Here is a 53,022-nt window from a genome sequence, read left to right as displayed (position 1 = left end):
GGGCATCGAACGCCGGTTGAGACACTCAAGGCCTGGCAACAGGAACGCCCCGATTTATTTCGTAAACATGTATACAAACAGCCGGGACCCGACACCTACCCACACAGGAGCAAGTCTTGATCGAACAATACGTCGAAGCTTACAACTTCTGGAACACGCTCATCTTCTTTCTGATCGTCATGTTTGTCTTGGGCGCTCTACGGCATCCCGTGGTTATGTCGAAGGCGCTCCTGACTATCGTGGCCAGCCTCCTCGGCATCGTCGCTACCACCTTGCTCCTGATAGTCCATATGCTCGCCTATCCGTTCCGAAAGCTCACGAACCCTCAGCGTGAGGAGTAGATGTCGGATCGCGCCTGATTCGAGATCAGGGAGAAATCCGCTCAAACAGATGCCTCATATCCGGCAAGGACATTAAAGCACCAACAGGACACGGGCATGCACAATCCGGGCGGCCGACAGGGACGGCCAACATTCGCCCGGACAAAGAGGACCGAGGCCAAAGACAAATTGAGGGAAAGCTATGCACGAAACTAAGCACCGCAACCACCAGGGCAATGACAAGAAAGGTAACTTTGCGAAACCCATGCTGAGTTTTTCGACAAGATCGAAGGCGAATTGACAAAGACTTCGACAACCTTGATCGATACGGCCGCCAATAGCGACCGGATGCCTGAATGGGGACGTACAGGCCGCCGCCATCAAACAGCTTGCGGGGCCGCCCTTCGTACTTGGCGGCTGCCAGCGCGGCGGCAGTCAGCTTATTGGTTGGCTTGGGCATGGGGGTCTCTCAGCAAGGTGACACAGGGCCAATCGGGCTTTCTACCCCCAAAAGCACCCCCGAAGGTGCGGAGCTGTCCATAGAAAGCGCCAGACAAGCAAGGACTGCCAGCACCAATAAATTGCGGTTTTTGGCCTTTATTGATGGACGCATCAGGATGGAACAAGATGGAAAGATGGCGTCCCCGGCAGGATTCGAACCTGCGACCTACCCCTTAGGAGGGGGTAGAGAGGTCTAGAAATGGCCTAGCTTATCGGGCAGTCTTGGGCTTCTTGCCACACTCTTGCCACAGTGAAGCCCGAAAATGGCCACCATCCGACGACGTTCGACCGGCAAATGGGAGGCCCAGATACGCCGTCTGGGCCAGCCCTCGATCACGAAGACCTTCAGCGCCCGCGAGGACGCCGCGAAGTGGGCGAGGGCGACCGAGCGCGAGATGGATACCGGCCAGTTCCTCCCGCGCACCGATGGCGAGCGTACGACCGTCGCAGCCGCGTGCGAGCGATACGCCCGCGAGGTGCTGCCGCAAAAGAAGTCTCGGCGCCAGATGGCGTCGGACATGACTCGGATAATTGAGGAGTGGGGCCCGCACTCGCTGATCGCCCTCACTCCCGAGCGGATCGCGGCATACCGTGATCGGCGGTTGCAGACTGTCTCCGGAGACCAGGTAAGGAAGGAGCTGGGCCTCCTGGGCCGAATTTACCGAGTGGCGATGACCGACTGGGGCATCCATGTACCTCATGGCGCACCGACTGATCGGGTGCGTCTGCCCCCTGCTGGGCGTGGACGAGACCGGCGTGTATCGGACGACGAACTGGGCGCGATCCTGGCGGCTACAGGGTCACGAGAGCTGCCGAGCCTCTGCCGCGTGGCGGTGGAGACTGCCATGCGGCGTGGCGAGCTGACAGCGCTGACTTGGGATCACGTTGACCTACGCCGTCGGGTCGTCCACCTGCCACACACAAAAAACGGACAGGCCCGCGACGTCCCGCTCTCGACGCGAGCGCGGGATGAGCTGGCCGCGCTCCCGCGCCGACTGTCGGGGAGGGTATGGGGCCTGACACCCGATGCGGCCAGCCGGGCGTTCGCCCGCGCGGTACAGACGGCTCGGGCACGTTATGTCGAGGCGCAGGAGGCGGCCGGAGCCACCTCCGATGCGGATTGGCTAGTCAGCGTGCGCCTGCACGACTTACGACACGAGGCGACGTCGCGCCTGTTCGAGCGGGGTCTGTCGATCGTCGAGGTCTCCGCGATCACCGGACACACTGACCTCGCGATGCTGCGACGGTACACTCACCTGCGCGCCGACGATCTGGTGGCGCGGCTCGGTTAGGGGCTGGGGAGGCGAGCATGTCGCAGCTATCGATCGCGATCATCGTCACGACCGTGGCCGTCATCGCCGCATACGCGGTGTTGATGGGTTTGGGCTATTGCGCCGAGCGGTGCCGTAGGCATACGTGATGCGTGATACCACAGCGAGGTGGTCGTCGGGGACTGTCGTATAGATGTGCCCCAACCCACCCCTACCAACACACGTTGGCGATGTTGCGCCGCGTCAATGAGGAATGCGAATGCCCCAAGAGCAACTCGAAGCCCTGGATAGGTTGCACACGGCACCCGCGTTGCGAGCTGAACGAAAGCGGAAGGCAGAACTTGGTCAATTCATGACGCCATCCAGCGTAGCCCGCTTTATGGCGTCGTTATTTCCGAGCAACGCCGCGCCGACTTGCCGGCTGCTCGATGCAGGTGCCGGCATGGGAGCGCTTTCTTCGGCCTTCCTGGATCGATGGCAGGCCGGCGGCTTCGATTTCCGATCGGTCGAGGTAACCGCGTACGAAGTCGATGACGACCTGCGCGCGTTACTCGCCCAGCGGTTTTCTGCCTACCGCGAGGTGACTTCACACATAAATGCAGGCGACTACATCCAGCTCGCAACAGAGGAAGGTCTGCCGGGGGACGGCTACACCCACGCGATCCTCAATCCGCCCTACAAGAAGATCAACAGCCAGTCCGCACACCGCTTGGCTCTGCGCCGTGTCGGCATTGAGACGGTCAATCTGTATGCCGCCTTTGTGGCACTGGCCTTAATGCAGGCTGCCCAGGGAGGGCATATCGTGGCGATCATTCCGCGTAGTTTCTGTAACGGCCCCTACTACCGCCCCTTCCGTGAGTTCATCCTGGAGCGTGCAGCTATCCGCCGCATGCACCTGTTTGAGGCGCGCAACAAGGCGTTCAAAGAGGATGAGGTTCTCCAAGAGAATGTCATCATCCACCTGGAGCGAGGGGGCGAACAGGGTTCGGTGATGGTCTCGACCTCCACGGATGACACCTTTGGGGACCTCGCGATTCACGAGCATCCGTTCGACCGGGTCGTGTTTCCAGATGATCCGGAGCAGTTCATTCACGTTCCCACGTCACCGGAGAGTAATGCCATCGAGCGGTCTTCGGCGATCCGCTCTACGCTTGCTGACCTCGACATCAAGGTATCGACCGGGCCAGTGGTCGATTTCCGGCTGAAAGAGCATCTGCGCAAAATGCCAGGGGAAGGCACCGTGCCCTTGTTGTATCCCGGGCATTTCAGCAGTGACGGTACGACTTGGCCCATCGAGGGCTGCAAGAAGCCAAACGCCATCGAGCGCAATGCCGAAACCGAGAAATGGCTGTACCCGAGTGGCTTCTACTGCGTGGTGCGGCGCTTCTCTTCAAAGGAGGAGAAGCGCCGGATCGTTGCCAGTGTTGTTGACCCGAGCACGTTCGGCGAGGCGCCAGTGTTGGGCTTTGAGAACCACCTAAATCTGTTCCACGACGGCAAGACTGGATTACCTGAGGCGCTGGCTCGCGGGCTCGCTGTATTCCTGAACACCACTGCAATCGATGAGTGCTTCAGGCGTTACAGCGGCCATACCCAGGTCAATGCAACCGACCTCAAGCGGATGAACTATCCAACTCGTGAAATGCTCATCGAACTAGGCGAATGGGCGATGAAGCAAGAAACGCTCACACAGGACGAGATCGATGCAAAGCTAGGAAACCTGATCGCATGAACGACAAGGACGAATATATCAAAGCCGCACAGCAGATCCTCGCTTCATTGGGGCTGCCGCGAAAACAGCAGAACAAGCGTTCGGCGCTCTGCCTCTTGGCCCTGCTAAACCTAACGCCTGGCAAGGCTTGGGCCGACGCCGAAAATCCGCCGATGGGCATCACTCCCATCATGAATTGGATGCACGATCATTACGATAAGGCCTACGCGCCCAATTCCCGCGAGACCGTGCGCCGAAACACCATACACCAGTTCCGCGACGCTGGTTTGGCCCTCCACAACCCGGGTGAGCTCAGCCGACCGGTAAATAGCCAAGACTCGGTCTATCAGATTGAGCCCGCCGCACTGGCCCTGTTGCGTACCTTCGGCACGCCGGCATGGCATGACAATCTCTCTGCCTATCTAGCCGAACGTGAGACACTGATCGCGCAATACGCCAAGGAACGTGAACAGCACCGCATCCCGGTCCAGGTCGCACCAGGCCAGGAAATCACCCTGAGCCCTGGTGAGCATAGCGAACTGATCCGGGCCATCATTGAGGAGTTCGCCTCGCGCTTCGCACCGGGAAGTGTATTGGTCTACGCCGGCGACACTGGCGAGAAGTGGGGTTACTTCGATGCACCGTTGTTGGCCGGCCTGGGCGTCGATGTTGATTCACACGGAAAGATGCCCGACGTGGTGTTGCACTACACCGCGAAAAACTGGCTCCTCCTGGTCGAGTCCGTCACTAGTCACGGCCCGGTCGATGGTAAGCGACATGCTGAATTGGAAAAGCTGTTCGCTGGATCAACCGCTGGCTTGGTTTATGTGACCGCGTTCCCCAATCGGACCATCATGGGCCGCTACCTTGGTGAGATCGCCTGGGAAACCGAGGTATGGGTGGCTGATTCCCCTTCCCATCTCATTCATTTTAATGGCGAACGGTTCCTCGGGCCGTACCCGTCGGAGAAATGACCCTTTTGGCATATTGCCTGCGCGACCCCGGCTCCCACTACTTGTCCTCACGCGGTCGCCGCGCCCTGCGGCGCGGGCGCGGTATATCGCCCGAACTGAGGTAGCGCGTCCGGCTCGACGCACGGCCATGGCTGGCCACCCGAGTGTTTCGCCCACACCTTCCGGGCGCGGCGCAGCATCTTGGCCGTCTGCGTGCGCACCCCGGAGTGCATCGGGCGCCGGAGCAGGATATCGACGTAGGCGCGCAGTCGCCGGGGGTCGCGATGGCGCCCGGCCGCTTGGGCCAGCTCGGTCAGGTAGTTGGCGCACGCGCGTTCTGCGTCGCGGGTGAGGCACCACGTCCATCGCGCTCCTCCGCCATGCTGCCGGGGCCGGGTCAGGTGCATGCACACGTAGTCGCCCCACGTCAGGCGCTCGGAGCGAGCGTCACTCAACGTCTCCTCGTCTTTCACCGGGCCGGTCCCGGCTTCCGTTACCAACAGTACCCAGCGGATCATCTCCCCCCGATCATCCTGAGGCAGCTCCGCTCCGATCAGGAGTGCGGCGCATCGGCCCCGTCGTTTGCGGTTTTGACGGGCGGCGGGGGATAGATCGACCTCGTACTCGCGCCGGAACTTCCCGACGAGCCGATCCCACTTGTCGGCGCGCACCATACCTGTGGTGTACAGCGGATAGCCCCGAGCGATGGAGCGCAGGATGGCACGCTGGGCCTCAGCCTGTGATGGATATAGATGTCGCATCGTCCCTCCGGTGGTCACATGGTGATGCCGGGAGTATTACATGCGCCGCTCCTGTTTTTACATCGCGCGCGGATTGTACATTGCACTTCAGCGGTAACCTCTGGCCGCCGCATCCTGTTGTCACCGTCACAGTCACTGTGCCTGTGACGGTGAGTATCACTGTTACTGTTACAGTTACTGTAACTGTACCAGTAACAGTGACAGTAACAGTTACTTCGACTGTGCCTGTGACTGTCGCTGTAACAGTGACTTGTGCATTTGATCGAGCGTCTTGGCGGTTGGTGCACGGACGACTTTCTTGTCGAGCGGGAGCGGGAAACAGTTATACATTGTAATTCACCGATGCTTGGATTCGGGTAGGTTAACTGGCTGATGCAAAAACAATATAGCATGGCAACAGCATTATGCAGTTAATGTTCCTATGCAGATGCCGGGTGGGTTGCGGATTTCCGGCAATACCCACCACACGGAGGCTGCGCATTAGCCGCAGCCAGAGTCGGCCACCGGGACTCGGTGGGCGGCCGCGATATTGGCTAGGCACCGCGCGGCTGGCCGAGCGTTGGCGGCCTCCTCGGCGGCTCCCATAGGGAGCGGCGGAGGAGGCCGCCAACCTCAACACGCCAGCCACGCCGCACATACGCCACGGGCCGTATGGCCCCCGGGGATCGCCAATCCCCAGGACGTCGGCCGCCAACCGACGTCTAGTGCTACTTAGCGCCCACCCGCGGGTAATTCCGCTCACTGGGTGCGAGGGAGGCCCCGTGGACTAATCCCGGCTTGCCAGCCGGACTAACCCCACGGGTCTATCCCATCCATGACATCGATGTACCGATGTTGGGCGACCAGGGCACGGGCCAACCGGGGACCGCGCGTGCGCGCGCGAGAAACGGGAAACCCTGCCTGGGGCAAGAGGTGGTGAAGCCCACCCCACGGGGTGCGGGAAACCGCGCAACGTGTGCCACACACGCGGGCCGTCCACGCCAGTAGCGATGCTGGCGTCGCCGTCATACGACGAGTGTCGTAGGGGCGGCGGTGTACCTCGATGTGATCCGGGTCGCTCCGGGGAGCATCGTGGATAGGCGGGAGCGTAAGCGTGTAAATGCGCCGTGCAGGCGCTATGTGGAGATATCAGAGCCGACTAGGGTAGAGACCTGCGAAAACTCAAAGGACACACATCCGTAAGAGAGCCGTTGTGGAACATTGGGCCTCCGAAATCCCGGGGATGCGCCGGGTGATGGTAGATGTGTGCTGACGAGGGTTTAGGCGCTGATATTGATGACTGCCCCAGGAGAACTGGGCAAAGGGCCGAGAGGGTCGGTGTAGTGGCATACACCGGCACGGAGCTAACGACTCCGCTAATCCTCGACGCCCCGAGAGCGTTCCGCGATCAGGCAATGAACCACGATCTCGAAAGGATCGAGGGAGTTTTACTTTTCTGTCGGGAAAGTAAAACACTCCGGGTTGGCACCCGGAGGCCGAAAGCGGGAGGTAGCACGATGGTGTATTACCCCATCCTGGCGGATGGGTGTCACGTTCCTATATGGATCGTGACGTGTGGTGAGCATCGGGATCGGGTTGGCCCCCGATCCCGAAAAGAGTGTAGTGAGGCTTGGCGGCCTTATTTTTTCCAATGAATGATATGGAGGATATACCATGATGTACGACGTCGATACGACATAGATGTGCGATCGCACACGACGACCACGCCCGTAGTCATTGGCTGCGGGCAGCTTTCCCACTCCAGGCATTGCCTGGAGTGGGGATTTTCGATTTTGGAGTTGACACGCAGGCCGCGCATTTTTTATATTTGAGTTGTGGCCTGCGGTCACATTGTTACGCACCGCTCCTCGAAGACCGGTGGTTGCAAGCGAAATGCCAGCTCTGCGGCTTTGTAGCGGAGACTGAAAATCACCGCCCTGCGGGGTGGTGGCTATGCTCCCGGCTCCGGCTGGGAGTTTTTTTTGGCCAAGAATCGTTACCGGGATACCGATGGGGGCGGCGCTGGAACTCTGCCGCCTGGCGGCGCATCGTGGTACGACACAGCGTGATCTCCTGATCGAGCTGATCGAGGCCGAGTCGGCCCGCGTGACTGAGGGAATGTCCGATGCCGACTATGCCGAGTACCTGGACGCCGCGCCCCGGTAACGGAATGGAGGGAGGAGGGGACCATGCAACATCCGAGCTACCCAGTCCGCCTCTCTCGCGACGTAGACGGGCGCTATCTGGCGACCTGCCGGGACGTGCCGGAGGCCCTGACGGACGGTGCCTCCGAGGCCGAGGCGCTGCGTGAGATGATCGACGCTCTGTGCGTCGCGATAGCGGGGTATCGTCACGCCGGGCGTGACCTACCGACACCGACGCGCGCACAGGAGGGCGAGACCGTAGTGCGCGTGGCCGTGGACTGAGACGGTGCGGCCCGAGGCATCGGCACCCACTCCCCCCCGCCCCTCGCCCAGGCGAGGGGGGCTGCTCGCCGCGAGGCAGGGGTGCGGGGTCGCTCCGCTCAACCCGCACCCCCGGTCGAGCGTGGGGTCGCTACGCGGCCGTACAGGGTCCGCTACGCCCTCCGGGCGGCCCGTGTCCTCGCTGCGCTGCGGTCCGCGCCAGCCGCCCTCCGGCCCTGGACAGCCGCTCCGCTGGGACACGACCGCTCTCAGGGGGACAAATACCCCCTCCGGTAGGGGAGGCCGCCTTCCAACAGGGCGGTTCGCCGCCCTCAAGGGGACAAATACCCCCTCTAGTGGGATACGACTATGAACCTGCAATACACCGATACCCTGATCGGCCGCCAGGGCCGTCGCATCCCGGTCAGCATCCAGGTTGACCGGAACAATCGCCCGCTCCTGCTGAGCGTCGTGGCGTTCGCCCGTGGCCGCCCGGTGCCGATGGGTCACTACGCCGTGCGAGACGGCCGTGTGGAGACCTACACCAGCCCGGATGAGCTACCCCTGCGCCAGAGGATCGTTCTGGCCGCAGGCGCCGCCTTGGGCCTCCTGTACGTCCCGGATCGCTACGAGGTGCTGGACGGTCTGCGCCAGGCGCACCAGGCATTCGACCTGACCCAGCGCAGCCCGGACATCGAGGACTTCACGGCTCATCCGGGGCTGCCGGAATCCGCTGACTCGGCTGATGATGCCTATGTTGCCCAGCTCGCGGCCCAGGAAAGCACGGTATCGCCCGGAGGCGTGTTCCAGCAGATGAGCCGCGAGAGCGACGAAGCCCTATACGGCGCCCTCACTCCGCAGGAGATCGCGCACGAGAGCGACGTGTTGCACGCCTACATGATGGGCGCGATGAATGGGCCGATGCCTATGAGGGAGAGTGGGTCCGATGTGGAGCTAGTGCACGACCCTCACTTGGGAGGGTGGCCGGACCAGTAACCTCGCTGGCCCGGCTCTCTCTTTACCGCCCTCGGCCCGGAGGGCGCGGCCCCTGGTTGCGCTTCGCCTCGATCATTTTCTCCTGGGCATCCTCGCGCCAATCCGATTGGGCGCTTCCCTGCTGCTGATCGGCGCGATCCTGCCGCTCGCCCCGGAGACGATCTTCCACGGCCGCACGCTCACTTCCCCCGCCTCCTGAACTGGCCCCATCGCCCTGATAGACCAAGGAGCGGTCGGCGCCCGGCTTCAGCTCCAGGCCACCGTTCTCGCCCACGCGCCAGTCGCCCAAGGTGCTCGGCGCCTGACCTCCGATGTTTTCGATCGCAATGTCGCGGGCACCGTCATGTTGGCCCTGGAGGTCTTGGCGTCCTGCGCGCACGTTGCCTTCGACGCCGGTGATTCCTCGGCCCTCAGCGTCGTCCGCGAGATCGTTCCGCGCCCCGCTGCCGAAGTCGCGGGCCTGATCCGCCCCCGGAACACCCGAGGCATAGCCTCCGTAAGCGGCATTGACGTTGTTTTGCGGGGCTCCCGCAATGCCAACGCCGAAGTACCGGCCCGCGATCTCCTCGCTGTTCTCCCGAATCATCCCCATCAGTGCGCGGCTGTCTGCGCTGTCACCGCCATCGTTGGCGTTGGCGATCATGCGCTGGAGGTTGGCTTCACCGACCTTCGGCGCCAGGGTGCTGTAGATCGCTCCGTCGAGCTTGCCACCCACGGAAAGCCCGTCCTTCTCGACGCGCGACTGGAGTTCAGACCAGGACTGCGATTCCTGAAGGGAAGCACCCATGCGCTGCGACGCATCCCGCGTCTCAGCCACACCGGCCGAGCCCAGCATGGCGAAGGAATCCCCGAACCGCTCGGTCTGGGTATTCCCCACGCGCTCTCCAACCTGCCGAATGTAGTCGTCCGACACCTGATACTCCTGCGACCGCGCCACGGTCTCGGCTTCCGAGACCGCGCGCTGGGCCTGCTCCTGGGACAGGCCTCGCGCCGCCAAGGAGGCTTGTGCGCGTGCGGACACGACCGAGCCAGGGAGGCCAGCAGCGATGGAGTGGGATATTTCGCTGACTGTCGCACGCATGTCGGATTCCGAGACCTCCGCGCGCTCTGCGGCTTCCCGTACCAATCCTTCCCGCTGCCCATACGCCTGCTGGTACTTGAAGGATTCATCGCTGCTCAGCCCCATATCCGAGGCCATGGCTCGATCCCCCACCAGATCATTGAGCTGGGACTGCTGGGCAGCCGTGCCCTGAACCCGCTGGTCGAAGGCAAGGGCCTGTTCCTGCGCCGCTTGCTGGGCGCGCTGAGCCTGGGTCTGGATGCCCGACTCCAACGTACCCTGAGCGGACGCAGAGACATTCCCGAGACTCGTTGCGCCGGGGCTCGCGTTATAGCTCGCCTGCCCACCTTCGCTCATGCGGGAGACACCACCGGCGGCGGTGACCTGCTCGACGGTGCCGGAGCCATAGCGCATGTTGGGCGCGGTGTTGATCTGGTTGGCGCTGGACGTGTTCACCTGCGAGGTATCCCACGACACCGAGCCGGACTGCATCGAGGCGTCCGTCAGGGACGCGCCCGAGCGGGTCGCCGCCTGCGACATGGGCTGGTTCAGGCTCGACGCCACGCTCGCCCCGATCATGGCCCCGCCACGGATCATCATGTAGGAGATCATCGGGATCGTGAGCGCCATGTACCCGGCCAGCGCCACCATGTCGGAATTGGCGTAGGCGACCGAGGATATGGTCTCCATGGTCAGCCCGGAGCTGCCGTCGCTCATTTCGGCCATACGCTGCGACTGCGGCGCTCCGTACCAGTACATGATGGAGTTCAGCACCGCGTACATCGGCGGCCAGAGCTGAATCCACATCATCACAAGGATGTACTGGCCCAGCACCGACAGCCAGGCCGGGGTCAGCATGAAGATCATAATGACCGGGAACAGGGCATACAGCAGGGCCTCGATCACCGCGCGCATCACCGGCAGGGTGCGCGAGGCCATGTTGCCCATCAGCATGTAGGTGTTGCGCTGGGTCTGCTCGGCCTGAGCGGTGAAGATCGATTGCGCCAGCGCGGCATTGTCCGTCTCTGTGACCCCCTGTGCGAGGGCATCCTGCATCGCATTGATCGTCATCGCCTGGCGGGTGAGGGTCGCGGCATCCTGGTTGATCCCGAGCATGTCCTGGCCGGTCACACCCCCGACGGAGGCCAGGTAGCGCGCCGCCGCATCATCAGCATCGCACTGCGGCCAGATCGCGCCACCGTGCGAGCGCGCAATGGCCTGGATCGCGGGCGCTCCGTCGCCCGTGATCTCCGGCGTCAGCTCGTTCCCCAGTTCCCGACAGGAGAGGACGCTGCCATCGCTACGCGCGACCCAGCGGTTATTCGGGAGCTGGGAGCTGATCGTCTGCCACAAATCGGTCGAACGCGCCGCCTCGTCCAGCGGTATCCATCCGCGCGCGATCATCGGCATCACGCACGACGACATCAGCGAGGTCATGTCCGAGGACAGGCGCATGTCCGTGATCCGGCTCTGCGTCACCGTCCGCGCCATCTGCGACCCGAACAGCATCCCGTTCTGTGCGTACTGCTGATCGCCCGGCAGGCTGATGTACTGCTCATAGAGGCGCGTGATCCCGTCCCCGATGCCCGAGGTGACGTAGCCGAATGCCGCGATCCCAACGGGAACGCCGGTCACGATCGCCGGGGGCGCCGTCCCGCACCCCGACTCGATCCGGTCGATCACGGCGACATCCACCTTCGGCACCATGAGTCCGAGGTAGATGAACCCGAACCCGAGGAACCACGACCAATCGACCTGCAATGACCCGCCGCGCGCGTTCTTGAATGCCGCAAGCATCACCCACACGATCCCGACCACACCGGCAATCCGCGCGAGCGTGACCCAATCGCTGCTCCCCGCGAGAGCGGAGAGCGAGGTGAGCGTCTGCTGGACGTAGGAGCCCGAGCCGTAGGTGATGATCTCCAGTGCCATGCTCGTCTCCTTATCGCGCCAGTTCCTGCGCGAACTTGATCCGCTGGGCCATGCTCGGGCTCATGCGGGCCTCCATGATCGACTTGAGGTCGCGCTGCATCCGGATGAACTCCTGCATCCCGCCTGCCTGACGCATTGCGGCCTGGTAGTCGCGGTGCGCGCGATCCATGACCTCCGCTACGACGAGCGAGATTTCGCGGCGCTGGGCCTCGCCCATCTGGCCGCCAGGCATATTGGCCGCGCCCATCAGGGCCGAGCGCGCCCGGGGAAGGAACTGCTCCAGCCAGCGGTACATCACCTCCGCGACCACGACATCGGTGTACATCTCGGCGGTGATCCCCGGATAGCCCGCATCCGTTTCAGCCTGAATCATCTGGAAGATCGGCAGGCGCGACAGGGCCAGCACGAGGGTCGCGTCGTCCGAGAACCCGATATGGGTCGCGCTCGGCGGCTGCTGGACCGCATCCATGATCTCCTCGATCGCGCGCGTCACCCGGATGCGGATCGGATTGGCATCGCTGGCATCTACCTCCCGCTCGTAGGGGCGCAGACACCCATCGTCCGGGTCGGAGCAGGCGAGCAGCGTCACCGCCCCAGCGGAGTGCTCACCCGACTCGGTGATCTCCGTCCACGTCGTGGTCGGCGGCACGACCTGATCGAGTGCGGAGTCCTCGTAGTCGCCCTCCGGCCACACCACGGTGCCCACCAGCGACATCACCACCTCGATCATGTCCTCGTCCTCCAGCCCTCCATTGCGGAGCGCCTGCCACACGACATTGCCTCGCAGGGCCATCTTGAGGGCGTCGCCATCATCCTGCGGCTGGCCGTCGTCGTTCAGGGGGTTCAGCAGGCCCCAATCCCACTCCTTCTCCGATCCGCACTCGAACCTAGACGCGAAGGTGTCCGACGCCATCGATTCGCCGTCGCGCCACCGCTTGCAGATCGACTCCCGCATCCCCATCGCGCCCAGGGCACCCCGGTTAATGTCCACGGCCGTCTGGCAGGAGTCGATGTTGAACTGGTTGGCCTTGTTGGCCCAATCCTGCATCTGCTTCATCAGGGCGCCGAGCTGCGGCGAGAGGGAGTCCAGCGCCAGGTAGAACGCCGTCGATACCGCCTGCGAGCCGACCTGCCGGGCCATCGCCACGATCTGATCCATGTTTATGAAGCTGAACCCGCCCAGGAAGGCGTCGATCCCGCCGCAGCCGAACTCGGCGCGCGGGGCCTGAATCTGAATCGGCTGGTAGTACCGGGTGCCGGTGCGCGCGGTGAGCTGGCCGAAGTTGACGAACCCGGCCGACTCCGACTGATAGAACCCCGGTTCGTTGACGGTATAGGAGTCGAGGAACGAGTCCATCGCATCGCCGATATCGGCGGAGGCGGGCGCGGTGACGGTGAGCCCAGCGGCCAGTAGGGCGGCGGGCAGGGTGCGGATGATCGGTGTCATATCGTGTGTCCTGTGTCTGTGCGGTCTGCGGCTGCGTGTCGTCGTGTATGCGCCCCGATCACGGGCGGGGCGCGGGGATGGGGGGGTGCCAGGGTCGTGCAGGGCCTCTGTGCGCCCGTCGGGCGCGCACGGCGCGGGGATACCCGGACGGCGGGACGGTGACCGGCGGCCACGATGGCCGTGATGTCGTGATGTTCTGCGGCGCACTGCTGTCCCTCGACCCCGCTCCCGTCCTCCGCGGAGACGCCTTTCGCGCCCATGGGCGCTGGGTCGCGCGCGAGACGTGCCCGTCCCCCGGTCGTCGGGATGGCCCCCAGGTACTTCGGGCCGCGCAGCGGCCCCAGGCCGCCGCCGCAGGCGGCGGGGCGAAGGGAGCGCAGCGACCGGAGGGCAGGCGCGCGCGCAGCGCGCGATCGAGGCGCGTAGCGCCGAGCGAGACGGGGCGCGCTAGCGCCTTCGGCCAGCCCCGGGATTAGAAACGAATTAAAAACCGTATTAGCGGCACGGGGGGGAGTCCGGTAAGGCATTGATACAAAATGCGAAATAGCCACTTCTGGGCCTGTGGATAGGCACAGCCATCCCACCCTCGCGTAACCGCTATCCCACCTTCGCGTAACAGCTATCCCACCCTGCGTAACAGCTATCCCACCCTGTGCGTAACAGCTATCCCACCCTCGCGTAACAGCTATCCCACCCTGTGCGTAACAGCTATCCCACCCGGGACACGTCCAGCGCCCGGGGGTCATGCCCATACCCCCGGGGTACGGGTGACCTGTACGAGGCCGCGATCATCCATCCGCCACGACCATCCGGCGACATCGCATACCCGAGCGAGCGCACCCGGGAGTCGCTGACGCCATACGCGGGGGCTGATCGCCGCGCCGGACAGCTCCCGCAGGTACTCGGGACGGACGGGATGTGGCTCCCTATGGGACGCGTAGTGGCGGTAGAGCCAGTGCGCCGTCGGGTGGGACCGCAGAGCTGCGATCTGATCGGCATCGAGGCGGGTGTACTGAGTCGGCCCGTACAGGGCGACCAAATCGGGGTGCATATCCACGGTGTACTCGCGCGTGACCCGATCGACCCCGCTCGGCCCGATGAGCTGGCCCCGGTAGATGGTCGTACCGTCACCGCCGATGACATGCACCATCGTCGGCGTGAGGCGGTCGAGGACGCGATCGAGCCATCGGCGGTCGGATGTGCCGGTACTCCTGCCGATCTCTCGCAGGAGGCGGCCTGGACGGAACCGAATACGGTCGGGCAGCTCGCGTTCGGGCGCGGCCTCGCGCGCCCAGTAGTGGACGCACTGATCCCAGACCTCTGAGTCGGCCATGTCGAGTCGCTCGCCGGTATAGACGATCCGGGTACTGCCCTGGCTCGCCAGCACCTCGTCGTGCATATAGGCGCGCCTGCCCCGACGGACGATGCCGAACAGCGAGGATCGGATGAGCCAGTTGGAGACGCCGCGCTGGCTGTCTGCCCACGTTGGGGGCTGAGCCGGTGGCTCCGAGGCTCCGGCGGTGGCGTGGTTGTGTTGGGCGTCTATGTCGTGGGCTCGACGACGGGAGCCCGCCATCTGCTGGAGTCTTTGGAGCCGCCCCGTCAAGGCGTCGTCCGCGGCATGTCGCATACCACCCATCACGCCCCCCTCCCGGCCAAGCGCACGGCCTCGATGGCGGCCTCGATGTGCGCGGGGTGCTTGCGGTTTTTCGGACGGCGGCGGCTCCGATCCTCCTGGGTGGCCGGGAGCACCTTCGGCGCGGTGTTCGGCGTCATCATCCATACCCGGAGCGCGCCCGGCGTCGTGAAGGTCTTGCCGCCGATCTGGCGGCACGGCAGCTCGTGCTTGTGGCGGACGACCCAATCCACCGAGACGCCGAGCACGTCGGCGATGGTAGGCAGGCCGCTGATGATCTCATCGTCCGCGTACTGGCGCGGACCCTCGGTATCGGTATGGTCGGACATACGGTCACCTGTGATGCAGGTGGCCGGGGACCCGTGCGTGTCTACGTGTGATGTGGTGGCGCCGGGTGACCCCGGCCTGGCGATACGGATGCCGCGCGCGGAGCGCGGCGCGTCGTCAGGCTGGGGTTACGCGCGAGGAGGCTGGTCGGAGTCGTCGTGGCGATCCGGCGGGGTGGGGGTGGTGTCGTCCGTCCCAGGGGAGGGGATGCCTACGGTGGACGGGGGACGAGCAGGACGGATGGCGCGGGCCATCGCGGCATAGCCGCGCCCGCCGTGCATCGCACCCGCCACGCCGCCGCCAATCAGGATCATCACTGCGGCGACGGCGAGATCGAGGACGTCCGCTCCGGTCGCTGCGCCACCGGCCAGCAGGCCGATGGCAATGACCGCGAGCGCCCCGGATACGACCCACTGCCACCCCGGGAGAGCGCGGGCGCGCGCTGCGGCGCGATCGCACCATTCCGCGACGGCGCGGCGGTGGGCGTATGTGGCCGGTGTGGTCGTCATGGATACAACTTTGCCACAGTGCGCCATCGCGCGCAATGCCATACCGACACGTAACTTCCTGTTCCTCATGAGAATGTGGAGCATTGTGGCGGGCGGTTCCTGCCACACTCATGCCACAGTGAGGAGGCCAATTCGTGCGTATTTCTGCGGATTGGCCCGATGGGCGGGGTTGGATAAGTGTCGGAAATAGCGGGAAAAGATGGTGTCCCCGGCAGGATTCGAACCTGCGACCTGCCCCTTAGGAGGGGGTTGCTCTGTCCAGCTGAGCTACGGAGACGCGGGCGGGAAACCGGATTATACGCGTGGCAGAGCGCATGTCGAAAACGCCGCCCGGTTCGCCTGCAAGCATGCCCCGGCCATTCCGCTCGCATCGGGTGCGATTCAGATTAGCGGGCGGCACGGGGTGGCGCCCCGCGCGCCGGCGAACTAATGTACGGACATGGAGAAGCTGAACTCGGAGCAAACCGACCGTCTGATCGATCTGCTGTGCCCGCTGGTGGGGGTGCGTGGCGAGGTGGACGGACATGTGGTTGAACTGGTCGACATCCTCGATGAGGGACCGGGCGGTCAGCCGGGCATCGCGCTGATGGATGCCGGCGTGGACCGCAGCATCCAGACCAATCAGTACGGTGATCCGCTGTCGCGCCATTCCCGGGTGCGGACCCTGCCGTTGCTGAGCGAGGTGGAACCCGATCTGCATCCGGTGCTGCGCGCGCTGATCCCCGCCGAGGTGTTGCAGCGCTGCCGCGAGGAACTGCGCCCCGAAGACTGAACCGGTGCTCAGTCCCGGTTGCCATTCAGCGTTTCCCGGGCTTCGACCTGCTCCAGCAGCGGCTCCAGTTCCGGCCAGACATTCTCCAGCAGCTGCGGCTGCGCCTCGGCCGACGGATGGATCCCGTCGTCATGCATCATCACTTCGTCGTCGGCGATCCCGTCCAGAAAGAACGGTTCGAAGGCCAGCTCGCGTTCTTTCGCCAGATCCCGGAACACCGCCTCGAAGCGGTCCGTATACTGGGGACCGTAGTTGGGCGGAATGCGGATGCCCAGCAACAGGGTCTTCGCGCCCGCGGTGTCGATCGCATCCAGCATGGCCTCGAGGTTCTCGCGCATGGCGGCGGGCGCCAGCCCGCGCAGACCATCATTGCCGCCCAGTTCCAGGATTACGACATCCGGTTCGGCGCGCTCCAGCTCGCCGGGCAGGCGCTGACGGCCACCGGCCGTGGTCTCGCCGCTGATCGAGGCGTTGTGCACTCGCCAGCTGCCATCGCGCGCCTCCAGGCGGTCTTCCAGCAGGGCCACCCAGCCTTCGGACTCGTCCATCCCCCAGGCGGCACTGAGCGAATCGCCGAACACCAGCAGGCCATGGGTGTCGTCCTCCGGGGCCTTGTGGGCAGAATTCTCCTCCGGCGGGGAATTCGCGGCGAGCGGAAGACTCAACAGCAGGGCAAGACACCCAACGACCAGCAACGGGAAACGCGACATGGATGCATCCTCGCAAGCAGTACTGGAAGCCACGGACCTGCGCCAGCGGGTGGAGGGTCCCAGCGGCACGCTGGACATCCTTCGCGGCGTGTCCCTGGCGGTCAACCCGGGCGAGACGGTCGCCATCCTCGGCGCCTCCGGCTCGGGCAAGTCGACCCTTCTGGGTCTCCTCGCGGGTCTTGACGCCCCCAGTGGCGGAGAAGTTCGCCTGCTGGGCCAGACCATCAGCGAACTGGACGAGGACGGCCGCGCGGCCCTGCGCGCCGGACGGGTCGGTTTCGTGTTCCAGTCGTTCCAGCTGCTGCCGGCCCTGACCGCGCTGGAAAACGTCCTCCTGCCACTGGAGCTCAACCCGGAACACGCGCAGCAGCCGGCCGCGGAGCTGAGCCGCCGCGCCCACGAGGCACTGGAGCGCGTGGGACTGACCGAGCGCGCGCGCCACTATCCGCACCAGCTCTCCGGCGGCGAGCAGCAGCGCGTGGCGATCGCGCGCGCGATCGTCGACCGGCCGGCCATCCTGTTCGCCGACGAACCCACCGGCAACCTCGACGGGCGCACCGGCGAACGCATCATCGAACACCTGTTCGCCCTCACCGACGATCCCGAACCCGGCCACGTCCCCGCTGCCCTGCTGCTGGTCACCCACGACCCCGAACTGGCGCAGCGCTGCGACCGCATCATCCGCATCCAGGACGGGGTCCTGGCATGAATCCGGCGTCCGGACTGCATCATCTGCTGCGCCAGCTGCGGGGATGGCTGCGAGGCACCCGCCAGGAGTGGCGTTCGGCCGAACTGCGGGTACTGGCCGCCGCCCTGGTGGTGGCGGTGGCCGCGGTGGCCGCGGTGGGCTTCTTCACCGACCGCGTCGACCGCGGCATGGCCGACGAGGCGGCCTCCCTGCTGGGCGGGGACCTGTCGGTGGTCGCGCGCGATCCGATCCCCGACGAGTGGGTGGAACAGGCCCGCGAGCGAGGACTGCAACAGGTGCGCACGGCCGCCCTGCCCTCGGTGCTGTTCGGTGCGGAGGACCGCTCGCGACTGAGCTCCCTGCGCGCGGTGGATCCCGACTGGCCGCTGGTGGGCGAGGCCCGCATCCGCGATGCCGAGGGCCGGGAACGGGCCGTCACCGAGGGACCGGAGTCCGGCGAGGCCTGGCTGGAAGGCAGCCTGCTGAACGACCTCGGTCTGGAACCGGGGGATACGGTCACCGTCGGACGCCGGGACCTGGAGATCACCGCGGTCCTGACCCTGGAACCCGACCGCGGCAGTGCGCTCACCGATCTCGCCCCGCGCCTGCTGCTGGCCTACGAGGACCTGGAATCGACCGAACTGATCGGCCCCGGCAGCCGGGTGCGCTACCAGTTCCACCTGCGCGGGACGGACAGCGCGGTGGCCGGGTTCGAACAGTGGCTGGAACCACGTCTGGAGGCCGGGCAGCGCATCCAGGGTCTGGAGGATGCCGATCCGGAGCTGCGCGCGGCGATCGAGCGCGCCGAGCGCTTCCTCGGACTGGCGTCGCTGATGGCCGTGCTGCTGGCCGGGGCCGCGATCGCGGTGGCGGCACACCACTTTGCCCAGCGCCGCGCCGATTCGGCGGCGATCATGCGCGCCCTGGGCGCCAGCGCACGGCGGGTGCTGGCGGTGTATTTCGGGCGTGTGCTGCTGGTCGCCCTGATCGCCTCGCTGATCGGGCTGGCCATCGGCTTCGCCGCGCAGTTCGTGCTCGCTGCCCTGCTCGGAGACTGGCTGGACGCCGATCTGCCCCCGCCCGGCCTGCGACCGATAGTGGCCGGGCTGGGCGTCGGCCTGATCACCGCCGCCGGCTTCGCCCTGCCGGCGATGCTGCGCATCGGGCAGATCCCGCCGCTGCGGGTGCTGCGCCGCGACATCGGCCTGCCGTCGGCCTCGGTGTGGCTGTCGGGCGGGCTGGCAGTGGCGGCCTTCGGCGCCCTGCTTTGGTGGCAGGCGGCCGATGCGCAGCTCGCCCTGTGGGTCCTGCTGGGCACGGCCGGGGCCCTGCTGATACTCGGCCTGCTGGGGGCGGCCCTGGTGCTGGCGGTACGCCCGCTGCGTGACCGCGGCGGCATCGCGCTGCGTTTCGGCCTGGCCAATCTGGCGCGACGCGGCGGGCTCAGTGCAGTGCAGCTGGTGGCCTTCAGCGTGGGCATCCTCGCGCTGCTGCTGCTGGCGATCGTGCGCGTCGACCTGCTGGAGGCCTGGGATGCCAGCATCCCCGAGGATGCGCCCAACCACTTCTACGTGAACATACAGCCAGGGGAACAGGACCGGCTGGCCGACCGCATGGAAGAGGCCGGCCTGGAACGCCCGCAGATGGATCCGATGATCCGCGGGCGGCTGGTCGCCATCAACGACCTGCCGGTGGGGCCCGAGGATTTCGACGACGAACGCACCCGGCGCCTGCTGGACCGCGAGTTCAACCTGTCCTACGCGGAGCAGCCACCGGAACACAACCCGGTGGTGGAAGGTCACTGGACCCTCGACCAGCCGGATTCCGACGGGCTCTCGGTGGAGGCCGGGCTGATGGAACGCCTGGAGCTGGAACTGGGCGACAGCCTGACCTTCCGCATCGGCGGGCGCGCGGTGCGCGGGACCATCACGAACGTGCGCGAGGTGAACTGGGACAGCTTCCGGGTGAACTTCTTCGTCACCGGTGCCCCGGCCCTGCTGGACGAGCAGCCGCGCACCTATATCACCGCGTTCCGCCTGCCGGAGGACATGCACGACGCCCAGAGCCGCTGGCTGCGCGATTTCCCGGCGGTCACCGCCATCGATGTCAGCGCGATCCTGGAGCGCGTGCGCGACATCATCGAACAGGCCACGCGCGCGGTGGAATACGTGTTCCTGTTCACCCTGGTGGCCGGCCTGACGGTGCTGTTCGCCGCGGTCCAGGCAACCCGCGACGTCCGCCGGCGCGAGGCCGCGCTGCTGCGCACCCTGGGCGCACGGCGCCGCGACATCCGCAACGCGCTGCTGGCCGAGTTCGGAACCCTGGGCTTTCTCGCCGGGCTGCTGGCGGCGATCATCGCCACCGCGATCGGGGCCCTGCTGGCCTGGCAGGTGTTCGACTTCGACTACCGCATCAACCCGATGACGTTCGTCTACGGGATCGGCGGCGGCACCCTGGGCATTGCGCTGGCCGGCTGGCTGGGCACCCGGCGGGTGCTGGATCAGGCCCCGCTCACGGTGCTGCGCGGGCCGGAGTGACGCGATGGTTCAGTGGCCGTACATCACACCGGTGTCGAGGAAGCCGAACAGCACCAGCAGCGCCAGGATCCATACATAGATGGAGAACACCTTCAGGCTGGAGCGATAGAGGAAGAACAGCACCATCTTCAGCGACACCACGCCGACCACCGCGGAGACCACGAACCCGGTGATCAGCGCGGACCAGGGCAGATCGCCCAGGCCGTCGTGGTTGAGCACGTCCAGCGACTGCACGGCGGTGGCCGCGAGGATGGTCGGGATCGCGAGGAAGAAGCTGTATTCCGCCGCCCAGCGCCGCTTGAGCCCGCTGAACAGGCCGAACACGATGGTCATCCCGCTGCGGCTGAGCCCCGGCACCAGGGCAAAGCCCTGGGCCACGCCGATCACCGTCGCGATGCGCGGGTTCAGCTTGCGCAGCCCCAGCGGGCGCCGGCTCAGGCGGTCGGTCCACCACAGCAATACGCCGGTCAGGGTCAGGGTCCCGGCGATCAGCACCGGGTTGGCGAAGACGTGCTCGAAGGTCGCCTTGAGGGTGAAGCCCACCACGGCCGTCGCGGCCACCGAGAGCACGCACAGCATCGCCAGGCGGAAGAACAGCATCTCGCCCGGCGCCTCGCCATGGCGCGAGGCCCACTGCCAGCTCTCGCGCACGATCCCGCCGGAGAGCTGCCACAGGCTGCGGCGGAACACGTAGACAATCGACACCAGCGTGCCCACGTGCACCACCAGATCGAACAGGATCATCTCCGGACTCTCCGGCGGCGGCAGCTCGTGCCCCTGACCAATGAGCCAGTGCTGGGTCAGTACCAGGTGCGCGGTTGAACTCACCGGCACGAACATGAAAATACCCTGTACGATTCCCAGCAGGGTCGCGATCCAGATCGCCATCGCCGTTCGCTCCTGTCCGCGGGCGGGGAAGGCGCCGCAGTATACGGAAATCACACCACGAAATCGCCGGGCGCCGTCACATGCCCGTCAAGGATGAACCCATGCATCGCTTACTGCACCACGCCCCGCGCTCCGCACGGCGCGTCCTGACCGGCACCGCCGGCCTCTTCCTGCTGCTGGCCCTCGTCCCGGCGGCGACGGCGGCGGCCGACTGCCCCGCCCCGCCGCTCGACCGGCTGGCGTCCCTGAGCGAACTGCGCAGCGGCGCGGTGGACGAAGACCGCCGGGTGGTCGCCGAGGGCACGATCAGCGGGGTGTTCTACGGCGACGACGCGCTGGGCGGCTTCTACCTGCAGGACGACGCCACCACCCCGCCCACCGGGCTGTTCGTCTACGCTCCCGGGAAAGACGACGCCGACCTGCGCCCCGGCGATCACGTGCAGATCCGCGGCCGCTTCGGGCGACACCACGGGCGGCCACAACTGTCCCGGTTGCAGGAGCTGGAGCGCTGCCGTCGCGGCGAACCACCCCAGACCGTGACCCTGCACCTGCCCGACGACGCCGCCCGCCTGCAGGATCTGGAAGACGTGCGCGTACGCTTCGACCAGACCCTCACGGTCATCGCCAACCGCGAGCTCGCGCGCTACGGGAGCCTGGACCTCGCCGCCGGCGGGCGCCTGCGCCACCCGGGCCAGAGCGGGGCTTTCGGCGAGCCCGATGACCACGACCGCCGCATCGTGCTGGACGACGGCAGCTACCGCGCGAACCCGGACCCGGTGCCCTTTCTCGACGGCCAGGGGACCCGGCGTACCGGCAGCCGCGTGACGGACCTCACGGGCATCCTGACGCATGCCTTCGGCGCCCACCGCGTGCACCCGGTGGCGCCCCCGGAATGGGAAGGCGGCGAGCGTCCCGAACCGCCGCCGGCCCCGGCGGACGATGTCCTGCGCATCGCGACGGCCAATCTGGAAAACGACTTCGTAACCCCGGGCGAGCGCGGCGCACGCAATGCCGCGGAACGGGATCGCCAGGTCGCCAAGCTGGATGCGGTGCTGGACGGCCTGGCCATGGATATCCTGGCGTTCATCGAACTGGAAAACCGCTCGGCCGCCGGGCGCGAACTGCGCCAGCGCGTGGATGCCCTGGACGACGCCACCACGATGCAAAAGCTCGCGCATCCCGACAGTGGCAGCGATGCCATCCAGGTCGGACTGCTGTACGACCGCGAGCGCGTGGAACGGCTGGGGAGCGCGGCAGACAACGACCCGGTCCACCACCGCCCGCCGCTGCTGGGCTGGTTCCGCCCGCGCGACGGTGGCGAACCCTTCGGCGTAGTCGCGGTGCATTTCAAGTCCAGGACCGGCTGCCCGGAACACGGCGACATCGATCGCGGCCAGGGCTGCTGGAACGAGCGCCGCACCGAACAGGCGCACCAGCTGGTGGAATGGATCGCGGAACAACGCGCGGCGCAGCCGGGCGAGCCGCCGGTGATCATCGCCGGCGATCTCAACGGCTATGCCGCCGAGGACCCCCTGACGGTGCTGCGCGAAGCCGGCAAACAGGACCTCGTCCACGAAGAGCCTGCCACGGCCTACACTTATGTCTTCCGCGGCCGAACCGGACAACTGGATTACCTGCTCGGCCCGCGGCCGCTCGCCGGGCGCGTGATCGCCGCCGACACCTGGGCGGTCAACGCTGACGAACCGGTGTTTCTCGGCTTCGATGGTGACCGTCCGGGCGAAGGCCCGTGGCGCGCCTCCGACCACGATCCGGTCTGGCTGGACCTGCGTTAAGGAAACACTGATCAGCGCGGCGTGTTGTCCACCGGCGGGGCGTCCGCCGAGCCGTCCGTTCCGGACTCCCCCGCCGACACTACCCGCACCGGGAAAGGCTCGCCGGCCAGCGAGCCCAGCGTGCGTTGCGGAAACGGGATGTCGATGCCGGCCCGGTCGAAGGCCTCCTTCACGGCGGGATGCATCCGGTTGCGCAGTTCGAGGAAGTTCTCCCGCTTGGCCCACACCGAAAACTGCAGCTTGAGCGCAGAGTCCCCGAACTCGAGGAAAATGAACAGTGGCCGCGGTTCTTCCAGGCAAAGCGGTTCGCGGTCGGCCACGTCCATCAGGGTCTCGCGCACCCGGTTGATGTCTTCGCGATAGGCCACCCCGATCTGCATGTCCAGGCGGCGGATGGGAAAGCGCGTCAGGTTGGTCAGCTGCGATTTGACCAGCGACTCGTTCGGCACCCGCACCATCAGGTTATCGAAGGTACGCAGCTTGACCGACAGCATGTCGATGGACAGCACCTCGCCGGTGACATCCCCCACCCGGATCACGTCGCCCACGGCGAACGGGCGTTCACCGATCAGGAACAGCCCGGAGATCAGGTTGGAGGCCGAGGTCTGCGACGCAAAGCCGATGGCGACCGTGAGGATCCCCGCCGCACCCAGCAGCACGGTGAGATCGAAGCCCAGCTCGCGCAGCGCCGACACCACCGCCAGCACCAGCACCAGATAGAAGCCGATCCGGCGCACCAGCATCGCCTGCTGGGCATCCAGATGCCGACCGGCGATCCGGATCAGGGTGCGCGAGACCAGGCGCGCCAGCAGCAGCCCCACGCCCAGGTAGATCGCTGCGCGCACCCAGGCCAGCACAGCCTCCGTGGTGATCAGTTCGATCCCCCGCGCAATCCAGGATCCGTCTTCCATGTCGCCTCCTACTGGAACAGCGCGCTGAAGGTGCGCAGGCTGAAGCGGCTGCCCCCGGCCTCGCGCGGTTCAGCCACCCGCTCGGCCCGGGGCACGTGCGCGGGCGGCCCCTCGCCCAGCTTGACCTCGGCCATGTCACGCTCGGGCTCGCGCTCCAGACGCACCCCCGGGGTCCACAGCCGGCCATGCGGATCGGCGTACACCGGCAGCCGCGTCACCGGCAGCTTGATCCGTTCCAGCAGCAGGGTGTCCGCGGAACCGTTGCGTACGATCAGCGGTGTCACGATGCGGTGAACGCGTTCCGGTACCTCGTCGAGCGCCATGCGGGCCGCGGTGCGGCTCGCATAGCACAGTTCGCCTTCCACCGTATCGGAGCCGAACCAGGTGTCCGAGGCCGGATAAGCCGGAAACTCGTGCACCCGGGCATCGCCCAGGCGCAGCTGAACCCACGCCGGCGTGCTCACGTACAGGATGACTTCGCCCCCGGGAGGCACATGAAACGGGGCTTCGGGCCGACTGACCACCGGGCGATCCGCCAGGGCCACCCCGAGGGACGCGCCGACATCATCACCGGTGCCGGCAAAGCGGCGCTGCTCCGCGGGCTTCTCCGGCACCGGCTTCTGCGCGGGCACCACGCGGCGAAAACCGCTGTCGTCCGGGTCGCGTTCGCGCGCCAGCCACAGGTCCCATTCGCCGGCGCGGCGCTGCAGCCAGAGATCGAGCGGCCCGATGGACCAGTGGCCAATCTCCCCCGACGGGAGGTGGACGGGGCCCCACCAGCCGCTGTCGTGTCCGGATCCTGCGTGTACGCGTACGCCCATGGGACCTCCCCGTTGCCCTTTTGCCACTGTAGCGCGAAGTGCGGCGCGGAAGAAGCGGCCAGCGGCAGCGCAATCAGGACCGAATTCAGAACAGGTCGAGCTGGGAATCGTCCGCCGAGCGTGGCCGGGCCGGCGGACGGAATTGCGACACATCCAGATCGCCCGACCAGCGATCCAGCCCGCTGCGGCGCCGGGCCAGGACAAAGCGCTGCCCCAGCAGATCGGCCCAGGCCCCGGAACCCCGCATGCGCTGGCCAAAGCTGGAATCGTACACCCGCCCGCCGTGCGCCTCCCGCAGCCGCGCCAGCACATGCTCCGCCTTCAGCGGCTCGTGGGTCTTCAGCCATTCCTCGAACAGGCCTGCCACCTCGCGCGGCAGACGCAGAAGCACGTAATCGGCCGATACCGCGCCGGCCGCGGCCGCCGCCTCCAGCAGCGCCTCGGTCTCGCCATCCGTGAGCACCGGAATCAGCGGCGCCACCAGCACGCTGACCGGAACCCCGGCCGCGGTCAGTCGCCGAATGGTCTCCAGGCGCCGCTGCGGCGCCGCGGCACGCGGTTCCAGGCGACGGGACAGACCCCGGTCCAGAGTAGTCAGCGACACCGCCACCTGTGCCAGCCCGGCGCGGCCCATCGGCCCCAGCAGGTCGAGATCGCGCTCCACCAGCGCCGACTTGGTGACGATGGACACCGGATGGCCGGTCTCCGCCAGCACCTCCAGCAGCTCGCGGGTCACGCCCCATTCGCGTTCCACCGGCTGGTAGGCATCGGTGTTGATGCCCAGCGCGACCGGCGACGGCCGGTAGTTGCGCGCGGCCAGTTCGCGGCGCAGCACGGCCGCCGCGCCGGTCTTCACGTACAGCCGGCTCTCGAAGTCCAGTCCGGGCGACAGCCCCACATAGGCATGCGCCGGCCGCGCGAAACAGTAGGCGCAGCCATGTTCGCAGCCCCGATAGGGATTGATGGACAGGGTAAACGGGACATCCGGGGAGTCGTTGCGCACCAGCAGGCTGCGCGGCGTCTCCGGGGTCACTTCGGTGCGCAGCGCCGGGGCGGCTTCGTCGTCCCCGACCCAGCCGTCGTCCACGGGTTCGCGCTGGAGGGGTTCGTAGCGGGCGGCCGGCCGGCTGCCGCTGCCCCGGCCGCGCGGCGGCTCACTCGCCATCGAGCCTTGCGCACAGGGCCCGGAAATAGCCGGACTCGGTGGCCAGGCCGGCATCGCCACCGCTGCGCCCGCGCTCGCGCGCCAGTTGGTCCAGCAGCACACGCAGACGACGCGAATGGCGCTCCCGGCCCTCGGGCTCCTCGGCCTCGCTCAGCAGCATGACGTCAGACGGCACCGCCCTGCTGGGCCACCGGCAGCATCCACAGCGTCAGCGACAGCAGGATGGCCGTCAGGCTCACCCCGAAGATCGGCAGCATCATCACGCCGGCCAGTGGTTCACGCCGGAACAGCCGGATGCCCATGCCGCCCAGGCTGATCGCCCAGCCCACGGCCACGAAGAACGACAGGGCGTTGATCTCCCAGGTCCACAGGGCAATCAGGCCCAGCGGCAGGCCCAGGTTGAGTACCACCAGCCCCATCTCCTGAGAGCCCGCGGCCTTGCCGGCCGACAGGGCGTAGGCATAGGCGGCCCAGATCATCATCAGGCCGAAGCCCAGGGCACCGGCCGCGGGCGACTCCAGCGGGGCGCGCAGGATGGCCGCACCCGCCGGCTCCAGCTGCACGCCAAGCGCGATGATGGCCGCGGCCAACCCCAGGCTGATCAGCAGCCAGAACCAGAGGGTTCCGCGCTGCACTTCAGGTTCGGTCACACTGTCCCGCACGTTGACTCCTTGCGAAAACGCATTGAAAGGTTCTGTCCGGAAAGACCGCGCCAACCGCCCCGGGGTTCAAACCGGGGGCGGTGCGGACTTCACTCCGCCACCCGCCAGGCGACGGTCTCGCCCGCCCGCAGGGGTACACCCGGATCGTGTCCGAACAGGACCGCCTCGGGCACGGTCCATTCCGCGCGTTCCAGGGTGATGGAGCCGGTGTTGCGCGGCATGCCGTAAAAGTCCGCACCGTGATGGCTGGCGAAGCCCTCCAGGCGGTCCAGCGCGCCGGCCGCCGCGAAGGCCTCGGCGTACAGCTCGATGGCCGCATGCGCGGAATAGATGCCCGCGCAACCGCAGGCCGATTCCTTGGCGTGGCGCGGATGCGGTGCGGAATCGGTCCCGAGGAAGAAACGCGGGTGCCCGCTGGTCGCCGCCCGCACCAGTGCTTCCCGGTGACGCTCGCGTTTGAGGATCGGCAGGCAGAAATGATGCGGCCGCATGCCGCCGGCAAACAGCGCGTTGCGGTTGTACAGCAGGTGCTGCGGGGTGATGGTCGCGCCGACGTTGTCCGGCGCGGATTCCACGAAGGAGACCGCCGCCTCGGTCGTCACGTGTTCCAGCACGATGCGCAGCCCGGGGAAGTCGCGCACCAGGCCCTGCAGATGGCGTTCGATGAACACCGCCTCGCGGTCAAAGATGTCCACGTCCGGGTCGGTGACCTCGCCGTGGATCAAAAGCGGCAGCCCGGCCCGCTCCATCGCCTCGAACACCGGGTAGCAACGGCGGATGTCGGTGACCCCGCTGGCGGAATGCGTGGTGGCCCCCGCCGGGTACAGCTTCACCGCATGGACAAAGCCGGATTGGCGCGCCGCATCGATCATCCCGGGCGTGGTCTCCTCGGTCAGATAGAGCGTCATCAGGGGCTCGAAGTCGGCCTCGTCCGGGAGTGCCGCGAGGATGCGGTCACGGTACGCGGCTGCCGCATCCACCGAGGTCACCGGGGGCTTGAGGTTCGGCATCACGATCGCCCGGCGAAAGCGCCGCACGGTGTCCGGCAACACCGAGGCGAGGATGTCCCCGTCGCGCAGGTGCAGGTGCCAGTCGTCGGGACGGGTCAGCGTCAGGCGTTCCATCAGTAATCCTTGTCATCCAGCGAAGTGTTCGCGCAGTGCGGCCTCGCCCCGGCCGTCGACCTCCACAGTCTTGTCGCGGCCGGCCTGGCCGCTCACCACCCGCACCGAATCCGCCGGCAGCCCCAGTTCGGCCGCCAGCAGGCGTTCGACGGCCCGGTTGGCGCGCCCCTTTTCCGGCGCGGCCCGGACTCGCAGTTTGAGGGCGTCGCCCATCCAGCCCACCACCGCATCCTCGCGGGCACCGGGGGAGACGCGCAGCTTCAGTCGGGCCAGGGCCACGCGGTATCAGGCCGGACGCGTGGCCATGTAGGCGGAGAAGACCCCCAGCTGCACTTCACGGTGGACGTCCTCGAAGCCCACCGATTCCAGCGTCTCCATGATCTCCTCCGGGGGCACGCACTGGTCAATGGTTTCCCAGAAATACCGCATCAGGGTATGCCCGTCCGGATCACGTGTCAGCACACGGCTGAGAAACGGGATGAAATCGCGGAAGTAGAAACGGGCCATGACCATCTGCCGCTTCGTCCGCGGACGCGAGACCTCGAGGATCATGCAGCGACCGCCGGGCTTGAGCGCGCGAAAGTACTCCGCAAACGCCTCGCGCAGATCCCGCACGTGACGCAGACCGTAGCCCATGTACACGCGGTCGAACTGCTCGCTGGCGACGGGCAGATCCTCGGCCAGCCCCTGGATGAAGCGCGAATTCAGCTTGCCCCGCGCCACGTCGATCATCCCGCGCGAAGGATCCACGCAGGTGATGCGCTCATCGCCGGTGATCTTGCGGATCTCTTCGGCCACCGGGCCGGTCCCGGTCGCCACATCCAGCACCTCCATGTCCGGCTGCAGACCGGACTGCTTGAGCGAGTAGCGGCGATACGCCTGCCCCGTACCCAGAAAACCGAACCGCAGGATCCGGTCGTAGTAGGGTGCGGTGCGATCGAACAGGTCGTCGACGAACGCGCGCTTGTTGCTTTCGTCCCCGTAATAGTCCTTGAGGACAGGATGCGGTTTCCGCTCCGGATCGGTTTCCATCGGTTCTGCTCTCCCCTGTGCCCGGTGCCGGGCCGGCCCAACAAGCCGCGAAGTGTACCAATTCCCGGCGCGCGTCACCCCCCCTGCTCGGAGGTGGTCAGGATGTCGCGTTCGAATTCCGCCACCGGCACCGGCCGGCTGGCAAAGTAGCCCTGATAAAAATCGCAGCTCAGCGCACACAGCGCCTCCAGCTGTTCGGCGGTCTCCACGCCCTCGGCCACCACGGTCAGCCCCAGCCCGTGCGCCATCGCCACGATCGCGGTGGTGATCGACCGGTCATGCACGTCATCCTCGTGCACCACTCCGGCGATGCCGTCGACGAAGCTCTTGTCGATCTTGAGCGTGTCCACCGCGAAGCTCTTCAGCTGCGAGAGCGAGGAATAGCCCGTGCCGAAGTCATCCACCGCGAAATGCACCCCACGGTCGCGCAGCGATTCCAGGATACGACGGGCTCGCTCGGCATCCGCCATCAGCGCGGACTCGGTGATCTCCAGCTCCAGGCATTCCGGCGGCAGCCCGTGCTCGTCCAGGGTGGCGGCGACCTGTTCATCCAGCGCCATCCGTCGGAACTGCAGCGCGGACACGTTCACCGCCAGCCGGATCGGAGGATAACCCGCGTCCAGCCAGGCCCGTCCCTGCCGGATCACCTCCTGCAGGACCCAGGCGCCCAGCTCCACGATCAGGCCGGTCTTCTCCGCGACCGGGATGAAACGACCGGGCGACACGCGCCCCAGCACCGGATCGTTCCAGCGCAGCAGGGCCTCGGCCCCGATGAGGCGCCCCGTCGCGATCTCGTACTGCGGCTGGTAATGGACCTCCAGGTGGTCATGCTCCATCGCGCGGCGCAGACGTGAGCTGAGATCGATGCGCTCGCGCGCCGCCTCGGTATAGGCGTCCGAGTAGTAACGATACGACCCGCGCCCCTCTTCCTTGGCGCGCGACAGCGCGGTGCCAGCCTGCTGCAGCAGCGCCTCGGGACCGGCCCCGTGATCCGGGAACAGCGCGATCCCGACGGTCGCCACCACCTCGACCTCGACTCCGTTGCCCAGGTCACAGGGCTCGGCCAGGTGGCGGATCATGGATTCGGCAATCATGCCGGCGTCGTCCGGGTGGGCCAGATTCTCCACCACCACCGCGAATTCGTCCCCGGCCAGCCGCGCCACGGTATCGGTTCCGCGGCGCTCGCGCTGCAGCCGGATGGCCGCGCTGCGCAGCAGGGCATCGCCGGCGGCGTGGCCGTGGCTGTCATTGACGTCCTTGAAGCGGTCGAGATCCACGATCAGCAGCGCCAGCACCCCGTTGCGCCGCCGCATCAGCGAGATGCCATGGCCCAGACGTGCCAGCAGCAGGCGACGGTTGGGCAGCTCGGTCAGCGGATCATGATGCGCCAGGTAGTCCAGCTCCTCCTCCGAGGCCTTGATCCGCGAGATATCGGCGAACACCGACACGTAATGCGTGAGCCGGCCCTGCGGGTCGTGCACCGCCGTGATGCTCTGCAGCTCGGGGAACACCTCGCCGTTCTTGCGCCGATTCCAGATCTCCCCCTGCCAGTACCCGTAGAGCTCCAGCTGCCGGAACATGTTCTGGTAGAAGGTGCGATCATGCCGGCCGGACTGGAACATCTTCGGCGTACGCCCGACCACTTCGTCCTGGGTGTAGCCCATCAGCTCGGTGAACGCGCGGTTCACCGACAGGATGTGCGCCGTACTGTCGGTGATCACGACGCCCTCGCGGGTATTCTCGAACACCACCGAGGCCAGGCGCCGACGTTCTTCCTCCTCGCGCCGCCGGGTGATGTCCTCCACCGTGACCACAACACGGTCCAGGCTGCCGTCCGCATGGCGAGTACACTTCAGCGAGAGGTCTGCCACCATCACGCTGCCATCCGCCCGCAGCAGGCGCTTTTCCACGTCATAGCCGTCGCGCCGGCCTTCACGCATCTCGCGATCCAGATCGGCACCCAGGGAACGGTCCTCGGGGTGCGCAAGGCGGTCCCAGTCGAGCTTCGCCAGTTCTTCCGGCCGGTAGCCCAGCATGTCGCCCAGGCAGTCGTTGACGCGCTCCCAGCCCTGACCACCCGGCCCTGACACCGCCATGCCCACGAACGGCATGTCGAAGAACACCCGCAGCAGGCGGTCCTGTTCCGAATGCGACTGCATCAGCCGCAGGTTGCGCTGCAGCCATTGCTGACGCCCCACCAGCGCCCCGGCGCCGGCCATCAGCAGCCAGACCAGCAACAGGGCGCCGCCGGTCCATGCCGCCTGCCGATGCGCCCCGGCCACCAGGGGCGCGCGGTCCCGCTTGACCACCACCGACCAGTCATCGAGCTCGAGGCCACGCACCGCCGCCAGACGACCATTATCCTCTTCGCCCAGCGATCCGATCCGCACCGCCTCGCCGGAGCCGCCGCGCAGCAGGCGGCTCTCCACCTGCGAAAACTCCGCCGGGGGTTCCACGCGCCGGGCGGACTCACCGTCCAGCCGCATCACCACCGGCGCGCGGTCGGACGGATGACTGACCAGCCAGGTCGCCGCATCCCCGTCTTCCAGGTCGATGGCGGCCCCGAGCAGCGGTGCCAGGCGATCCAGATCGGCGGAAAACAGCACCACCGCCAGCGGTTCCGAGTTGCGATCGCCGGGATGATGCAAAGGCGCGGCCCAGTGCAGCCGGGTCGTCCCTGCGTCGTCCACGGCGTCCACGTGCGCCCGGCTGACGACTCCGCTCTGCATCGCTTCCACGCGGGCCGCTCTGGCCGCGGCGCGCTGGAAGGACTCATCCCCCGCAACCAGCAGTTCCGCGTGTTCCTCCGCCCCCAGGATCGCCACGGAGCGATAACCGTAGGCCGTCCGGATCGCCTGCAGGCGGTTCTCCAGCGTGGTGCGCGCGACCTCGGAGTCGTGGCGCTGCAACGAGCGGACAAACGCGGTGAGACCGCGCGCATCCGCCAGGATTCGAGCATCTCCGGCGCGCTCCGCCATCCACCGATCCACCAGCCCGCCCTTGAGAAAGGCGGTGGCCCGCAGTTCTTCGCGCACCTGCTGATCCGCGGTGGCCTGAGCAATATGGAACGTGCCGAAGGCGACACCACCGACCGAACCGGCGACCGCCACCGCCAGGGCAACCCAGACCCAGGGCTGGAGACCGCGCAGCCGTGTCAGACCGCGCCCGTCACGCGTCCGCGCGCCCCGACGGACCCCGAATGTCCGCATGGCCAGGTACAGCAGTCCGCCACTCACCCAGACGAAACCCAGGCCCTTCAGCAGACTGACCCGGGTCAGGCTCGCCTCGATCCCGAAGCTCCACATGAAGAGCATGTCGGACAGCGCGACCCACAGGGAGCCCGCCACGAGATAGCCGAGCGCGATCAGTGCGGCCGGTCTGAGCCGAAACACCGGAGGACGGGAAAACATCAACACCGGACACCGGCTGGAAGACAAGACACGTAAAGGAATCCCCTGTGTGAAAACCCCGGCTCTGCGGCCGGTTGAAGAATGGAAGCTTCCCCCTCGACAAGCCCCCCGGCTCGCACGCATGGTCTACGCTTGAATCAGGGGCTTCACGGGAACGGCATACGCCCTCGAGAATTTTACGCCCCCAATCCTGTCACAGTATTGAGCTGGATCAAGTCACCAACGTGCGACCATCCGAGAAGGAGCCGCCCATGGACGTCAAGAACGAGAACGGCATCGTCACGCTGACGCTGGACAAGAAAACGGCCAAAAGCATCACCGAAAACCTGACGGAACTGAACGGCGAGGTCCGCAATGGCGCCCGCGCGCTGTCTTCGGTTCTGCAGCAGGGCGTGTACGAGCTGGACAACGAGTTCCGCCAGCCGCCGCACGCATTCGACGAACATGCGCCGCGCCAGCCCTCGATCGAGGACTGAACCAGCGACTCAAACGGGAGGAATGATCATGAATCTGGTCAAGGCCGAAAACGGCGAAATCGTTATCCGCATGCCCGTCGCCGAAGCCTCGGATGCGCTGTACACCCTGCGCAACCGGGCCGACGACCTGGACGACTGCGAGGACCTGACCGAGGCCCTCGAAGCCGCCGGCGTACCCATGCCCGAAGAGGAGGATCACCGGCGCTACGAATACATGCCGCCGGTCGACTGACCCGCCGGTTACCCGGTTGCCGTGCGGGGCCGCCCCGCACGGCCGGTTTTACGACCCCTTCAGCGAATCATTGCGTCCAGCGGGTTTTCCTGCGGCAGGATCCGCATCCGGCCCTCGCGCAGCTCCTGTGCCACACCCTGCAGGCTGTGCCGTCGCGCACTCACCCCGTCAAGCGACACGAACAGGAACCGCCGCGTGACCTCCCCCCGCCATACCAGCGCCATGCGCCGCGCCTCACCGGTGGTGCGGTCGACCATCTCGTACCAGTCTCCCACCCGGGCGCGACTGGCCTCGAACACCCAGGCGTCGTCCAGATCGGTGACCAGTTCGGGATCGTCGTCCTCGTAGCGCAGATGCCGCCGATGGCGGATCCGCTCTTGCGGGTCGAACGCCTCGGCGTCCGCCGTGGCCCGCATGCGCGCAAGATGCGCCCGGCCCAGCTGCTCGACGACCCGGCGCAGCCTTTGCGCCTCGACACCGGCCTGCTCGCCCGCCGCCTTGAGCTCTGCCACCCGCGGCTGGATCTCTGCCGGCGTCGCTCCGCGACAGATCGCTTCCACCACGCCGCGGATCGCCCGGCTCACCTCCTCGTCCTCGCCGCCGTCCGCCGCCAGCAGGTCTTCCCAGGCCGCCTCCACGGAGTCCGCCGCCGTTTGCGGCAGGGAGGCCCCGGACTCCAGTACGCAGACGGTCAGCGAACGCCGTGCACGCGCCGCGCGTTCCTCGGCCTCGAAAGTCTCCGTGCGCGGCTCCTGGCGCCGGTGCCAGCGCGCGTCTTCCTCCTCGATCGCGGCCAGCCAGTCCTCCAGCAGGGCGCGCGCACCCTCCCGGTCCATGCTGTCCGCCTCGTGACGCAGGCGCTCGACCGAGTCGCGGATGCGTTGCAGATAGGCGCTCACGCCTTCTTCGCCAGCGTCTCCTTCGGCATCGTCCGCCTCCGGACTCACACGGATCCCGGTGTTGATCACGCTGCCGATCCACAGCCGCAGCGGATGGGAGCGATCCCGGAAGAACGACAGATCACGGATCACGACCCGCGCCAGCGCGAACTGCATGTCGGCGATTTCGGCCCGCACGCGCGGATTGAAACCGACCTGGCGGAAGATATGGTCGAACATCCCCTGCAGCAGGTCGAGAATGAACGGCATCAGATCCTCCTGACTGCGGGCCTGCTCCGCCGCGGCCGGCGCATTCCCGGAAGCGCCCCCCGCACCGGCATCCCCGTCCGGTCCGGAACCTGCGGGCGCACCCCCCGCTCCGGACGAGCGCGGGCCACTGCCGGTGGCCCGGGCCAGCTCCGCGGCCCAGCGGGCCCAGGCCTCGGGGGCATCCTCCGCTGACGGCATCTCCGGCCCGCCCCGGGCGGACAGCGGACCGAGATCGGCGTCCGGCGGCCGCACTTCGGAACGGCTCGCAGCGGCAGCCGTATAGGCCTGCCAGCTTGCCGAGCTTTCCCGCTCGCGCGCGCCGCCAGCCGCGGTGCCGGCTTCGGGCTCCTCGGTCACCAGGCCGCAGGCATCCACCGTTTCCACCACAAACGCCATCATCGGCGCACCGGAATCGCGCAGACAGCGCAGATAGCCCTGCATCAGGTCGAGAGTCAGCGCGGTGCGCCCGAAATACCGTTCCGCCGCCTCGATCAGTCGCTCGTACCAGTGCAGCGGCGACCACGGCGCCCAGTTGGGATGTTCGAAGCGCCGGTCCTCGCGCTGGGTCGCCGACAGCCCCGCGAGGCCCTGCCAGTCGCCATCGGCGGTCATCGCCGCACCCGGGGCGCGCGATCGGACCGGTTCAAGCGTCGCCGCCGATCGGCTGACTGCCGACCTGGATCATCCCGTCCTGCACCCGCACCGGGAAGGTCGGGATGGGGTCCTCGGCCGGCGGCGTGAGTGCCTCGCCGGTGTGCAGGTCGAATTCCGCGTCGTGCAGCGGGCAGGTGATGCAGTCGTCGTCGATCGTGCCACCCGCGATGGGGAATTCTTCGTGCGAGCAGAGGTTCTCGAGGGCAAAGTAGCGGCCATCCACGTTGAACACCGCCACTTCAGTATCCCCGGCCTCGAGCAGCCGGTGGTCTCCGGGTTCAATCGAGCCTTCCGGCCCCACGTCGATCCATTCGCTCATGTGCGTCGTCCGCTCGTTGGTCAGTGGATGGCGTTGGCGGCGGCCGTCGCCTCCGCATTCACTTCGAGCGAACGGCCACTCTCGGGATCATACGAAAACCGGCCGACCAGGCGCACTTCCTCGCCCACGTGGTCGGCGACCGCCGCATCCGGCGAAATCGCCACGCGGTTGCGCGGATGATCCTCGATCCAGTAATGCCGCGGATCATCGAAGGACTGGACGCGACCGGTCACCTCCACCATCTCGCCGTCAAACTCCGCTGCGGAGCTGCTCAGCTGATCCAGGGTCACCGGCGCCGTGGTCTCCCCGCCGCAGGCCACCAGCACCAGTCCCAGCAGTGCCCCGGCCAACGCCGGACCGGCATGACGAATCCATCCTGCTTGCATTGATTCTCTCGATTTGACAGTAAGACCACAGGTTACCCGGCGCCCCGCAAAGGCGCCCGAAACCGCCGCCGCTACAGGGTTTCGGACGGCGGCAGCGCCGGCAGTCTCAGGGTAAAGCGCCCCCCGCCGAGATCCGAATCATTCGACAGCCGGACCGAGCCCGGCGTCCCGTCCGGTGCCGTGTGCAGCTCGGCGATCATCGCGCAGAAATACAGGCCCAGTCCGGTCCGCCCGGCGCCGCGCTCCAGCATCGCCTGATCCTCGGTGGTTCGCGAACCCAGCATGGGCTCCGGAAACCCGGGACCGTCGTCTTCCACCTGCAGCCACAGCTCGCCGTCGCGCACTGCGGCCGACAGACGGATGCGAGCGTTGCAATAACGCACCGTGTTGGTCACCACGTTCTCCAGCACCGCCGTCACCAGTTCCCGATCGAGCACCCATTCCAGGTCCTCGTCGCAGTCGATTTCGGCCGTCACCCCGCTGTGATCCATCAGCGGCTTGCTGGACGCCCAGTAGTCCTCCAGCAGTTCGATCACCAGCAGCGGGCGAAAACGCGGGGTGTAGAGCCCCTGCTGGTTGCGGTACAGCGTGAGCATCTGTATCAGGCTGTCGTGCACGCGATGGGCCTCGTACTGCAGTCGCGCGATGGTCTGCTCGTCGCAGTTGCACTCGCCGGTTTCCGGGTCGCGCAACGCCTCCAGCGAATTCATCGCCATCCCCAGCGAGTTCTTCATGTCGTGGATGGAAATGGCGATGACGGTACCGAAATCGATGCTCTTCATGTCTCCCCCGGGCCGCCGTTCGATGTCCGCAGGCTCCGCGCGCGTTCGCCCTCACCTGCCTGCTCCAGCAGGTCCGGCAGCACCTCGCGCAGCGCCGGCGGCGGTGATCCGGCTGCCATGGCCGCATCCAGCTGGCCGAGCAACCCCGCGCGATCCACCGCCACACCGGCCAGCAGCAGGCGCAGGCGCGTCACCACGACCCACCAGTGCACTTCCGGATGACCGCGGTAATCACTCTCCAGGCTCTGCAGTTTGGTCCGCGCCTCGCGGGTCGCCCCGCGCGCGATCAATGCCTCCAGTTGATACGCCATGTCACCCGGATGCGGTATCTGCATCTGGGTCGCCAGGGCCATCGCATGGCGCCAGGCACGCGCGGCGCGCTCGTATTCCCCCCGGGCCAGGGCCAGCCGCCCCAGCGCCCGCTGCCGCGCCAGCGACTTGGGCGAGCGTTCCGCCGCCGCCACCAGCACGTCCAGCGCCTCGCGCTCGCGGCCGGTGCGTTCCAGCACGAACGCCAGCCGGTCATGCGCCGGCATGTAATACGGCGTTGCCGCGATGGCCGCTCGATACGCCTCCTCGGCAGCCGCAAGGTCCCCCTCGGCTTCGGCCACCTCGCCCAGACGCACCTGTGCCCAGGGCGGCGTGGTCTCGCCCGTCACCGCACGGGCGGCCTCGGCCGCCACGCCCGGCTCGCCCTCGGCCAGGGCCAGATCGCTGCGCAGGCGCTGCAGGTCGGCGGCACGCCCCTCTCCTGCTTCCAGCATGCGTTCGGCCTCGGCCCGCGCCTGTGCGAACTCGCCACGACGCCAGTACGGATCCAGCGCGCGCAGCGGATCCCGCCGCCGCAGGGCGCGCTGCAGCCGCACCACCAGCAGTTCGCGGTTGAAGGGCTTGGACAGGTAGGCATCGGGGCCGCTCTCCAGCGCCCCCATGACCATCTCGTTGCTGTTCTCGGCGGTGACCATCACGAACACCGTGGCCGGCCCGACCCAGCCCTGTTCACGGGCCCGGTCCAGTACCTGCTGGCCGTCCGGCCCGTCACCCAGGTTGTAGTCGCACAGCACGATGTCGTAGCGACGCCGTTCCAGCTTGTCCAGCGCATCCACGCCATCACGCGCGAGATCGATGTCCTCGAAGCCGGAGGTCAGCAGCATCTCGCGCAGGGTCGCCCGCATGTTGGCGAAATCGTCCACCACCAGCACCGCCAGGCGCGACAGCGGGCGCCCGGCAGAGCCGGCACGGGAAGGGGGAGCGGCGGTCGACATGCGCGCAGTGTGGCGCAGCCGACCGCCGAAACCAAGACCCGGAACAGGGACTTGTCCCGTACCGGCCGACGCATCAGGCCGCGTCAGTACGGGGCGGCCGTCTCGCCCTGCAGTGCCCGGGTCAGGTTCACGCAGGCGAACAGCAGGATGATCGCCACCGGCAATCCCGCGGTGATCGCCCCGGTCTGCAGCCCGTCCAGGGCCATCTCGCCGCCCACGATCAGCAGGGTCGCCGCTACCGCGCCCTCGGTGATGCCCCAGATCACCCGCTGACGCTTGGGCGAGCGCGTGCTCCCGCGCGAGACCAGCGCGTCGATCACGTGGGTCCCGGAGCCCGACGAGGTGATGAAGTAGGTCGCGATCAGGACGGTCGCCAGCCCCGAGGCCAGATGGAACAGCGGCAGCTGCTCCAGCGTGGCGTACAGCGCAATGGTCGTGTCCTCGGCCACCGCCGCCGCGATCCCCGCCCCGTCTCCGAACAGCTCGAAATGCAGCGCCGTGCCGCCGAACACCGCCAGCCACACGAACACGAAAAGGGACGGCAGCAGCAGCACGCCGGCAATGAACTCGCGGATGGTGCGCCCGCGCGAGACCCGCGCGATGAAGATCCCGACGAACGGTGACCAGGCGATCCACCAGGCCCAGTAGAAGATGGTCCAGCTCTTCTGCCACTCGGCCTCCTGCATCGCGCCGGCGGTCAGACTCAGCTGCACGATGTGGTTGAGATACTCGCCAATGGAGTCGAGGAAGAAACGGATGATGAACAGCGTCGGCCCGGCGAGCAGCACGAACAGCAGCAACGCCGTGGCCAGCCACAGGTTGGCCAGGCTCATCCATTTCAGCCCGCGGTCCAGCCCGGAGATCACGGCCATCACCGCGACGAAGGTGATCGCCCCGATGATCCCCACCTGGAACCAGCCGGACACCGGCATGCCGAACAGCACGTTGAGGCCGGTGTTCAGCTGCATCGCGCCGAAGCCCAGCGAGGTCGCCAGCCCGAACAGCGTGCCGAACACCGCGAGGATGTCGATCACGTGCCCGATCGGCCCGTAGATCCGATCCCCCAGCATTGGATAGAAGATCGACCGAATGGTCAGCGGCAGGCCCTTGCGGAACGAGAAATACGCCACCGACAGGCCCAGCACCACGTACACCGCCCAGGCATGCAGGCCCCAGTGGAAAAAGGTGAAGGCCATGGCTTCACCGGCCGCCTCCTGGGTCTCGCCCTCGCCGAACGGCGGGTTCTGGTAGTGCAGCATCGGCTCGGCCACGCTCCAGAAGATCAGACCGATGCCCATGCCCGCCCCGAACAGCAGGGAGAACCACGCCATGAAGCTGAACTCCGGACGGTCCTCGGTATTCCCGAGGCGAATCCGCCCGTACGGACTGAGCGCCAGCCAGACCAGAAAGGCAAGGAAGACGGTCACCGCCAGGATGTAGATCCAGCCCAGATACTCGGTGATGAACCCGTGGATCGCGGCAAAGGTCAGCGAGGCCGTCTCGGTGAAGATGACCCCGAACAGCACGAAGGTCAGCACCACGATCGACGAGGCGGTGAACACCACCGGGTTTACGGTGGCGAAGAACGCATGCGGTCGTCCGAATATCATTCGTTCTCTCTCAGGTTTGTGCGTAGATCCGCTGGCCGCGCAGCCGTGCCGTCAGGCCTCGCCCGAGCGGCGGTAATGCTGCCGCAGCCAGCCCCCGACCGCCAGCAGCAGCGCCAGCACGCCCAGCGGCACCAGGGTCCAGGGCTGCAGTGCGTCGCCGTCCTCAATGGCCTCCGCCGCCCCGTAAAGCACGCTGGAATACACACCCCATTTCACGCACAGCCCCAGGGTCGTGGCCAGCACGAAGGTCGCGCGGGGCAGGCCCAGCATGCCCCCGGCATAATTGATGACGGAATGCGGGAACCCCGGGAAGGTACGCATCGCCATCAGATTCAGGAAGTCGCCGTGCCGACGCAGGGCCTCCACCAGCCAGGGATGGTGCCGCAGCGGGCCGCGATCCGCACCCAGACGACCCGCGAGCCAGTACCCGCCCAGCGCGCCCGCGACACTGCCGGTCACCAGCAGCGGGACCGCGACCCATGGCGCCACGAACGGCGCAATCAGCCACACCACCAGACTGCCCGGCAGCGCGAAGGTGAACAGGATCGCCATCAGCACCACCAGCCCCGCGAGCAGCCAGGGATCGCCGGTAAGCCGGCGCCCCGTCTCCAGGATCCATTCCGGATCACCGACGGCCATGCCCAGCCCGATCCCGAGCACCACCAGCCCGGCCAGCAACAGCGGACCGCCATGCTCTTTCAGGGAGCTCGCCATGGTCATTTCAGGCCCGACGGGCGTATCGTGGGAATGCTGACAACAAAAACAGCGAGGAGAGAGAGCAATGCAGAACCGTTTCCTGTTGGGGGCCATCATCGGCCTGATCGCCGGTATCATCCTGGCCTTTGCCTATGCCTACAACGCCGCGCCCGGACTGATGATCGTCGAGGACGAAAGCCAGTATGGCTACGCGGAAACCATCGAGCGCATCGAGACCGCGGCCGAAGCCGAAGGCTGGGCGGTCCCGACCAAGCACGACCTGAGCGGCACCGTGGGCGAACATGGATACGACGTCGCCCCGGTCACGGTCCTCGAACTGTGCCAGCCGGATCACGCCGGGAACCTCCTGAGCGAGGAAGACAACTATCTGGTGACCTCCATGATGCCCTGCCGCGTCTCGGTCTACGAACGCGCTGACGGTACCGTCATCGTATCGCGCATGAACACCAGTCTGGTGGCGCGGGTGTTCGGCGGCAGCATCGCCGAGATCATGGCCGAAGCCACCGAGGACAACGAACGCATCCTCGAAAGCGTGCTGCAGTAAACCGGCCCCGGCGCCCGGCCCGGCCGGGCGCCCTCCCCGCCCGCTTGTCCGCACGAGCGGCAACTACGATGATAGGCCCTCTCACGGAGATCCACGGCGGCCCACGCCGCCCCCGGCCACGAGACTGCCATGTCGTACCTCAAGGACTTTCCGAATGCCGAAGGCTATTTCGGTGATTTTGGCGGCGCCTTCCTGCCACCGGAACTCGAATCCCATTTCGCCGAGATCGAGCGCGCCTGGCGTCAGCTGGCGCTGTCGGCGGACTTCCTGCAGGAACTTCGCTACATCCGCCGGCATTACCAGGGCCGCCCCACCCCGGTCTACTACGCGCGCAACCTCAGCCGCGAGGCCGGCGCGCATATCTACCTCAAGCGCGAGGACCTCAACCACTCCGGGGCACACAAGCTCAATCACTGCATGGGCGAGGCCCTTCTCGCGCGCCACATGGGCAAGAAGAAGCTGATCGCGGAGACCGGCGCCGGCCAGCACGGCGTGGCCCTGGCCACTGCGGCGGCCTGCTTCGGCATGGAATGCGAGATCCACATGGGCGAGATCGACATCGAAAAGGAAGCGCCCAACGTCACCCGCATGAAGCTGATGGGGGCGGAGGTCGTCCCGGTATCTTTCGGCGGGCGCAGCCTCAAGGAAGCGGTGGACTCCGCGTTCCAGTCGTATCTCTCGCAGGCCGACGAGGCCCTGTTCGCGATCGGCTCGGTGGTCGGCCCGCACCCGTTCCCGCTGATGGTGCGCAACTTCCAGTCGGTGGTGGGGATCGAGGCGCGCGAGCAGTATCAGGAACTGACCGACGGCCAGCTGCCGGAACAGGTGGTTGCCTGCGTGGGGGGCGGGTCCAACGCAATGGGCATGTTCGCCGGTTTCATCGATGATCCCGAGGTGCAGCTCAACGGTGTGGAGCCGCTGGGTCGCGGCAGCGAACCGGGACAGCATTCCGCCACCATGACCTTCGGCAAACCGGGGATGCTGCACGGCTTCAAGTGCATGCTGCTGACCGACAACGAGGGCAACCCGGCCCCGGTGCATTCGATCGCCTCCGGGCTGGACTACCCCGGGGTCGGCCCCGAACACTCGTATCTGAAGACCACCGGGCGGGTCGCCTATCACGCCATCGGCGATGACGAGACTCTGGATGCCTTTTACCGCCTGTCGCGGACCGAAGGCATCATCCCCGCCCTGGAGAGCGCCCATGCAGTCGCCTGGGCGGTGGAGCACGCGCGCGAGCACCCGGGCAGCACCGTACTGGTGAACCTTTCCGGGCGCGGCGACAAGGACATCGACTACGTGGCACGCACCTTCGGTCATGGCCGGGCGGAATGAAAACAGCGCACGCATTGAGGCTTCCGCCCCGGACGTGCAATCATCCCACTATCACCAAACAAGGGAGGTATCGGGGTGAGCGACAACGACGATCTGCAAAAGCAAAAAGAAGAGCTGGAAAAGGCCTACGACACCGATCACGAGATCGGTGAGCAGAACATCAACCCTCTCGGACTGGATCTCCACAACCCGGTTTTCGTGGTCAGTGCCGCACTGATCCTGCTGTTCGTGATCGGCGCCCTGGTCTTCCCGGAACAGGCGAATGACAGCCTCGGCGCCACCCAGACCTGGATCCAGGAAACCTTCGACTGGCTGTTCCTCTCGGCCGGCAACCTGTTCGTCCTCTTCGCCCTCGCCCTGATCCTCCTCCCGATCGGCCGCATCCGTATCGGCGGCCAGGACGCCAAACCCGATTTCGGCGTGCTGTCCTGGTTCTCCATGCTGTTCGCCGCGGGCATGGGCATCGGCCTGATGTTCTGGGCCGTGGCGGAACCCGTGGGCTACTTCACCGAATGGTTCGGCACCCCGCTGGGGATCGAAGGCGGCACCGAGGCCTCCAAGCAAGCCGCGCTGGGCGCCACCATGTATCACTGGGGTCTGCATCCCTGGGCGGTCTACGCCATCGTCGGCCTCGCGCTGGCCTTCTTCGCCTACAACAAGGGGCTGCCGCTGACCATCCGTTCGGCGTTCTACCCGATCCTGGGCGAGCGCGTCTGGGGCCCGTTCGGCCACGTGATCGACACCCTGGCGGTGCTGGCCACGCTGTTCGGTCTCGCCACCTCGCTGGGTCTGGGGGCGCAGCAGGCGGCCTCCGGCCTGGACTTCCTGTTCGACGGCATCGACGGCGGACTGGGCACGCAGCTGGCGGTGATCATCGGCATCACCGTGATCGCCCTGCTCTCGGTCATGCGCGGCATCGACGGCGGGGTGAAGGTGCTGAGCAACCTCAACCTGATCGTCGCCGGGCTGCTCATGCTGTTCGTGATGATCTTCGGCGGCTTCATCGCCTTCCTCGCCAACACCGGCACCACGCTCTCGGCCTATGCCCAGTACATCATCCCGCTGAGCAACCCGGTCGGGCGTGAGGACGAGACCTTCTACCACAGCTGGACGATCTTCTTCTGGGCGTGGTGGATCTCCTGGTCGCCGTTCGTCGGCATGTTCATCGCGCGCGTCTCGCGCGGCCGTACGGTGCGCCAGTTCGTCACCGCCGTGCTGATCGTACCCACGCTGGTCACCGTCATCTGGATGAGCGTGTTCGGCGGTACCGGCATCGATCAAGTGCGCGAAGGCATCGGCGCGCTGGCCGACGAGGGCATCACCGACTCCTCGCTGGCGCTGTTCCAGATGCTGCAGAACCTGCCGCTGGCCGCGCTCACCTCGTTCCTGGCCGTGGTGCTGGTGCTGGTGTTCTTCGTGACCTCCTCGGACTCCGGTTCGCTGGTCATCGACAGCATCACCTCCGGCGGCAAGACCGACGCCCCGCAGTCCCAGCGCCTGTTCTGGGCCACCGTCGAGGGCCTGATCGCCGCCGTACTGCTGGCCGTGGGCGGAGCCGCCGCCCTGTCGGCCCTCCAGGCCGGAGCCGTCAGCACCGGTCTGCCGTTCATGATCGTGCTTCTGGTCATGTCGGTCAGCCTGCTGATGGGGCTGTTCCACGAGCTGAAGCTGATCCGGATCGCCGAGGCCGAAGCAGCCGGCAAGGCGTAGGACCGGCCTGCTCCACTGCCCGCTCCGTCTTCCGGAGCGGGCCGGGCCACCCGCCGGGAGCGCCTTCCGGCGGGTTTTTTGTTTTCCGGGATCCGGCCGACATCCGGGCGGATCCCGGCACGGATACAGGAGGCCGCAGCATGCGCCGAGAACGCGTCGAATTTCCGGGCCACCAGGGCCAGATGCTGGCCGGGCGCATCGACCGCCCCACCGGGCCCGTACGGGCCTGGGCCCTGTTCGCCCACTGCTTTACCTGCGGCAAGGACAATCGCGCCGCCAACCGCATCGCCCGCGGGCTGGCCGAGGCCGGGATCGCGACGCTGAGGTTCGATTTCACCGGACTGGGCGACAGCGAGGGCGACTTCGCCAACAGCGGCTTCTCCTCCAATCTGGAGGACCTGCTGGCCGCGGCCGACTACCTGCGCGGGCGAGAGGCCGCCCCCGCCCTGCTGGTTGGCCACAGCCTGGGCGGCGCGGCGGTACTGGGCGTCGCCGGTCGGATTCCAGAATGCCGCGCGGTCGCCACCATCGCCGCCCCGTTCGAGGCCGACAGCGTGCTGGACCACTTCGGCGAGGCGCTAGAGACCATCGAGACCGAAGGCGAGGCGACGGTGAACCTCGCCGGCCGCCCGTTCCGTATCCGGCGGGAGTTCGTCGAGGACCTGCGCAGCCAGACCCAGGCCGAACGCATCCGCGACCTCGACCGGCCGCTGATGATCCTGCACGCTCCGGGCGACACGGTGGTGTCGGTGGACGCGGCGCGGCGCATCTTCGAGACGGCGCGCCATCCAAAGAGCTTCGTGTCACTGGACGATGCCGACCACACCCTGCTCAATCCGGCCGACGCCGAATACGTGGCCGGACTGGTCGCCGCCTGGGGCACACGCTATATCGGCGAAGAACGAGGGGATTCGGCGGACGCGGACGCGCCCGGCGACGGGACCGCAGTGACGGTCGAGGAGACCGGCGACGGCCAGTACCAGCAGGACGTCCGCATCGGCCCGCATCACTTCCTGGCCGACGAACCGCCGGACGTCGGCGGCGATGGCACCGGCCCGAACCCCTACGAGCTACTGCTGGCGTCGCTGGGGGCCTGCACCAGCATGACCCTGCGCATGTACGCCGCGCACAAGCAGCTGCCGCTGGAACGCGTCCGGGTGCATCTGCAGCACGAGAAACTCAAGGGCGAGAACGGCCCGGTCGACCGCATCACCCGCGAGATCACCATCGAGGGCGACCTGGATGCGAAACAGCGCGAACGCATGCTGCAGATCGCCGATCGCTGTCCGGTACACCGCACCCTGCACGGCGAGGTGCAGGTGGAGACCCGGGAACGGTCTACAGGTACTTCAGACGCGCGCTGAGGCTGTCCACGTCGGAGACGACATCCTGCAGAGTCGTGCCGCCATCGGAGGAACCGACCACCACGCCCCGGCCGGACACCGGAATGATGCTGTCAATCTGGAAGCGACCGGCGGTTCCGCGCAGGAAACATTCCTCGTCGAAGAACAGGGTGTCGCCTTCGGGGCCGATCGTATCCGCCTCGAGGGTTTCGTATCCGATCAGTCCGGGCAGGTCTTCCCGTCCGCCGATCTCGATCGGTTCGATGGACTGTTTTTCGGCATCGATCAGCAGTGCTTTCATGGCTTTCTCCCGTGCAGCAAGTAGTGGTGAATCGTGATGGACCCGGCGCGACCTCAGGGCGTTCCGCCACGCAGCAGGCCGGCCGCGGCGAGGAAATCCTGCAACCCGCGGGTGTAAAGCGACCCGGACCGCAGGAAGCCGTCGTTGTGGCCGCCGCACAGGCCCAGGATCGGCGGGGTGCCCGGGGCCGCCGCCTGCAGGCGGCGCGCATGCTCGAAGGGCACGATCTCGTCCTCGCGCGCATGCACCAGCAGCAGCGGGGCTTCCAGGCGCCGGACATGTTCGAGGACCGGATACGGATGGCGGATCAGCCAGCGTACCGGCAGGAACGGGTAGATCTCCGCCCCCAGATCCGCCGCCGAAGTGAACGCGGACTCCAGGATCACCGCACCGGGTTCGCGCTCCGCCGCCAGGCGCGCCGCCACCGCCGCCCCCAGCGAGCGGCCGAACACCACGATGTCCTCCGTCGCGTAGCCGCGTTCCTCGCGCAGATAGTCCCAGGCGGCCTCGGCGTCGGCGTGCAGCCCCGGCGCATCCGGCCGGCCCGAGGAACGGCCGTAGCCGCGATAATCGATGATCAGCACCGCGAGCCCCACCTCGTGGAACCGCTGCAGCGAATGCAGGCGATGCCCGATGTTGCCCGCATTGCCATGGAAGAACAGCAGCACCGGGGCATCCTCCTCCGGCCCCGGCAGATACCAGCCGTGCAGGCGCACGTCCGCCTCCGGCTCCAGCCACACCTCCTCGAAGTCCAGCCCGGCGTCCGCGGGCGTGGAGGTCACGTCACGCGAGGGCATGTAAATCAGGCGGTCCTGGGTCAGATAGACGGTCGCCACCAGCACGGCGTAACCCGTCGCGAGCAGGATCAGGAACCGGATCACATTGGCCATGCCCATGATCCTGAACATCCCCGTCGCCCTGCGCAACTCGGGTACAATGGGCGCGTCTCATCCCCGCGCCCGACACGGTCCTCGCGATGCGCCATTCCCTGCTGACCAACACCGAACTCCTCGGCCTGGATCGTGACCGGCTGCTACAGCGTCTGGCCGGCGACACCGCCCCGGACGATGCCCTCGCCTCCGCACTGGACCGCGCGCTGGAGTCGGTTGACGCCGCCGGTCTGGAGGCGCATGCGCTGGATGTCGCCGAGATCCTGCGCCACCTCAACGTCGACCGTCAGACCCTGATCGCCACCCTGCTGGTCCCGGTCTTTCTCGCTGGCCACGCCGACGCAAAGGCCCTGCGCCGGGACTACGGCGAACGCGTCGCGCAGCTCACCGAGAACGTCTCCGCACTGGTCCGCCGCCGCTTCGAGACCCCGGCCGGCCGGCCCGAACAGGCCGAGCGCCTGCGCCGCATGCTGATGGCCATGGTCGACGACGTGCGCGCGGTGCTGATCAAGCTGGCGTTCCGCGTGCAGCACCTGCGCCTGGTGGTCAAGGAACCCGACGCCAGTGCCCGCGCGCTGGCACAGGAGACCCTGGACGTGATCGCCCCGCTGGCCAACCGGCTGGGCGTGGGCCAGCTCAAGTGGGAGATGGAAGATCTCTCGCTGCGCATCCTCGAACCGGAGACCTACCGCGATATCGCGCGCGGGCTGGAGGAGAACCGCACCGAGCGCGAGGAATACGTCGCCCGCTTCACCCGGATGCTGGAAAAGCACCTGGCCGATGCGGGGATCGAGGCCCGGGTGTTCGGCCGGCCCAAGCACATCTACAGCATCTGGAAGAAGATGCAACGCAAGAACACCTCGCTGTCCGAGCTGTACGACCTGCGCGCCACGCGCGTGATCGTCGACCGGCTGGCGACCTGCTACACCGTGCTGGGCGTGGTGCACAACCACTGGCGCCACCTGCCCGGCGAGTTCGACGACTACATCGCCAACCCCAAGGACAACGGCTACCAGTCCCTGCACACCGCGGTGGTGGGACCGGAGGGCAAAGTCGTGGAAGTGCAGATCCGCACCCGCGAGATGGACGAGTTCGCCGAACTCGGGGTCGCCGCCCACTGGCGCTACAAGGAAGGCGGACGCGAGGATCGCGCCCTGAACCAGGCCATCACCTCGCTGCGCCAGCTACTGGAGAACGACGGCTCCGACCAGAACCTGCTCGACGAGATCCAGAGCGAGCCGCTGCACCAGCGCGTGTTCGTACTGACCCCGCAGGGCGACGTGCTGGACCTCGCCCAGGGCGCCACGCCGCTGGATTTCGCCTACGCCGTGCACACCGAGGTGGGCCACCGCTGCCGCGGCGCCAAGGTCGACGGGCGCATCGTCCCGCTCACCTACCGCCTGCGCTCCGGCGAACGCGTCGAGGTCCTCACCACGCGCGAGGGCGGCCCCAGCCGCGACTGGCTCAACCCCAACCTCGGCTATCTCAACACCTCCCGGGCGCGGGCCAAGGTGCGCACCTGGTTCCGCCAGCAGCATCAGGACGAGCACCTCGCCACCGGCAAGCAGCTGTTCGACCGCGAATGCCAGCGTCTCGGACTGCACGAACGCATCCCCGATCTCGACCGCGACGAACTCGCGCGGCAGATGAAATACCCCGGGTTCGACGAGCTGATGATCGCGCTGGGCGCCGGCGACATCACCACGGGACAGATCGCCGGACGCCTGGCGCAGATGATCCGCGAGCGCCGCGAACGCGACAAGACCCGCGAGGAGGCGCCCGCCGCGCCGAGCCCCCGTCGCCGCGAGGGCCGCCGCGATGGCGACGCCGCGGAGCACAACGCCGAGGACATCCGCATCCGCGGGGTCGGCGGTCTGCTCACCACCCGCGCGCAGTGCTGCGACCCGCAGCCCGGGGACCCGATCATCGGCTTCATCACCCGCGGCGCCGGTGTCTCCGTGCACCGCGACGACTGCCCCAACATCCTCCACCTGCCGGAGGACAAGCGCGCACGCCTGATACCGGTCAGCTGGGGCGATGAACCCGAAACCGAAATCGTGTCGCTGGAGCTGGAAGCGCAGGACCGCGCCGGCCTGTTCGCCGAGGTCGGCGGGGTGTTCTCGCAGAGCGGGATCAATCTGCTGCGGGTCAACACGCAGACCGATCCGGCAGATCGCAGCGTGCGCATGGAGCTGGAGGCGGAGGTCTCCGACCTGGGCGAGCTGAGCGGCCTGTTCGACCGCCTGCATTCACTGGATAACGTCTACGAGGTGCGCCGGGTCAGCCCCGGCGGGTGTTCTGATACGCCCCCACCGCCCGCTGGCCCTGACGCAGGCCCTTGATCTCGCGCGCGGTCTCGGAGCGCCGTTCGGCCAGCCCCGGCACCGTGGCCGCATAGAACTCGGACAACCGCTCCAGCGCCGCGCGCACGTCGGTCTCGGCGCCCGCCGGAGGGCGGTCTCCGCTGCTCACCGTGGCACGCTGGATCAGCGCCCGCGCTTCCTCGTCGAGCGCGGGCAGGGATTCCCAGTCCTCGGCATCCCGGGCCGCCTGCAGGCGGCCCAGGACATCATCCAGCGCACTCGCCAGCGAACGAGGGTCCAAGACGGTCAGCTGGCGCGAGATGCGGACGCGTTGCGGTATTCCGGCGGGATCTCGTCCCAGCCTGCCTTGATCTCGCGCAGCAGCTTCGACACCTCGTCCAGCCGTTCCGGATCGTTGTGCAGGTTGGCCTCGGTCAGGCGGCGCATCATGTAGGAATACAGCGCGGCCAGACGCTCGGCCAGCTCCGGATTGTGCTTGTCATCCAGCATCGAGCGCAGGGAGTCGATGATGTCGATCGCCTTGCCGATACGCTCGCCCTTGTAAGCGATATTGCCCGCCTTCATCGCACCCTTGGCCACCGCGATCCGCTCCAGCGCCCCCTCGAACAACATCTGCACCAGACGGTGCGGATCCGCGACCTGCACCTCGGACAGCATGCCCGCCTGGCGGTAGGAATCGACGTTCTTTCTCGTGTTCATGCCGTACATGCTCGCCTCCGTTCGGAAACCGGACGGCACCTTTGCGGCACCGCCTGCCAATCATCGATGGATCGTTCTGTTACTGTCCCATACCGGCCAGCTGCTGCTGCAGGTAATCCCCTGTCTGCTGCATCTGGGCCACGGCCGTATCCATGCTGGAGAACTGGCGCACCAGGCGGGCCTCCAGCCGTTCGATCCGGTCATCCAGCCGTTCACGCTGGTCATCCACCCGCGACTGCTCGTTCTGCAACCCGTCCTGGCGGACCTGGAACAGACCCTCGCGCCCGGTAATGCTCTCGAGGGTATCGTCCACCCCGCCGGCCAGGTCGCGCACCGCCGCGGCGATGTCGTCGAAGCCCTCACGCTCCATCGCATCATCGAACCGCTGGGTATCGAACTGCAGCGTCCCGTCACGCTGAGTCGTGATGCCGAGATCCGCGAAGGTCTGGTTGTTGATGCCTTCTACCGACGAGCGTTCGATCAACGCATTGCTCAGGCGGCTGCGTGCACTGCGCACGGTGGAATCCCCGGTCAGCACCGAGGCCTCGTCTTCCTCGACGTCGTAACTCGTCAGTTCCCGGACCTCACCGATCATGCTGTTGTAGGCCTCGACGAACGACTCCAGCTGATTGCGCAGTGCGCCTCGGTCTTCGCTGATCGAGACCCGCGTGGAACCTTCAGCTTCCAGGTCGATGGACAGGCCCTCGATGGTGTCCTCCAGCGTGTTGCTCGGGCTGGTGATGGCCATCCCGTTGATCACGGCCTCGGCATCCTGGGCCTGCACCATCTCGGTCTGGTTCTCCAGACGCTGCAGATCCGCATCACCGTCCACGGTCACCGAGATCGTGTTCTCCGCACCGGTGCGCTCGGCGGTCATCGTCAGGCGCGGGCCGTCGCCGTCGTTCACGATGGAGGCATTCACGCCCGCATCCGCATCGTTGATCGCATTGCGCAGATCACGCAGGGAGTCACCGTCCTCCACCTCGATGGACACCTCATCACCGTCGCCCACCTGGATGGTAAAAGTCCCGGACCCGACGTCGTCGCTCGACTCCTCGAACAGCCCGGAATCGGAGGCCACCGTCTGCGCCCGGGCCAGCTGATTGACCTCCAGGTCGAACTCCCCGTTCGGTGCATCGCCGGTGACGAACACACTGGCCACATCGTCGTTCGTCAGCGACACCGACTGCTCGGGCTCGAACTCGGCCAGACTCGACACGGCCGAACCGATCCCGTCCATGGTGTTGCTGATCTGCCCGTAGGCGGAGATCTCCGCCTCGATGCGTTCCTCGCGTTCGTTCAGCCGGGCCTCGCGCGGCGCGCGCTGCGAGTTCACCAGATCGCCCACGATCTGATTTAGATCCAGCCCGGAACCGACACCGAGAGAACTGATGGCCATGATCGTTACCTTCCTGCCCGCTGCGCGGGTGTCCCGTCGTTTCTGACCAGGTTAACGGCCCTTCTGCCGAAAACTTGAGCGGATGAATCATTATGGACCCAAGCCTGCCCCCGCGGGTCATCCTCGAATGAGAAGAGTCACTGTAGGAGCGGCTTTAGCCGCGAAAACGACCACCATGTGGCCCCCACATCCACATTCGCGCGCAAGCGCGCTCCTACAAGGACCGGGCCAGCGCAATAACGCCTTCGACGCAGCAAGAACGATGCCGCCCGGCCCGCACCGCTCAGGCCTTGTCGACAAATCCCGTGCCGCCAAGCGCCCGTTCGTTCTCGAAATGCTCCGCCAGGACTAGCATCTGCTCCGGCGGGATCTGGCGGATGATCTCGTCGCTTTCGCCATCCATCACCGTGATGACAGTGCGCCCGGTGGAATCATCCACACTGAACTCCAGGGTTCGCTGACTGTTCTGCAGATAGGCGTTGATCGATTCGACCACCGGCTCGAGGTCGGAGGCCTCCACCGGTTCAGCGACCTCCCGCCTCTCGCTACCGGAAGACCCCTGCCGTTCCGGCCCGCTCTCGCTCGCCGGGGCGGCAGCTCCCTTCCGCTCGACAGCGCCACCCCCCGGAGCTTCCGAACCGCGCCCGTCAGCACGCCCGCCCCCGGATTCCCCGGAGCGGGTATTCGGCGTGTAGCCCCCGGCGCCCGGCATGCTGTTGTTGATCATATCCGTCATATGGCAGCCCTCCGTGGAAGGACCCGGGCCTCATGCCCGAATCCTTCCAGCGTCGTGGTCAGTGAGAGTTTACTGCAGAAGCCCCAGCACGTTCTGCGGCACCGCATTGGCCTGCGACAGCACGGCGATCCCGGCCTGCTGCAGCACCTGCGCCCGGGTCAGCTCCGCCGTCTCCGCGGCGAAGTCCGCATCCCGGATCCGCGAACGCGCATCCGACAGGTTCTCCGAGCCGATCTCCAGGTTGGAAATCGTGCTCTCGAAACGCGTCTGCACCGCACCCAGCTCCGCACGCAGCGAGTTCACCTCGGTCAGCGCACCATCCAGCGCGCCCATCGCCTGCGTCGCGGTCTCGCGCGTCGTCACGTCGATGTCGTTCAGGGTTACGTTTTCGGCCGTTGCTCCGGCAAACAGATCGACATCCCCATCTCCATCTCCGTCCAGATCAATGTCCCCGCCGGTCACGCCCAGGTTTTCGGTGCCGAACTGCGAGGTAATCGCGATGGTCGTGTTGCCTTCATTGTCCACCCGCAGGGCGGCCTGCAGGTTGGCGTCCGCCACCGCCGCCGCATTGTCATCCCCGCCGGCCGCTTCATCGGCGATCTCCGCGTTCACCAGGCGGACCACATCCTCCAGCGTCTCGGCGCCATCCAGATCCACCACGATGGCGTCGAACGCGTCGCCCGTGATCGTGATATCGCTGATCGATTCAAACCCTTCGGAGATCTGTTCCTGCGTCAGGCCGTCTTCGCCGACGACCTCGGTCGTGCCCAGCTGCGACGTACGCGCATCCACGCCACTCACTGCGATGGTCTGCCCCTGGTTTGCCCCTACCTGGAAGAACAGGTCCTCCACCGTGCCATCCAGTACCGAGCCACCGTTGAACTCGGCCGAGTTGGCCACACGGCTGACCTCCTCCATCAGCTGCTGGACCTCGTCGTTGATCGCCTGACGGTCCGACGCCGAGTTGGTGTCGTTCGCCGCCTGCACCGCGAGCTCGCGCGCACGCTGCAGCGCGTCGCCAATGGTGTTCAGCGCCCCCTCGGCCGTCTGCGCGAACGAGATGCCGTCATTCGAGTTGCGCACCGCCTGATTGAGGCCATTGATCTGGCTGGTGAAACGTTCCGAGATGGCCAGTCCGGCCGCATCGTCCTTCGCACTGTTGATGCGAAGACCCGATGACAGACGCTCCAGCGACTGCGACAGGGCGTTCTGCGAGACATTCAGGTTCCGCTGGGCATTCAGCGAAAGGATGTTGGTGTTGATGACTTGCGACATGGTCTTTTCCTCTTGCCATGACAGCCCCATTACGGGGGCCAACCGTGCGGAAACATTTCCGCTCCTGCTGGCGGTAACGGCCGACGGGCAAGAACCTTTAGCCCCAGCGGCAAATTTTTTCCGCCCCGCTGCGCCGCACCATGTCGCGCCGCAAATCCCTTTACCCGGATTCTGGCCGATCCCGGCGGCAACTACCTGCCGCCGCCAAAAAATCCCCGCAATCCATCACACAGCCGGATCCCATATCCCGAACCCCGCCACCCCGTGGGAGCGCGCTCGCGCGCGAAAACGCACCCGCCCGGACTACCGCCCCCGAGATCACCCCACAACGCAAAAAGGCCCACCCCGATCACTCGGGACGGGCCCCGGGATGGCCCGCAACACGGGCCCGGAGGAAACCTCCGCCTTACTGCAGCAGACCCAGCACGTTCTGCGGCACCGCATTCGCCTGCGACAGCACCGAGGTCCCCGCCTGCTGCAGCACCTGCGCCCGGGTCAGCTCCGCCGTCTCCGCGGCAAAGTCCGCATCCCGGATCCGCGAACGCGCATCCGACAG

Annotated in this window: 50 protein-coding genes and 1 tRNA gene; 18 read left to right on the top strand and 33 right to left on the bottom strand. The window is 66.8% G+C overall.

Annotated elements, in window-relative coordinates; all coding sequences use genetic code 11:
* The first annotated feature begins 116 nt into the window (after positions 1-116).
* The 4 genes from G020_RS0110820 (at position 117) to G020_RS0110800 (ending at position 4,777) form a co-directional block, all read left to right on the top strand.
* Entirely contained in the window at positions 117-341 is a 225-nt protein-coding gene (locus G020_RS0110820) for a hypothetical protein (RefSeq protein ID WP_024329576.1), read from the top strand.
* A gap of 743 nt (positions 342-1,084) precedes the next feature.
* Positions 1,085-2,113, top strand: a complete 1,029-nt coding sequence (locus tag G020_RS0110815; protein WP_024329575.1) for a site-specific integrase — start codon at positions 1,085-1,087, stop codon at positions 2,111-2,113.
* A 238-nt stretch (positions 2,114-2,351) separates the two neighbouring features.
* Positions 2,352-3,824: an Eco57I restriction-modification methylase domain-containing protein gene (locus tag G020_RS0110805; RefSeq protein WP_029681292.1), complete on the top strand. Its 1,473-nt coding sequence runs from the start codon at positions 2,352-2,354 to the stop codon at positions 3,822-3,824.
* The gene (locus G020_RS0110800; RefSeq protein ID WP_024329573.1) at positions 3,821-4,777 is read left to right on the top strand and encodes a BsuBI/PstI family type II restriction endonuclease; all 957 of its coding nucleotides are present in this window, start codon (positions 3,821-3,823) and stop codon (positions 4,775-4,777) included. The genes G020_RS0110805 and G020_RS0110800 overlap by 4 nt, the downstream gene beginning before the upstream one ends.
* Positions 4,778-4,824: 47 nt before the next feature.
* Here G020_RS0110800 and G020_RS0110795 read toward each other — a convergent pair whose 3' ends face one another.
* The gene (locus G020_RS0110795; RefSeq protein WP_024329572.1) at positions 4,825-5,517 is read right to left on the bottom strand and encodes a hypothetical protein; all 693 of its coding nucleotides are present in this window, start codon (positions 5,515-5,517) and stop codon (positions 4,825-4,827) included.
* Between the two features lie 1,989 nt (positions 5,518-7,506).
* Between G020_RS0110795 and G020_RS15310 the strand changes: the two genes are divergently transcribed.
* The 3 genes from G020_RS15310 to G020_RS0110780 all read left to right on the top strand — a co-directional run bounded on the left by G020_RS15310 (position 7,507) and on the right by G020_RS0110780 (position 8,897).
* Entirely contained in the window at positions 7,507-7,662 is a 156-nt protein-coding gene (locus G020_RS15310) for a hypothetical protein (RefSeq protein WP_019583523.1), read from the top strand.
* 23 nt (positions 7,663-7,685) lie between these two features.
* Positions 7,686-7,922 carry a type II toxin-antitoxin system HicB family antitoxin gene (locus tag G020_RS0110785; RefSeq protein ID WP_019583524.1) on the top strand — a complete coding sequence of 79 codons (237 nt, stop codon included), beginning with the start codon at positions 7,686-7,688 and terminating at the stop codon, positions 7,920-7,922.
* 348 nt (positions 7,923-8,270) lie between these two features.
* Positions 8,271-8,897 (top strand): hypothetical protein, encoded by a 627-nt coding sequence (locus G020_RS0110780; protein ID WP_019583525.1) that lies wholly within the window; start codon positions 8,271-8,273, stop codon positions 8,895-8,897.
* A gap of 22 nt (positions 8,898-8,919) precedes the next feature.
* On the opposite strand, the gene G020_RS0110775 is transcribed toward G020_RS0110780, so the two are convergent.
* The 6 genes from G020_RS0110775 to G020_RS0110745 all read right to left on the bottom strand — a co-directional run bounded on the left by G020_RS0110775 (position 8,920) and on the right by G020_RS0110745 (position 16,085).
* Positions 8,920-11,889, bottom strand: coding sequence for a conjugal transfer protein TraG N-terminal domain-containing protein (locus G020_RS0110775; protein WP_019583526.1), 2,970 nt, complete (start codon positions 11,887-11,889; stop codon positions 8,920-8,922).
* 10 nt (positions 11,890-11,899) lie between these two features.
* Positions 11,900-13,336, bottom strand: a complete 1,437-nt coding sequence (locus G020_RS0110770; protein ID WP_024329571.1) for a conjugal transfer protein TraH — start codon at positions 13,334-13,336, stop codon at positions 11,900-11,902.
* Positions 13,337-14,078: 742 nt separating this feature from the next.
* On the bottom strand, positions 14,079-14,912 hold the full coding sequence (gene trfA, locus G020_RS0110760) for a plasmid replication initiator TrfA (protein WP_231363078.1): 834 nt from the start codon (positions 14,910-14,912) through the stop codon (positions 14,079-14,081).
* Between the two features lie 62 nt (positions 14,913-14,974).
* Positions 14,975-15,301, bottom strand: a complete 327-nt coding sequence (locus tag G020_RS0110755) for a hypothetical protein (RefSeq protein WP_019583529.1) — start codon at positions 15,299-15,301, stop codon at positions 14,975-14,977.
* Positions 15,302-15,427: 126 nt separating this feature from the next.
* A complete protein-coding gene (locus G020_RS0110750; protein ID WP_231363077.1) occupies positions 15,428-15,808 on the bottom strand; it encodes a hypothetical protein in 381 nt (126 codons plus the stop codon).
* Positions 15,809-16,008: 200 nt separating this feature from the next.
* A tRNA-Arg gene (locus tag G020_RS0110745) sits at positions 16,009-16,085 on the bottom strand.
* 162 nt (positions 16,086-16,247) lie between these two features.
* Between G020_RS0110745 and G020_RS0110740 the strand changes: the two genes are divergently transcribed.
* Complete coding sequence (locus G020_RS0110740) at positions 16,248-16,580, top strand: hypothetical protein (protein ID WP_019591288.1); 333 nt, start codon at positions 16,248-16,250, stop codon at positions 16,578-16,580.
* Between the two features lie 8 nt (positions 16,581-16,588).
* On the opposite strand, the gene G020_RS0110735 is transcribed toward G020_RS0110740, so the two are convergent.
* Positions 16,589-17,290 (bottom strand): arylesterase, encoded by a 702-nt coding sequence (locus G020_RS0110735; RefSeq protein ID WP_024329570.1) that lies wholly within the window; start codon positions 17,288-17,290, stop codon positions 16,589-16,591.
* Here G020_RS0110735 and G020_RS0110730 point away from each other — a divergent pair.
* Positions 17,289-17,999 carry an ABC transporter ATP-binding protein gene (locus G020_RS0110730; protein ID WP_024329569.1) on the top strand — a complete coding sequence of 237 codons (711 nt, stop codon included), beginning with the start codon at positions 17,289-17,291 and terminating at the stop codon, positions 17,997-17,999. The two genes, G020_RS0110735 and G020_RS0110730, sit on opposite strands and share 2 nt — an antisense overlap.
* Positions 17,996-20,515, top strand: a complete 2,520-nt coding sequence (locus G020_RS0110725; protein ID WP_024329568.1) for an ABC transporter permease — start codon at positions 17,996-17,998, stop codon at positions 20,513-20,515. The genes G020_RS0110730 and G020_RS0110725 overlap by 4 nt, the downstream gene beginning before the upstream one ends.
* Positions 20,516-20,524: 9 nt before the next feature.
* Here the strand turns inward: G020_RS0110725 and G020_RS0110720 are convergent, their stop codons facing one another.
* Positions 20,525-21,403 carry an undecaprenyl-diphosphate phosphatase gene (locus G020_RS0110720; protein WP_024329567.1) on the bottom strand — a complete coding sequence of 293 codons (879 nt, stop codon included), beginning with the start codon at positions 21,401-21,403 and terminating at the stop codon, positions 20,525-20,527.
* 101 nt (positions 21,404-21,504) lie between these two features.
* Here G020_RS0110720 and G020_RS0110715 point away from each other — a divergent pair, with 101 nt between their 5' ends.
* Complete coding sequence (locus G020_RS0110715) at positions 21,505-23,196, top strand: ExeM/NucH family extracellular endonuclease (RefSeq protein WP_024329566.1); 1,692 nt, start codon at positions 21,505-21,507, stop codon at positions 23,194-23,196.
* An 11-nt stretch (positions 23,197-23,207) separates the two neighbouring features.
* Here the strand turns inward: G020_RS0110715 and G020_RS0110710 are convergent, their stop codons facing one another.
* From G020_RS0110710 to G020_RS0110670, 9 genes are all read right to left on the bottom strand, one after another.
* Positions 23,208-24,107 carry a mechanosensitive ion channel family protein gene (locus G020_RS0110710; RefSeq protein WP_019570376.1) on the bottom strand — a complete coding sequence of 300 codons (900 nt, stop codon included), beginning with the start codon at positions 24,105-24,107 and terminating at the stop codon, positions 23,208-23,210.
* Between the two features lie 8 nt (positions 24,108-24,115).
* Positions 24,116-24,928: a hypothetical protein gene (locus G020_RS0110705; protein WP_024329565.1), complete on the bottom strand. Its 813-nt coding sequence runs from the start codon at positions 24,926-24,928 to the stop codon at positions 24,116-24,118.
* Positions 24,929-25,013: 85 nt separating this feature from the next.
* On the bottom strand, positions 25,014-26,093 hold the full coding sequence (locus tag G020_RS0110700) for a PA0069 family radical SAM protein (RefSeq protein ID WP_024329564.1): 1,080 nt from the start codon (positions 26,091-26,093) through the stop codon (positions 25,014-25,016).
* On the bottom strand, positions 26,083-26,268 hold the full coding sequence (locus G020_RS15305) for a hypothetical protein (RefSeq protein WP_231363076.1): 186 nt from the start codon (positions 26,266-26,268) through the stop codon (positions 26,083-26,085). The genes G020_RS0110700 and G020_RS15305 overlap by 11 nt, the downstream gene beginning before the upstream one ends.
* Positions 26,258-26,743 carry a hypothetical protein gene (locus G020_RS0110690; RefSeq protein WP_024329563.1) on the bottom strand — a complete coding sequence of 162 codons (486 nt, stop codon included), beginning with the start codon at positions 26,741-26,743 and terminating at the stop codon, positions 26,258-26,260. The genes G020_RS15305 and G020_RS0110690 overlap by 11 nt, the downstream gene beginning before the upstream one ends.
* 101 nt (positions 26,744-26,844) lie before the next feature.
* On the bottom strand, positions 26,845-27,879 hold the full coding sequence (gene pyrC, locus G020_RS0110685) for a dihydroorotase (RefSeq protein WP_019591298.1): 1,035 nt from the start codon (positions 27,877-27,879) through the stop codon (positions 26,845-26,847).
* Positions 27,880-27,891: 12 nt separating this feature from the next.
* On the bottom strand, positions 27,892-28,158 hold the full coding sequence (locus G020_RS0110680; RefSeq protein ID WP_019021960.1) for a DUF167 domain-containing protein: 267 nt from the start codon (positions 28,156-28,158) through the stop codon (positions 27,892-27,894).
* Between the two features lie 6 nt (positions 28,159-28,164).
* Complete coding sequence (locus tag G020_RS0110675) at positions 28,165-28,911, bottom strand: class I SAM-dependent methyltransferase (protein ID WP_018870769.1); 747 nt, start codon at positions 28,909-28,911, stop codon at positions 28,165-28,167.
* A 74-nt stretch (positions 28,912-28,985) separates the two neighbouring features.
* Positions 28,986-32,321, bottom strand: coding sequence for a bifunctional diguanylate cyclase/phosphodiesterase (locus G020_RS0110670; protein ID WP_019591299.1), 3,336 nt, complete (start codon positions 32,319-32,321; stop codon positions 28,986-28,988).
* 251 nt (positions 32,322-32,572) lie between these two features.
* Between G020_RS0110670 and G020_RS0110665 the strand changes: the two genes are divergently transcribed.
* Both G020_RS0110665 and G020_RS0110660 read left to right on the top strand, forming a co-directional pair.
* Positions 32,573-32,797, top strand: a complete 225-nt coding sequence (locus G020_RS0110665) for a hypothetical protein (RefSeq protein ID WP_018870767.1) — start codon at positions 32,573-32,575, stop codon at positions 32,795-32,797.
* Between the two features lie 28 nt (positions 32,798-32,825).
* A complete protein-coding gene (locus tag G020_RS0110660) occupies positions 32,826-33,029 on the top strand; it encodes a hypothetical protein (RefSeq protein WP_018946123.1) in 204 nt (67 codons plus the stop codon).
* 59 nt (positions 33,030-33,088) lie between these two features.
* Here the strand turns inward: G020_RS0110660 and G020_RS0110655 are convergent, their stop codons facing one another.
* The 7 genes from G020_RS0110655 to G020_RS0110625 all read right to left on the bottom strand — a co-directional run bounded on the left by G020_RS0110655 (position 33,089) and on the right by G020_RS0110625 (position 39,913).
* Positions 33,089-34,789, bottom strand: coding sequence for a DUF1631 family protein (locus G020_RS0110655; protein WP_019591300.1), 1,701 nt, complete (start codon positions 34,787-34,789; stop codon positions 33,089-33,091).
* Between the two features lie 31 nt (positions 34,790-34,820).
* Complete coding sequence (locus G020_RS0110650) at positions 34,821-35,150, bottom strand: non-heme iron oxygenase ferredoxin subunit (protein WP_018870764.1); 330 nt, start codon at positions 35,148-35,150, stop codon at positions 34,821-34,823.
* A 20-nt stretch (positions 35,151-35,170) separates the two neighbouring features.
* On the bottom strand, positions 35,171-35,500 hold the full coding sequence (locus G020_RS0110645) for a hypothetical protein (RefSeq protein ID WP_019591301.1): 330 nt from the start codon (positions 35,498-35,500) through the stop codon (positions 35,171-35,173).
* Positions 35,501-35,607: 107 nt separating this feature from the next.
* Positions 35,608-36,318: a sensor histidine kinase KdpD gene (locus tag G020_RS0110640; RefSeq protein WP_019591302.1), complete on the bottom strand. Its 711-nt coding sequence runs from the start codon at positions 36,316-36,318 to the stop codon at positions 35,608-35,610.
* Entirely contained in the window at positions 36,315-37,583 is a 1,269-nt protein-coding gene (locus tag G020_RS0110635; RefSeq protein ID WP_019591303.1) for a tetratricopeptide repeat-containing response regulator, read from the bottom strand. The genes G020_RS0110640 and G020_RS0110635 overlap by 4 nt, the downstream gene beginning before the upstream one ends.
* 83 nt (positions 37,584-37,666) lie before the next feature.
* Positions 37,667-39,193 (bottom strand): BCCT family transporter, encoded by a 1,527-nt coding sequence (locus G020_RS0110630; protein WP_019021951.1) that lies wholly within the window; start codon positions 39,191-39,193, stop codon positions 37,667-37,669.
* A 51-nt stretch (positions 39,194-39,244) separates the two neighbouring features.
* Complete coding sequence (locus G020_RS0110625) at positions 39,245-39,913, bottom strand: TVP38/TMEM64 family protein (protein ID WP_019021950.1); 669 nt, start codon at positions 39,911-39,913, stop codon at positions 39,245-39,247.
* Between the two features lie 61 nt (positions 39,914-39,974).
* Between G020_RS0110625 and G020_RS0110620 the strand changes: the two genes are divergently transcribed.
* The 4 genes from G020_RS0110620 to G020_RS0110605 all read left to right on the top strand — a co-directional run bounded on the left by G020_RS0110620 (position 39,975) and on the right by G020_RS0110605 (position 44,863).
* The gene (locus tag G020_RS0110620; protein ID WP_019591305.1) at positions 39,975-40,454 is read left to right on the top strand and encodes a DUF302 domain-containing protein; all 480 of its coding nucleotides are present in this window, start codon (positions 39,975-39,977) and stop codon (positions 40,452-40,454) included.
* A 129-nt stretch (positions 40,455-40,583) separates the two neighbouring features.
* On the top strand, positions 40,584-41,789 hold the full coding sequence (trpB, locus tag G020_RS0110615; protein ID WP_019591306.1) for a tryptophan synthase subunit beta: 1,206 nt from the start codon (positions 40,584-40,586) through the stop codon (positions 41,787-41,789).
* 75 nt (positions 41,790-41,864) lie between these two features.
* Entirely contained in the window at positions 41,865-43,499 is a 1,635-nt protein-coding gene (locus G020_RS0110610) for a BCCT family transporter (protein WP_019591307.1), read from the top strand.
* A gap of 140 nt (positions 43,500-43,639) precedes the next feature.
* Positions 43,640-44,863, top strand: a complete 1,224-nt coding sequence (locus G020_RS0110605; RefSeq protein WP_019591308.1) for a bifunctional alpha/beta hydrolase/OsmC family protein — start codon at positions 43,640-43,642, stop codon at positions 44,861-44,863.
* Here the strand turns inward: G020_RS0110605 and G020_RS0110600 are convergent.
* Both G020_RS0110600 and G020_RS0110595 read right to left on the bottom strand, forming a co-directional pair.
* Positions 44,838-45,143, bottom strand: coding sequence for a hypothetical protein (locus tag G020_RS0110600; protein ID WP_019590289.1), 306 nt, complete (start codon positions 45,141-45,143; stop codon positions 44,838-44,840). The genes G020_RS0110605 and G020_RS0110600 overlap by 26 nt on opposite strands.
* 53 nt (positions 45,144-45,196) lie before the next feature.
* Positions 45,197-46,033 (bottom strand): alpha/beta hydrolase, encoded by an 837-nt coding sequence (locus G020_RS0110595; protein WP_019021945.1) that lies wholly within the window; start codon positions 46,031-46,033, stop codon positions 45,197-45,199.
* 86 nt (positions 46,034-46,119) lie between these two features.
* Between G020_RS0110595 and G020_RS0110590 the strand changes: the two genes are divergently transcribed.
* The gene (locus G020_RS0110590) at positions 46,120-48,375 is read left to right on the top strand and encodes a bifunctional (p)ppGpp synthetase/guanosine-3',5'-bis(diphosphate) 3'-pyrophosphohydrolase (protein ID WP_019591309.1); all 2,256 of its coding nucleotides are present in this window, start codon (positions 46,120-46,122) and stop codon (positions 48,373-48,375) included.
* Here G020_RS0110590 and G020_RS0110585 read toward each other — a convergent pair.
* From G020_RS0110585 to G020_RS15040, 6 genes are all read right to left on the bottom strand, one after another.
* Positions 48,314-48,637, bottom strand: a complete 324-nt coding sequence (locus G020_RS0110585) for a flagellar protein FliT (protein ID WP_019590292.1) — start codon at positions 48,635-48,637, stop codon at positions 48,314-48,316. The two genes, G020_RS0110590 and G020_RS0110585, sit on opposite strands and share 62 nt — an antisense overlap.
* Before the next feature lie 5 nt (positions 48,638-48,642).
* Positions 48,643-49,065 carry a flagellar export chaperone FliS gene (fliS, locus tag G020_RS0110580; protein WP_019021942.1) on the bottom strand — a complete coding sequence of 141 codons (423 nt, stop codon included), beginning with the start codon at positions 49,063-49,065 and terminating at the stop codon, positions 48,643-48,645.
* Positions 49,066-49,135: 70 nt separating this feature from the next.
* A complete protein-coding gene (gene fliD, locus G020_RS0110575; RefSeq protein WP_019591310.1) occupies positions 49,136-50,455 on the bottom strand; it encodes a flagellar filament capping protein FliD in 1,320 nt (439 codons plus the stop codon).
* 283 nt (positions 50,456-50,738) lie between these two features.
* Positions 50,739-51,167: a flagellar protein FlaG gene (locus G020_RS15595; RefSeq protein WP_255349450.1), complete on the bottom strand. Its 429-nt coding sequence runs from the start codon at positions 51,165-51,167 to the stop codon at positions 50,739-50,741.
* Between the two features lie 93 nt (positions 51,168-51,260).
* Positions 51,261-52,466 carry a flagellin gene (locus G020_RS0110565; protein ID WP_024329562.1) on the bottom strand — a complete coding sequence of 402 codons (1,206 nt, stop codon included), beginning with the start codon at positions 52,464-52,466 and terminating at the stop codon, positions 51,261-51,263.
* 406 nt (positions 52,467-52,872) lie between these two features.
* On the bottom strand, positions 52,873-53,022 hold a 150-nt coding region (locus tag G020_RS15040; protein WP_255349528.1), incomplete at its 5' end, for a flagellin.

The organism is Thioalkalivibrio sp. ALR17-21 (assembly GCF_000420185.1).
Taxonomy (GTDB): domain Bacteria; phylum Pseudomonadota; class Gammaproteobacteria; order Ectothiorhodospirales; family Ectothiorhodospiraceae; genus Thioalkalivibrio; species Thioalkalivibrio halophilus.
This window is presented reverse-complemented; position numbering and strand designations above follow the sequence as displayed.

What these genes read in the sequence shown, in the direction of transcription:
- G020_RS15595 (WP_255349450.1), bottom strand. Translation starts at nt 51,167, where the DNA reads ATGCCGGGCGCCGGGGGCTACACGCCGAATACCCGCTCCGGGGAATCC.
- G020_RS0110640 (WP_019591302.1), bottom strand. Translation starts at nt 36,318, where the DNA reads ATGAAGAGCATCGATTTCGGTACCGTCATCGCCATTTCCATCCACGAC.
- G020_RS0110620 (WP_019591305.1), top strand. Translation starts at nt 39,975, where the DNA reads ATGCAGAACCGTTTCCTGTTGGGGGCCATCATCGGCCTGATCGCCGGT.
- G020_RS0110565 (WP_024329562.1), bottom strand. Translation starts at nt 52,466, where the DNA reads ATGTCGCAAGTCATCAACACCAACATCCTTTCGCTGAATGCCCAGCGG.
- G020_RS0110715 (WP_024329566.1), top strand. Translation starts at nt 21,505, where the DNA reads ATGCATCGCTTACTGCACCACGCCCCGCGCTCCGCACGGCGCGTCCTG.
- G020_RS0110705 (WP_024329565.1), bottom strand. Translation starts at nt 24,928, where the DNA reads ATGGGCGTACGCGTACACGCAGGATCCGGACACGACAGCGGCTGGTGG.
- G020_RS0110630 (WP_019021951.1), bottom strand. Translation starts at nt 39,193, where the DNA reads ATGATATTCGGACGACCGCATGCGTTCTTCGCCACCGTAAACCCGGTG.
- G020_RS0110605 (WP_019591308.1), top strand. Translation starts at nt 43,640, where the DNA reads ATGCGCCGAGAACGCGTCGAATTTCCGGGCCACCAGGGCCAGATGCTG.
- G020_RS0110625 (WP_019021950.1), bottom strand. Translation starts at nt 39,913, where the DNA reads ATGACCATGGCGAGCTCCCTGAAAGAGCATGGCGGTCCGCTGTTGCTG.
- G020_RS0110730 (WP_024329569.1), top strand. Translation starts at nt 17,289, where the DNA reads ATGGATGCATCCTCGCAAGCAGTACTGGAAGCCACGGACCTGCGCCAG.
- G020_RS0110800 (WP_024329573.1), top strand. Translation starts at nt 3,821, where the DNA reads ATGAACGACAAGGACGAATATATCAAAGCCGCACAGCAGATCCTCGCT.
- G020_RS0110670 (WP_019591299.1), bottom strand. Translation starts at nt 32,321, where the DNA reads ATGTTTTCCCGTCCTCCGGTGTTTCGGCTCAGACCGGCCGCACTGATC.
- G020_RS0110780 (WP_019583525.1), top strand. Translation starts at nt 8,271, where the DNA reads ATGAACCTGCAATACACCGATACCCTGATCGGCCGCCAGGGCCGTCGC.
- G020_RS0110720 (WP_024329567.1), bottom strand. Translation starts at nt 21,403, where the DNA reads ATGGCGATCTGGATCGCGACCCTGCTGGGAATCGTACAGGGTATTTTC.
- pyrC (WP_019591298.1), bottom strand. Translation starts at nt 27,879, where the DNA reads ATGGAACGCCTGACGCTGACCCGTCCCGACGACTGGCACCTGCACCTG.
- G020_RS0110795 (WP_024329572.1), bottom strand. Translation starts at nt 5,517, where the DNA reads ATGCGACATCTATATCCATCACAGGCTGAGGCCCAGCGTGCCATCCTG.
- G020_RS0110740 (WP_019591288.1), top strand. Translation starts at nt 16,248, where the DNA reads ATGGAGAAGCTGAACTCGGAGCAAACCGACCGTCTGATCGATCTGCTG.
- G020_RS0110735 (WP_024329570.1), bottom strand. Translation starts at nt 17,290, where the DNA reads ATGTCGCGTTTCCCGTTGCTGGTCGTTGGGTGTCTTGCCCTGCTGTTG.
- trfA (WP_231363078.1), bottom strand. Translation starts at nt 14,912, where the DNA reads ATGGCGGGCTCCCGTCGTCGAGCCCACGACATAGACGCCCAACACAAC.
- G020_RS0110660 (WP_018946123.1), top strand. Translation starts at nt 32,826, where the DNA reads ATGAATCTGGTCAAGGCCGAAAACGGCGAAATCGTTATCCGCATGCCC.
- G020_RS0110675 (WP_018870769.1), bottom strand. Translation starts at nt 28,911, where the DNA reads ATGGAAACCGATCCGGAGCGGAAACCGCATCCTGTCCTCAAGGACTAT.
- G020_RS0110815 (WP_024329575.1), top strand. Translation starts at nt 1,085, where the DNA reads ATGGCCACCATCCGACGACGTTCGACCGGCAAATGGGAGGCCCAGATA.
- G020_RS0110655 (WP_019591300.1), bottom strand. Translation starts at nt 34,789, where the DNA reads ATGACCGCCGATGGCGACTGGCAGGGCCTCGCGGGGCTGTCGGCGACC.
- G020_RS0110770 (WP_024329571.1), bottom strand. Translation starts at nt 13,336, where the DNA reads ATGACACCGATCATCCGCACCCTGCCCGCCGCCCTACTGGCCGCTGGG.
- G020_RS0110725 (WP_024329568.1), top strand. Translation starts at nt 17,996, where the DNA reads ATGAATCCGGCGTCCGGACTGCATCATCTGCTGCGCCAGCTGCGGGGA.
- G020_RS0110635 (WP_019591303.1), bottom strand. Translation starts at nt 37,583, where the DNA reads ATGTCGACCGCCGCTCCCCCTTCCCGTGCCGGCTCTGCCGGGCGCCCG.
- fliS (WP_019021942.1), bottom strand. Translation starts at nt 49,065, where the DNA reads ATGTACGGCATGAACACGAGAAAGAACGTCGATTCCTACCGCCAGGCG.
- G020_RS0110785 (WP_019583524.1), top strand. Translation starts at nt 7,686, where the DNA reads ATGCAACATCCGAGCTACCCAGTCCGCCTCTCTCGCGACGTAGACGGG.
- fliD (WP_019591310.1), bottom strand. Translation starts at nt 50,455, where the DNA reads ATGGCCATCAGTTCTCTCGGTGTCGGTTCCGGGCTGGATCTAAATCAG.
- G020_RS0110650 (WP_018870764.1), bottom strand. Translation starts at nt 35,150, where the DNA reads ATGAGCGAATGGATCGACGTGGGGCCGGAAGGCTCGATTGAACCCGGA.
- G020_RS0110710 (WP_019570376.1), bottom strand. Translation starts at nt 24,107, where the DNA reads ATGGAAGACGGATCCTGGATTGCGCGGGGGATCGAACTGATCACCACG.
- G020_RS15310 (WP_019583523.1), top strand. Translation starts at nt 7,507, where the DNA reads ATGGGGGCGGCGCTGGAACTCTGCCGCCTGGCGGCGCATCGTGGTACG.
- G020_RS0110755 (WP_019583529.1), bottom strand. Translation starts at nt 15,301, where the DNA reads ATGTCCGACCATACCGATACCGAGGGTCCGCGCCAGTACGCGGACGAT.
- G020_RS0110665 (WP_018870767.1), top strand. Translation starts at nt 32,573, where the DNA reads ATGGACGTCAAGAACGAGAACGGCATCGTCACGCTGACGCTGGACAAG.
- G020_RS0110590 (WP_019591309.1), top strand. Translation starts at nt 46,120, where the DNA reads ATGCGCCATTCCCTGCTGACCAACACCGAACTCCTCGGCCTGGATCGT.
- G020_RS0110805 (WP_029681292.1), top strand. Translation starts at nt 2,352, where the DNA reads ATGCCCCAAGAGCAACTCGAAGCCCTGGATAGGTTGCACACGGCACCC.
- G020_RS0110700 (WP_024329564.1), bottom strand. Translation starts at nt 26,093, where the DNA reads ATGGCGAGTGAGCCGCCGCGCGGCCGGGGCAGCGGCAGCCGGCCGGCC.
- G020_RS0110595 (WP_019021945.1), bottom strand. Translation starts at nt 46,033, where the DNA reads ATGGCCAATGTGATCCGGTTCCTGATCCTGCTCGCGACGGGTTACGCC.
- G020_RS0110600 (WP_019590289.1), bottom strand. Translation starts at nt 45,143, where the DNA reads ATGAAAGCACTGCTGATCGATGCCGAAAAACAGTCCATCGAACCGATC.
- trpB (WP_019591306.1), top strand. Translation starts at nt 40,584, where the DNA reads ATGTCGTACCTCAAGGACTTTCCGAATGCCGAAGGCTATTTCGGTGAT.
- G020_RS0110750 (WP_231363077.1), bottom strand. Translation starts at nt 15,808, where the DNA reads ATGACGACCACACCGGCCACATACGCCCACCGCCGCGCCGTCGCGGAA.
- G020_RS0110775 (WP_019583526.1), bottom strand. Translation starts at nt 11,889, where the DNA reads ATGGCACTGGAGATCATCACCTACGGCTCGGGCTCCTACGTCCAGCAG.